The sequence below is a fragment of the Xylanibacter caecicola genome (genome assembly GCF_013166515.1).
Lineage (GTDB): Bacteria > Bacteroidota > Bacteroidia > Bacteroidales > Bacteroidaceae > Prevotella > Prevotella caecicola.
Map to the genome: position 1 here is coordinate 1 of NZ_JABKKJ010000016.1, position 57,671 is coordinate 57,671.

Annotated in this window: 48 protein-coding genes, 1 tRNA gene and 1 pseudogene (1 of these 50 running past the window's edge); 14 read left to right on the plus strand and 36 right to left on the minus strand. The window is 42.4% G+C overall.

The window, feature by feature from the left end:
- The 3 genes and pseudogenes from HPS54_RS13115 to HPS54_RS09255 all read left to right on the plus strand — a co-directional run.
- Positions 1-119: pseudogene (locus HPS54_RS13115) on the plus strand (IS30 family transposase); the annotation flags it as partial.
- A gap of 98 nt (positions 120-217) precedes the next feature.
- Entirely contained in the window at positions 218-1,411 is a 1,194-nt protein-coding gene (ilvA, locus tag HPS54_RS09250; protein ID WP_172345166.1) for a threonine ammonia-lyase, read from the plus strand.
- Between the two features lie 107 nt (positions 1,412-1,518).
- The gene (locus HPS54_RS09255) at positions 1,519-1,893 is read left to right on the plus strand and encodes a RidA family protein (protein ID WP_172345167.1); all 375 of its coding nucleotides are present in this window, start codon (positions 1,519-1,521) and stop codon (positions 1,891-1,893) included.
- 162 nt (positions 1,894-2,055) lie between these two features.
- Here HPS54_RS09255 and HPS54_RS09260 read toward each other — a convergent pair whose 3' ends face one another.
- The 6 genes from HPS54_RS09260 to HPS54_RS09285 all read right to left on the minus strand — a co-directional run bounded on the left by HPS54_RS09260 (position 2,056) and on the right by HPS54_RS09285 (position 12,064).
- Entirely contained in the window at positions 2,056-2,856 is an 801-nt protein-coding gene (locus tag HPS54_RS09260; RefSeq protein ID WP_172345168.1) for a DUF3298 and DUF4163 domain-containing protein, read from the minus strand.
- Positions 2,857-3,032: 176 nt separating this feature from the next.
- A complete protein-coding gene (locus HPS54_RS09265; protein WP_172345169.1) occupies positions 3,033-4,280 on the minus strand; it encodes a phosphoglycerate kinase in 1,248 nt (415 codons plus the stop codon).
- 270 nt (positions 4,281-4,550) lie between these two features.
- Positions 4,551-6,206, minus strand: a complete 1,656-nt coding sequence (locus HPS54_RS09270) for an MFS transporter (protein WP_172345170.1) — start codon at positions 6,204-6,206, stop codon at positions 4,551-4,553.
- 43 nt (positions 6,207-6,249) lie between these two features.
- Positions 6,250-8,391 carry a dipeptidyl-peptidase Dpp5 gene (gene dpp5, locus HPS54_RS09275; protein ID WP_253951981.1) on the minus strand — a complete coding sequence of 714 codons (2,142 nt, stop codon included), beginning with the start codon at positions 8,389-8,391 and terminating at the stop codon, positions 6,250-6,252.
- Between the two features lie 114 nt (positions 8,392-8,505).
- On the minus strand, positions 8,506-10,392 hold the full coding sequence (gene yidC, locus HPS54_RS09280) for a membrane protein insertase YidC (protein ID WP_172345172.1): 1,887 nt from the start codon (positions 10,390-10,392) through the stop codon (positions 8,506-8,508).
- A 52-nt stretch (positions 10,393-10,444) separates the two neighbouring features.
- A complete protein-coding gene (locus HPS54_RS09285; RefSeq protein ID WP_172345173.1) occupies positions 10,445-12,064 on the minus strand; it encodes a CTP synthase in 1,620 nt (539 codons plus the stop codon).
- Between the two features lie 202 nt (positions 12,065-12,266).
- Here HPS54_RS09285 and HPS54_RS09290 point away from each other — a divergent pair, with 202 nt between their 5' ends.
- The 8 genes from HPS54_RS09290 to HPS54_RS09325 all read left to right on the plus strand — a co-directional run bounded on the left by HPS54_RS09290 (position 12,267) and on the right by HPS54_RS09325 (position 21,398).
- Positions 12,267-13,568, plus strand: coding sequence for a DUF3078 domain-containing protein (locus HPS54_RS09290; RefSeq protein ID WP_172345174.1), 1,302 nt, complete (start codon positions 12,267-12,269; stop codon positions 13,566-13,568).
- A 363-nt stretch (positions 13,569-13,931) separates the two neighbouring features.
- Positions 13,932-15,251 (plus strand): DEAD/DEAH box helicase, encoded by a 1,320-nt coding sequence (locus HPS54_RS09295; RefSeq protein ID WP_172345175.1) that lies wholly within the window; start codon positions 13,932-13,934, stop codon positions 15,249-15,251.
- Between the two features lie 122 nt (positions 15,252-15,373).
- Positions 15,374-16,447, plus strand: coding sequence for a 3-phosphoserine/phosphohydroxythreonine transaminase (serC, locus tag HPS54_RS09300; RefSeq protein ID WP_172345176.1), 1,074 nt, complete (start codon positions 15,374-15,376; stop codon positions 16,445-16,447).
- A gap of 85 nt (positions 16,448-16,532) precedes the next feature.
- Positions 16,533-17,450 (plus strand): NAD(P)-dependent oxidoreductase, encoded by a 918-nt coding sequence (locus HPS54_RS09305; protein WP_172345177.1) that lies wholly within the window; start codon positions 16,533-16,535, stop codon positions 17,448-17,450.
- Between the two features lie 487 nt (positions 17,451-17,937).
- On the plus strand, positions 17,938-19,296 hold the full coding sequence (locus HPS54_RS09310) for an L-rhamnose mutarotase (protein WP_216653066.1): 1,359 nt from the start codon (positions 17,938-17,940) through the stop codon (positions 19,294-19,296).
- A 100-nt stretch (positions 19,297-19,396) separates the two neighbouring features.
- Complete coding sequence (locus HPS54_RS09315) at positions 19,397-20,644, plus strand: DUF1015 domain-containing protein (protein WP_172345178.1); 1,248 nt, start codon at positions 19,397-19,399, stop codon at positions 20,642-20,644.
- A gap of 27 nt (positions 20,645-20,671) precedes the next feature.
- Positions 20,672-21,256, plus strand: coding sequence for an IMPACT family protein (locus HPS54_RS09320; protein ID WP_172345179.1), 585 nt, complete (start codon positions 20,672-20,674; stop codon positions 21,254-21,256).
- A gap of 54 nt (positions 21,257-21,310) precedes the next feature.
- Positions 21,311-21,398, plus strand: a tRNA-Ser gene (locus HPS54_RS09325).
- A 93-nt stretch (positions 21,399-21,491) separates the two neighbouring features.
- Here HPS54_RS09325 and nrdG read toward each other — a convergent pair.
- From nrdG to HPS54_RS09365, 8 genes are all read right to left on the minus strand, one after another.
- Positions 21,492-21,959 carry an anaerobic ribonucleoside-triphosphate reductase activating protein gene (nrdG, locus tag HPS54_RS09330; protein ID WP_172345180.1) on the minus strand — a complete coding sequence of 156 codons (468 nt, stop codon included), beginning with the start codon at positions 21,957-21,959 and terminating at the stop codon, positions 21,492-21,494.
- Between the two features lie 40 nt (positions 21,960-21,999).
- Complete coding sequence (nrdD, locus tag HPS54_RS09335; protein ID WP_172345181.1) at positions 22,000-24,096, minus strand: anaerobic ribonucleoside-triphosphate reductase; 2,097 nt, start codon at positions 24,094-24,096, stop codon at positions 22,000-22,002.
- A gap of 187 nt (positions 24,097-24,283) precedes the next feature.
- Entirely contained in the window at positions 24,284-25,240 is a 957-nt protein-coding gene (locus HPS54_RS09340; protein ID WP_172345182.1) for a LuxR C-terminal-related transcriptional regulator, read from the minus strand.
- 120 nt (positions 25,241-25,360) lie between these two features.
- Positions 25,361-26,446, minus strand: a complete 1,086-nt coding sequence (locus HPS54_RS09345) for a hypothetical protein (RefSeq protein WP_172345183.1) — start codon at positions 26,444-26,446, stop codon at positions 25,361-25,363.
- Positions 26,447-26,724: 278 nt separating this feature from the next.
- On the minus strand, positions 26,725-28,260 hold the full coding sequence (rny, locus tag HPS54_RS09350; RefSeq protein WP_172345184.1) for a ribonuclease Y: 1,536 nt from the start codon (positions 28,258-28,260) through the stop codon (positions 26,725-26,727).
- 73 nt (positions 28,261-28,333) lie between these two features.
- A complete protein-coding gene (locus HPS54_RS09355; protein WP_172345185.1) occupies positions 28,334-28,633 on the minus strand; it encodes a cell division protein ZapA in 300 nt (99 codons plus the stop codon).
- Positions 28,634-28,641: 8 nt separating this feature from the next.
- The gene (locus HPS54_RS09360; RefSeq protein ID WP_172345186.1) at positions 28,642-28,935 is read right to left on the minus strand and encodes a hypothetical protein; all 294 of its coding nucleotides are present in this window, start codon (positions 28,933-28,935) and stop codon (positions 28,642-28,644) included.
- 416 nt (positions 28,936-29,351) lie between these two features.
- Positions 29,352-29,987, minus strand: a complete 636-nt coding sequence (locus tag HPS54_RS09365) for a hypothetical protein (protein ID WP_172345187.1) — start codon at positions 29,985-29,987, stop codon at positions 29,352-29,354.
- Between the two features lie 272 nt (positions 29,988-30,259).
- On the opposite strand from HPS54_RS09365, the gene rfbA reads away from it, so the two are divergent.
- From rfbA to HPS54_RS09380, 3 genes are all read left to right on the plus strand, one after another.
- Positions 30,260-31,138 (plus strand): glucose-1-phosphate thymidylyltransferase RfbA, encoded by an 879-nt coding sequence (gene rfbA, locus HPS54_RS09370; RefSeq protein WP_172345188.1) that lies wholly within the window; start codon positions 30,260-30,262, stop codon positions 31,136-31,138.
- A gap of 59 nt (positions 31,139-31,197) precedes the next feature.
- Entirely contained in the window at positions 31,198-33,741 is a 2,544-nt protein-coding gene (locus tag HPS54_RS09375; RefSeq protein WP_172345189.1) for a GumC family protein, read from the plus strand.
- A 121-nt stretch (positions 33,742-33,862) separates the two neighbouring features.
- Complete coding sequence (locus HPS54_RS09380) at positions 33,863-34,297, plus strand: BT0820 family HAD-type phosphatase (protein ID WP_172345190.1); 435 nt, start codon at positions 33,863-33,865, stop codon at positions 34,295-34,297.
- Between the two features lie 155 nt (positions 34,298-34,452).
- On the opposite strand, the gene HPS54_RS09385 is transcribed toward HPS54_RS09380, so the two are convergent.
- The 22 genes from HPS54_RS09385 to HPS54_RS09485 all read right to left on the minus strand — a co-directional run.
- Complete coding sequence (locus tag HPS54_RS09385; protein WP_172345191.1) at positions 34,453-35,892, minus strand: undecaprenyl-phosphate glucose phosphotransferase; 1,440 nt, start codon at positions 35,890-35,892, stop codon at positions 34,453-34,455.
- Between the two features lie 705 nt (positions 35,893-36,597).
- Positions 36,598-37,677 carry a nucleotidyltransferase domain-containing protein gene (locus HPS54_RS09390; RefSeq protein ID WP_172345192.1) on the minus strand — a complete coding sequence of 360 codons (1,080 nt, stop codon included), beginning with the start codon at positions 37,675-37,677 and terminating at the stop codon, positions 36,598-36,600.
- Complete coding sequence (locus tag HPS54_RS09395; protein WP_253951982.1) at positions 37,674-38,600, minus strand: WecB/TagA/CpsF family glycosyltransferase; 927 nt, start codon at positions 38,598-38,600, stop codon at positions 37,674-37,676. The genes HPS54_RS09390 and HPS54_RS09395 overlap by 4 nt, the downstream gene beginning before the upstream one ends.
- Before the next feature lie 173 nt (positions 38,601-38,773).
- A complete protein-coding gene (locus HPS54_RS09400) occupies positions 38,774-40,009 on the minus strand; it encodes a glycosyltransferase family 4 protein (RefSeq protein ID WP_172345193.1) in 1,236 nt (411 codons plus the stop codon).
- Positions 40,010-40,163: 154 nt separating this feature from the next.
- Positions 40,164-40,727: a DapH/DapD/GlmU-related protein gene (locus tag HPS54_RS09405; RefSeq protein WP_172345194.1), complete on the minus strand. Its 564-nt coding sequence runs from the start codon at positions 40,725-40,727 to the stop codon at positions 40,164-40,166.
- Entirely contained in the window at positions 40,724-41,881 is a 1,158-nt protein-coding gene (locus tag HPS54_RS09410; RefSeq protein WP_172345195.1) for a glycosyltransferase family 4 protein, read from the minus strand. Before HPS54_RS09410 ends, HPS54_RS09405 begins: the two co-directional genes overlap by 4 nt.
- The gene (locus HPS54_RS09415) at positions 41,878-43,095 is read right to left on the minus strand and encodes a glycosyltransferase family 4 protein (protein WP_172345196.1); all 1,218 of its coding nucleotides are present in this window, start codon (positions 43,093-43,095) and stop codon (positions 41,878-41,880) included. The genes HPS54_RS09410 and HPS54_RS09415 overlap by 4 nt, the downstream gene beginning before the upstream one ends.
- Positions 43,096-43,141: 46 nt before the next feature.
- A complete protein-coding gene (locus HPS54_RS09420) occupies positions 43,142-43,780 on the minus strand; it encodes a DUF6625 family protein (protein ID WP_336524843.1) in 639 nt (212 codons plus the stop codon).
- Entirely contained in the window at positions 43,734-44,003 is a 270-nt protein-coding gene (locus HPS54_RS13120; RefSeq protein ID WP_353477661.1) for a DUF6625 family protein, read from the minus strand. The genes HPS54_RS09420 and HPS54_RS13120 overlap by 47 nt, the downstream gene beginning before the upstream one ends.
- Positions 44,004-44,068: 65 nt before the next feature.
- Entirely contained in the window at positions 44,069-45,340 is a 1,272-nt protein-coding gene (locus HPS54_RS09425) for an EpsG family protein (RefSeq protein ID WP_172345198.1), read from the minus strand.
- Positions 45,334-46,314, minus strand: coding sequence for a glycosyltransferase family 2 protein (locus tag HPS54_RS09430; RefSeq protein WP_172345199.1), 981 nt, complete (start codon positions 46,312-46,314; stop codon positions 45,334-45,336). The genes HPS54_RS09425 and HPS54_RS09430 overlap by 7 nt, the downstream gene beginning before the upstream one ends.
- Positions 46,315-46,360: 46 nt before the next feature.
- A complete protein-coding gene (locus tag HPS54_RS09435) occupies positions 46,361-47,290 on the minus strand; it encodes a glycosyltransferase family 2 protein (RefSeq protein ID WP_172345200.1) in 930 nt (309 codons plus the stop codon).
- Between the two features lie 111 nt (positions 47,291-47,401).
- A complete protein-coding gene (locus HPS54_RS09440; protein WP_172345201.1) occupies positions 47,402-48,283 on the minus strand; it encodes an acyltransferase family protein in 882 nt (293 codons plus the stop codon).
- Positions 48,280-49,302 (minus strand): glycosyltransferase family 92 protein, encoded by a 1,023-nt coding sequence (locus HPS54_RS09445; RefSeq protein ID WP_172345202.1) that lies wholly within the window; start codon positions 49,300-49,302, stop codon positions 48,280-48,282. The genes HPS54_RS09440 and HPS54_RS09445 overlap by 4 nt, the downstream gene beginning before the upstream one ends.
- A gap of 8 nt (positions 49,303-49,310) precedes the next feature.
- On the minus strand, positions 49,311-50,309 hold the full coding sequence (locus HPS54_RS09450) for a glycosyltransferase family 2 protein (protein WP_172345203.1): 999 nt from the start codon (positions 50,307-50,309) through the stop codon (positions 49,311-49,313).
- A complete protein-coding gene (locus tag HPS54_RS09455) occupies positions 50,270-51,244 on the minus strand; it encodes a glycosyltransferase (protein WP_172345204.1) in 975 nt (324 codons plus the stop codon). Before HPS54_RS09455 ends, HPS54_RS09450 begins: the two co-directional genes overlap by 40 nt.
- 3 nt (positions 51,245-51,247) lie before the next feature.
- Entirely contained in the window at positions 51,248-52,150 is a 903-nt protein-coding gene (locus tag HPS54_RS09460; protein WP_172345205.1) for an acyltransferase family protein, read from the minus strand.
- A gap of 292 nt (positions 52,151-52,442) precedes the next feature.
- Complete coding sequence (locus HPS54_RS09465) at positions 52,443-53,138, minus strand: glycosyltransferase family 2 protein (RefSeq protein WP_172345206.1); 696 nt, start codon at positions 53,136-53,138, stop codon at positions 52,443-52,445.
- A 33-nt stretch (positions 53,139-53,171) separates the two neighbouring features.
- Entirely contained in the window at positions 53,172-54,605 is a 1,434-nt protein-coding gene (locus tag HPS54_RS09470) for a lipopolysaccharide biosynthesis protein (protein ID WP_172345207.1), read from the minus strand.
- On the minus strand, positions 54,602-55,828 hold the full coding sequence (locus HPS54_RS09475) for a CDP-glycerol glycerophosphotransferase family protein (RefSeq protein ID WP_172345208.1): 1,227 nt from the start codon (positions 55,826-55,828) through the stop codon (positions 54,602-54,604). Before HPS54_RS09475 ends, HPS54_RS09470 begins: the two co-directional genes overlap by 4 nt.
- A gap of 89 nt (positions 55,829-55,917) precedes the next feature.
- Positions 55,918-56,982, minus strand: a complete 1,065-nt coding sequence (locus tag HPS54_RS09480) for an NAD-dependent epimerase/dehydratase family protein (protein ID WP_172345209.1) — start codon at positions 56,980-56,982, stop codon at positions 55,918-55,920.
- On the minus strand, positions 56,970-57,671 hold the 3' portion of the coding sequence (locus HPS54_RS09485) for an IspD/TarI family cytidylyltransferase (RefSeq protein WP_172345210.1). The gene runs 12 nt beyond the window's last position; 702 of the gene's 714 nt are visible here — the last part of the coding sequence; its start codon lies off the right edge, out of view — the gene reads right to left on this strand; it ends in the stop codon at positions 56,970-56,972. The genes HPS54_RS09480 and HPS54_RS09485 overlap by 13 nt, the downstream gene beginning before the upstream one ends.

The window sequence follows — 57,671 nt, forward strand, 5'->3', positions numbered from 1 at the left end:
ACAACTATATCAAGAAAGTGGGAAAGAAATTGAACCTCAGACCGAGAAAGAAACTAAATTTCTCAACCCCGAAAGAAGAATTCTTCAAACAAATCATTAATTTTGCACTTGCCAGTTGAAACTACCATTTAGCCCGACCCACATTAAAATAATACAATAAAGCATACGGATTTTAAATATTTTACGTACTTTTGTGTAAACTAAAAAACATGATGCTATGTTAAACTTGGACAATTTCTATAAGGCACGATATGTATTGAAGAGTGCCATACACAAGACAGACCTTGTACATGCCGTAAAAATAAATCCGGAATGCGACGTATATCTTAAGCCCGAGAACCTGCAGAACACAGGTTCGTTCAAGATACGCGGGGCATACTACAAGATTTCACAGCTTACGGACGAGGAAAAGGCTAAAGGTGTCATTGCCTGCTCGGCAGGAAACCATGCGCAAGGCGTGGCACTGGGTGCTGCGGCGCACGGAATAAAGGCGCTCATCTGCCTGCCCGAAGGCGCTCCCATGAGCAAGGTTGAGGCAACACGCAGCTATGGCGCGGAGATATGTCTCGTGCCGGGAGTGTATGACGATGCGTACAAGAGGGCAATACAACTGAAAGAAGAGAAAGGATATACGTTCATACATCCGTTCGACGACGAGAATGTCATTGCCGGACAGGGCACGATAGGACTTGAACTTCTCGACCAGCTGCCCGATGTCGAGGCGATAGTGGTGTCTGTCGGCGGCGGCGGACTTATCAGCGGTATTGCATTTGCAGTAAAATCGCTCAATCCCAATGTCAAGGTTTACGGTGTTCAGGCTGCCGGTGCCGCAAGCATGGTACGCAGTCTTGAAACACACAAGCGTGAAATTCTGCCGTATGTATCTACAATTGCCGACGGAATAGCCGTAAAAGAACCGGGCACGCTTACATACGATATATGCAGCAAATATGTTGACGGTATCGTTACCGTCACCGAAGACGAGATATGCGGCGCGATACTCCACCTGCTCGAAAAGGAAAAGGTCGTTGCCGAAGGAGCGGGAGCCGCGAGCGTTGCAGCCGTAATGTACAACAAGGTTCCGGTAAAAGGCAAAAAGACGATATGCGTTGTCAGCGGCGGAAATATCGATGTGACGATACTCCACCGCGTAATAAAGCGCGGACTGGCAAAGAGCGGACGTGTAAGCGTGATAAATGTCGAGCTTGACGACCAGCCGGGCAACCTCGTAGAGGTGGCGTCTGTCATAGCCGGATGCGGCGGAAATATCACAAGCGTGCGTCATGAGCGCAACGGTGACAGCGAGAAGATAAATGCCTGCATACTGCGCATTGTATGCGAGACAAGGGATGACGAGCATGTAAAGCATATCAACGACGAACTGAGAAGAAAAGGATTCAAGCTGATATGACAATCGGGAAAGGCTCCCCACAAGGATATTGCATGGTCAGTGCATGAAAACGGGGCGTCAATCAAATACTTATAATAAGATAAACAACCAATTAAAACATATAAACGATGAAATCAATACACACAAACAACGCTCCGGCTGCAATAGGTCCTTACAGCCAGGCAATCGAAGTAAACGGCTTTGTATTTGCTTCCGGTCAGATACCAATAGACCCTTCGACAGGAAACATCGTTGAAGGCGGTATCAAAGAACAGACACGACAGGCTCTTACCAATGCATCAAAGATAATGGAAGAAGCCGGTTTGACACTTGCCAACGTTATAAAGACAACTGTGTTCATGGCGGACATGAGCGACTTTGCAGCAATGAACGAGGTATATGCCACATTCTTCAAAGAGCCCTACCCTGCCCGCTCAGCTGTAGCTGTAAAGACTCTGCCCAAGAATGTACTGGTAGAAGTTGAATGTATAGCGGCGAAGTGAATTCTATAATAAGTAAATAGTAGAAGATAAGGGAAGATAAAAGGAGATAGAAGACGTATGTCCTACCGCTTGGCATAAGACAATTGTCCTTTATCTCCTTTTATCTTCCCTTATCTTCTACTATCTACTTTCTATTTTCTTCTATCTTCTCCTATCTACTTATTACCGCTCTATCATCTCCCGTGCCGAGACCTTGAGCAGACTCTTTGCTTCATCATACGGTATAAGTACGGCGGGCATACCTGCCGCATATGGGGCAATCTCATATTGACCGTAAGAGAGAACGATACCGTCTTTGGTGAAATAAGGAGGATTTTGCGGCATGGGAATAATGATAAAGTTCTCCATGCCGAGAAGACATGACTTCAGTTCTTTATCGGTCTTCACCTCAAAGTATTTCTTCAAACCGTCCGATAATATATCGGACGACTTCTCATTGAAACTTGCATTAAAGATTTCTTTGCCGAAACGCCTGCCGTCGCTCTTTCTGAATGTAACGGCTGTTGATACAGTCAAAGGATGTGCACCGCCCCAATACTCGGATATGACAGTCTGATATGTAACAAGTTTCCCTGTCTCGTAGACCTTCCGTATGCTTGCATCGTATGAATAAGGAACACTATACGGACTGCCTGCTTCTTTTGCCGCATCATACATCTCATCATACTTCGTCCTTCCATAAAAGGATAGCAACGAGTCCATGTCGGCATAGCCGCCAGTATATGATCCGCCTAACTCATCACTGATAAACTCTCTGACAATATTACATAGCACATCGCCGTCATCCACCGGCATATCAGCGATAATACGGCATTCTACAAACTTGTCTTTCTTTTCAAAACCGATACTGTCCGTGATAAGCGTTCCGCCATTCTTTTTATGTTCCGAACATGAGGCAAAAGAAGAAACAAATGTTGTCAATGATATTATGGCAACGATTATCGGAATAAGTCTTTTTGGCATAGATGTAAGGTTTAAGATTCTAAGGTTATTAGGTGTGAGGTTATAAGATTATTAAGTTTATAAGATGTGAGGTTTCAGATGTGGTCTTTAAAGACTTTAAAGTCCTTAAAGATATTAAAAACCTTAAAGACCAAGACTTATCACCTTAAAACCTCACACCTTATAACCTCAAAAAACTATCCCTCAATAGCAGCTACACCGGGAAGTACTTTGCCCTCTATTGCTTCAAGCAAGGCACCGCCACCTGTAGAGATATAAGACACTTTGTCTGCCATGCCGAACTTGTTGATACATGCAACAGAGTCGCCACCGCCGATAAGAGAGAATGCACCGTTTGCAGTAGCTTCCGCAATGGCATCGGCAATAGCCTTTGAACCTCCTGTGAAGTTGTCAAACTCGAATACTCCGGCAGGACCGTTCCAAAGAATTGTCTTGGCATCTTTGATTGCCTCTTTGAAAAGCTCACGTGTCTTGGGACCGGCATCCATACCCTCAAGCTCGTCGGGAATATTGTTTGCATCGCAAACCTGTGTATTTGCATCGTTAGAGAAATCGTCTGCTGCGATACAGTCTACGCCGAGAACAAGGTTCACACCGTTTTCCTTCGCCTTCTTTATTATGTCGAGAGCCAGATCAAGCTTGTCGTTCTCACAAAGAGACTTTCCAATCTTTCCGCCCTGTGCCTTTGCAAAGGTATATGTCATACCGCCACATAGAATAAGGTTGTCCACCTTACCGAGCAGGTTCTCTATAATACCTATCTTGGTAGAAACCTTAGAACCGCCCATGATAGCCGTAAACGGACGCTTGATGTTGTTGAGAACGTTGTCTACAGCAGTAACCTCTTTTTCCATAAGATAACCCAGCATGCGGCTGTCTGCATCGAAATATGCGTCGATAACAGCTGTCGAAGCATGCTTGCGGTGAGCCGTACCGAATGCGTCCATCACATAGCAGTCTGCATAAGAAGCGAGTTTCTTTGCAAATTCCTTCTGGCTCTTCTTCATTGCCTCCTTAGCCTCATCATACTCGGGAGTACCTTTCTCTACACCTACAGGCTTGCCCTCTTCCTCCGGATAGAAGCGAAGGTTCTCAAGCAGCAGAGCCTCTCCTGCCTTAAGTTCGGCAGCCTCTTTGTCTGCGTTGGCACAGTCGGGAGCAAACTTAACCTCAACACCAAGATGTTCAGACACCTTTGATACAATCTGACTTAAAGACATCTTAGGATTAACCTTGCCTTTCGGCTTGCCCATGTGGCTCATCATTATGACACTACCGCCGTCGCTCAAAATTTTCTTCAGCGTAGGAAGAGCACCACGGATACGGGTATCGTCAGTTACATTTCCATTTTCATCCAATGGAACATTAAAGTCTACACGCACAATTGCCTTCTTGCCGGCAAAGTTAAATTGGTCGATTTTCATTTTTCTTTTTATTTTAAAAGTGTTAATACCTCTGTCAAAACAAAGCAAAGTTACGACTTTTTGCAGACAAAAGCCTTATGCTCAACGATTATTTTATTATTTTTGACATGTAAACATAGTAAATGCAATATCGGGGTGACAAATCCATATAAGGACAACACTGCCATTAAGGATTTGCTTACACAAAAGAAACGAATTATTGTTCAACATAAAAATAGGAGGTTGTGCCAGAGTTCCGGCACAACCTCCCGATGTATATACAACTTACTATTACCCTATATTGGGTTTTTCCAAGCCATAACCTTTTTTCTTGTCTACCATCTTCAGCACAAAACCGAGCACAAGGGCAGCTACACCAAGACATGCAAGCATTACAAGAGGCGCGGTATAATCGTATGAAACGGCAGCCTGTTCGGGAGTTATCACTCCGTTCTTCAAGTCTTCAACAAGCTGCGGATTGGTCTTGTCGAGCACCTTGCCGATAAGAAGCGGGAACAGCCACAGACCTATATTCTGTATCCAGAAGATGAGAGCGTATGCACTACCTATGATTTTCTGGTCTACAAGTTTCGGAACGCTGGGCCACAGCGATGCCGGAACAAGCGAGAAGCTGGCGCCAAGAACCAATATAGTGACATAAGCCACGATGATACCTCCAACGGCATTTCCCTTGAACATCGGAAGAATGAAGGCAAATGTGAGGTGGCACGCTATCAGAAGCAACGAACCCATGATGAGCATGGTGGCAGCCTTTCCCTTATGATCCACATAGTTACCGAGTATCGGTGTGATACCAACGGCAAGCAGAGGGAACACAGCGAAGATTGTTTCCGCACTCTGACGCATATATCCCATGTAGCAGAACACCACGAGAGCGGCAACGGCAAGTACAAGAAGACCGTTCTTCATGTTCTTTGTCTTCGAGAAATTGCTTGCAAAGGCTGCGGCAGCCACAACGAGCATGATGCAATACTGTATTATCGTAACCGTGTTGGTTGCCCAGAACGAATTCTCGTCCAAGCCCTCAAACGTGAGGTTACACTGAAGCATGTTTACGGCATACTTCTGGAACGGGAATATAGCAGAGTAGTACAACACGCAGAGAAGTGCCACGAGCCAGAAGCCGCTACTTGTAAGTATCTTCCCAAGATCGCTTATCTTGAACGGGTCGTCTTTCTCTTCCGCCTCACCGGTCTGTGCATCGAGCTTCTTATCCATAAAGAAATAAACGATGAACATGATAAGGGCAATCATCAGAAGGACAACACCGAAGGCAACGGAACGCGAGACGTCGATATCGCCGCCGAGACGGGCGAAGACGGGCGAGAATATCATACAAGTGGCAACACCAAGACGGGCAAGAGCCATTTCTGAACCCATAGCCAGTGCCATTTCACGCCCCTTGAACCACTTTACGATACCGCGCGACACTGTTATGCCCGCCATCTCGCAGCCACAGCCGAATATCATAAAGCCCACTGCCGCAAACTTTGCCGAGGCAGGCATACCGTAATAGAACGGAGAAATGCCCAACTCATCGAAAACGGGAATGTAGTTAAGGTTGTTGTTGAACCATGTCTCTATGCCGCTGCCCATAAAAGCCTCGGTAACGGCATACCAGTTGATTGTTGCTCCGACGAGCATAACGGCTCCCGAAAGCACTGCCGTGAAACGAACTCCCATCTTGTCGAGAATAATTCCGGCAAAGATAAGGAAGAACACGAACACGTTGAGAAATGTCTCAGAGCCCTGCATTGTTCCGAAAGCGGTGGAGTCCCATCCGCGTGTAGACTGCATAAGGTCCTTAATCGGCGAGAGTATATCCATGAAGATATACGAGCAGAACATTGCAAATGCCATGAACAGCAGCACCATCCAACGCATTGCAGCCGAATCTCTGAGTGTTTTGTTTACTTTTTCAGTCATTGTTCCAATTATAAATTATTAATTATAAATTATCAATTACAAATCACTTAAGCCACCTGTCAAGCCAGTTGAAGAACGTGCGCTGCCACAATATTCCGTTCTGCGGCTTAAGAACCCAATGATTCTCATCGGGGAATATGAGCAGTTCGGCAGGTATTCCCTTCATCCTTGCAGCATTGAACGCACCCATACCCTGGTTGTAGTTTATGCGATAGTCTTTCTCGCCATGTATACAGAGTATAGGTGTGTCCCACTTGTATACAAACTTATGCGGCGAGTTGTCGTATGTCTTCACTGCCCCGGCTGTTTTTTTCTTGTTCCAATAGGCATCGTCATATTCCCAGTTGCTGAACCATGCTTCCTCTGTATCGGTATACATCGACTCGAGGTTGAACGCACCGTCGTGAGAGATGAAGCACTTGAAACGCTTGTCATGATGCCCGGCAAGATAGTAAACGCTGAACCCTCCGAAACTTGCACCTACCGCACCAAGACGGTCCTTGTCTACAAACGGCAGGTTTGCACAGGCATCATCTATTGCCGAAAGATAGTCTTTCATGCACTGTCCGGTCCAATCGCCGCTTATCTGCTCGTTCCATTCACTGCCAAAACCGGGCAGTCCGCGACGGTTGGGAGCCACTATCACATATCCGTTTGCCGCCATTATCTGAAAATTCCAACGGTAACTCCAGAACTGGCTGACAGGACTTTGAGGACCTCCCTCACAGAAAAGCAGCGTAGGATATTTCTTTGTCTCGTCAAATCCGGCAGGCAACATTATCCAGCAAAGCATGTCCTTACCGTCCGTTGTCTTCACCCAGCGCTCCTGCACCTTGCCGAGCGTGAGCTGGTCGAGAATATGTTTGTTCTCTTCCGTAATTCTTCTTACAGCCGTTTTCTTCACATCCTTGCCGGGAGTAACGATATATATGTCGGTAGGTGCCGACATACTCTGACGCAATGCAAGCAGCTTGCCGCCGTCGTTTGCCGGTGCGATGGAAACAAAGTCCGCCCAGTCGTTGGTAAGTTGTCTCACATCACCGTCAAGATTTGTCTTATACATATTCACATGTCCGTGCCATACACCGATAAACGACAATGTCTCGGAGTCGGCATTCCAGCAGAACGCATCGACGTTAGAGTCGAAACTCTCCGTAACATACACTTTCTTTCCCGTTGCCAGTTCGTATACACACAGACGATTGCGGTCTGCCTCATATCCGTCGCGCGCCATGCTCTGCCATGCCACATACCTGCCGTCGGGCGAGAACTGCGGATTTGTGTCATATCCGGGATTGTTCTTAAGGTTCTCCGCACTGTTCACCTTCTGGTCTTTCATCGTGTGCGTGGCGTCAACCTCCACATTTTTATAGTCAGCCGGCTTGCAAAGGTTCACCGTTTTGCGGCTCTCTATATTATATAGGTATATATCCGAGTCGGTGGAAACGGCATAGTCTCGCCCCGTCTTCTTGCGACATGTATATGCCACAGCCTTTGAGTCAGTGCTCCACGCCAACTGCTCAATGCCTCCAAACGGTTCCATGGGGCACTCGAACGGTTCTCCTGCCAGAATATCCTCACCGTTTACTATCCCCTCCGCCGTCACATCTGCAACAAACGGGTGCTGTATGCTCTCCACATAATGATCCCAATGGCGATACATCAGGTCGGTAACAACACGTCCTGTAGCCTTGGGAAGGTCGTCGGGATTTTTCTTTATAATCTCGTTGAACGGCATAGACTTTATCAATATCACCTTCTTTCCGTCCGGAGAGAACTTGAATCCTTCTATGTCCGCAGCCGATTTTGTCAGCTGGCGGCGCTCCGTACCGTCCGGATTCATCATCCATATCTGTCCTTTATACAGATAGGCGATGTTCTTTCCACCGTTTATCCACGTCGGGTCGGTCTCACTTGCCGCAACGGTTGTCAGCCGGCGGTTGTTCTTTCCGTTGGAATTGATTATACATATAACCTGATGACTCTTGTTCTCCTTTACGCTGTAATAGCCCACCTGATAAACTATCTGCTTGCCGTCTGGTGACGCCTCTGCCGAAGCGATACGCCCCATAGCCCACAAAGCCTCGGGTGTCATACGGTCGCTCGCAAGCCGTATATTGCTTTTACCTATGTTTACGGTATTATCCTGCGCACCTGCGCTACCTGCCGATAATGTCAGTGCCATAACGGTTGCGAATAAAGTTCTTGTTATGTTCATATATTAAGGTAATAAATAAGAGACTGTGCCGGACTGTGAAGCCAACATGCGGTTTCACTGTCCGGCACATCCCTATGAATGTTATTTGTTAAAACGCTGTTCTCTCTGTTTCTTAAGCTCTTCCGCCTGCTTCTGCATTGCCTCCAGACGTGCCGCCAATCCGCTCATCTTCTTGGGGTTGCTCTGATTTTCCTTGTAACGTTTTTCAAGCATTGCAAGCAGTTTTTCATCATTTGTAGTCTTGCGCAACGTCCACATTATCGCGGCACTGAAGAACAAGGATACAAAATAGTAGAAGTTAAGACCTGCCGAATAGTCGTTGAACATGAAGAAGAACATGACGGGCATGAGATACATCATCCATTGCATCATCTTCATCTGTTCCGCCTGCTGTCCCACCATCTGGTCACGCTGCTGACGCATTGTCATCATAGAATACAGCACATTTGAAAGACAGAACAATATACATGTAAGACTCAGGTGGTCGCCGATAAGCCATATATTCGTGTCCCACTCCAATATAGGGTCGTATGTAGAGAGATCGGAAATCCATAAGAAACTCTCTCCGCGCAACTGTATGGCATTGGGCACAAAGTTGAACATAGCAATCCAGATAGGCATCTGTATCAGCATTGGAAGACATCCGCTCAACGGACTGACACCGTATTTTGAATACATCGCCATCATCGCCTGCTGTTTCTGCATCTGATCTTCAGGCTTGTCATACTGCTTTGTCGCTTCATCGAGTTTGGGTTTAAGCACACGCATCTTGGCAGACGACATATAACTTTTCTTTACAAGCGGGAATGTGATAAACTTCAGCAACATGGTTATAAGTATAAGTACTATACCCATATTGATGTTGAAGCCCGTAAGCCAGTCAAACACATAAAGCGTGAACCAGCGGTTGATGATACGGAACAAGGGCCAACCCAGATATACAAGACGCTGCAACTCGAGGTCCTTGCCGAAAGTACTCTCCTCCTCCACACGCTGCAACAGACGGAAGTCATTGGGTCCGTAATAGAACTCCAGTTCTGTAGGCTGCTTTCCGGTTGGGTCGAAGAACGTTTTCATCTTTGCCCCATACTGTTTAAGATATCCCGAACCTTTCTCCAGAGGAATGCTTGTCATCTTGGCATTGGCTCCGAGGTCGTTGGCAGCTATCATCACCGCACTGAAGAACTGGTTCTTGAAAGCAACCCAGTCTATGACATCCTCTATCTCCTCATCAGTGACTTTACTTGTCTCGCTGAGATAATCCGTTCCGCCTTCGGCAATATGATATGTAAGCGTGGCATATCTGTTCTCGAACGTGAAGCCTTTCTCCTGCTGGCGGCACTTGTCCGTCCACTCAACATCCATACTGTTGCAGTTGGGGGCAAACAATCCGTTCATGCCCGTTACTCTCATAGAAACGTGCAGCATGTAGTCCTTGCCGAGCCTGTATGTCAAGGCAAGCGACTTTCCGTTTCCGGCGTCCGCCGTCATCGTCACTGTAGTATCCGTCACTCCCGACGGAGTGAAATACAGTTCATCGGTTACGATATTCATGTCTTTTCCTGCAAGCATGAATTTCAGCGACTGGTCATTGGCATCGAACAGTGTGACATCCTTGTTACCGTTGCGGTCTTTGAAATCCTTTATCACAGCCTTGCCAACGGTTCCTCCCTTGGTACTGAGAGTAAGTTCAAGCTTTGAGCTTTTCAGCACGACATTCTGTGCCGTACCTGTCATTGCATTGTAAAAAGCAGCCGTAGTGTCAGCCTTTGCCTGTATGGCAGCGGCACTACGCCGTGCCTTATCCGCCATGTCACGCTGTGCGGCAGCCTTTTCCCTGGTCACAGCCGTTATAGAATCCTGCATGCGCTGTTGTGCCACTTCCTCGGCAGAGGGCTGTGTATACCAGCTGAAGCCTATGAGTACTGCGGCAATAAGCACAAAGCCTATAATTGTATTTTTATCCATTATTTTATTTTTTGACGTTTAAACAAGTCGGAAAAACCGTATCCTCATTGCACTATTTCAAGTTTTTGTCTTTCTTGCATGCTATGGCGGTCTTCACGAAATCGAGGAACAGGGGATGAGGATAAAGCACAGTACTCGAATATTCCGGGTGGAACTGGGTTCCGATATACCACTTAAGTCCCGGTATCTCCACTATTTCCACAAGGTCGCTTTCGGGATTTCGTCCGGTACACTTCATGCCAAAACGCTCGTACTCCTGCTCAAAGTCGTTGTTGAATTCATAACGGTGACGATGGCGCTCCTGTATGAACTCCTTTTTATATATGTCGAACACTCTTGAACCTTGACGCAGCACACACTCGTATGCACCGAGACGCATGGTTCCACCCATGTTCGTTATATTCTTCTGATCCTCCATTATGTCTATCACGTTATGGCTTGTCGTCTCATCCATTTCCCTGCTGTTGGCATCCTCATAGCCAAGGACGTTACGCGCAAACTCTATAACCATCATCTGCATGCCGAGACATATACCGAAAGTGGGAATGTCGTGTGTACGCGTATAGTGGGCGGCAACAATCTTTCCCTCGATACCGCGCTGTCCGAAACCAGGACAGATCATTACGCCGTCCATTCCCGCCAGCTTTTCGGCAACATTCTCCTCGGTTATCTTCTCGCTGTTTATGAAAGTCGCCTTAACCTTATAGTCATTGTATGTTCCTGCCTGTGAAAGGCTTTCAAGAATACTCTTGTAGGCATCCTGAAGGTCATACTTGCCCACAAGACCGATGTTCACGACCTCCGTAGCATTGTGTCTGCGCTCAAGGAACGAGCGCCACGGACCGAGCGTAGGCAACTCGCCCACCGGTTCACCCATTTTACGCAGTATCGTCTCGTCGAGTTTCTGCTCCTGCATGCGCACGGGCACCTCGTATATCGTAGGCATGTCTACGCTCTGAACCACCGCATCAAAATCAACGTTGCAGAAGTTCGCCACTTTCTTTCGTATATTGTCGTTAACCGGATGCTCGGTGCGCAACACGAGGATGTCCGGCTGTATGCCCACGCTCTGCAGCTCTTTCACGGAGTGCTGTGTCGGTTTCGTTTTCAGTTCGCCGGCAGCCGAGAGATATGGTATATATGTAAGGTGTACGCAAAGAGCATTTCTGCCAAGTTCCCATTTAAGCTGGCGTATGCTCTCAAGGTACGGAAGACTCTCTATGTCGCCCACCGTTCCGCCTATCTCGGTTATGACAAAGTCATAGTTGTTCTTCTTTCCCAGCAGCTTTACATTACGCTTTATCTCGTCCGTGATATGCGGTATCACCTGTATTGTCTTTCCGAGATAATCTCCGCGCCGCTCCTTGTCTATCACCGCCTTGTATATGCGTCCGGTTGTTATGTTGTTTGCCTTGGTTGTCTGTATACCCGTAAAACGCTCGTAGTGTCCGAGGTCGAGGTCTGCCTCATGCCCGTCCACCGTCACATAACACTCTCCATGCTCATAAGGGTTCAGCGTTCCCGGATCGATGTTGATGTATGGGTCGAATTTCTGTATTGTGATGTTATATCCCCTTGCTTGAAGGAGCTTACCTATTGATGACGATATTATGCCCTTGCCAAGTGAGGACGCAACACCGCCGGTGACGAAGATATACTTTGTTTCTGCCACAATTATAAGATTTTTATTGTTAATTATCGATAAATACAAGGTGCAAAATTACAAAAAAATACGAAACGCGCAAAAATATTCATTTCTTATTTCACTATATTATATATGGTGTAAAAATATAGCTGACAGCGTATTGCTTATTTTAATAAATAGTATTAACTTTGCATCTTGTACACATTACACTTAAAGTGGCATGCAACAGATGAACATCAAATACATTCTGGTTTTCGCCTTTTCACTTTTTTTCCTGTCGGCAGGTGCAAGACCGGATAAAAGCAAGTTATCGGCAACGACCGATACGCTTATCGTAAAGGCATATACAGACTCTCTAATCCTATACAAACACCTGTCAGACTCTGCAAGCACGGCGCGTATCCAAAATCTCGAATATCCCGAAACCGACGCCCGTTTCTTCCGTATCTTCGCTCCGGCAACATTCTATCACTCCATTGCCGCAAGGAAAATGGGGTTAGGGAACATTCAGGAGAAAGATACAAACGACATGGAAGGCGAGATAGACAATGCATTGCTGAATGTATATCTGCATCGTCCCGACCTCGTGAAAAACAGCGAGAAGCTGATAGTCGACGCTGGAAAGGTGAAAGAGAACATCAATGCACCTATACGCAACAAGGTGGAATATGTGAAGGAAGCCGCACCGCTGCCCGACGAGAAACCGGAGATGCCGGTGGAAGTGATTGTATACAAGCCGAACTTCTGGACATTCTCGGGCGACTACTACCTGCAATTTTTGCAGAACTATGTGTCGGGAAACTGGTACAAGGGCGGCGAAAGCAACTATTCCATGGTGGCAAGTGCCATGCTGCAAGCCAACTACAACAACAAGCAGAAGGTGAAGTTCGACAACAAACTGGAGATGAAACTCGGTTTCCAGACATCACGCAGCGACAGTCTGCACAGCTTCAAGACATCCGAGGACCTTATAAGATACACGGGCAAACTGGGTCTTCAGGCAACGAAGAAATGGTACTATACATTGCAGCTTATAGCCTCGACACAGTTCATGAGGGGCTACAAGAGCAACGACGAGTTTGTATATTCCGACATTCTCTCGCCACTCAACATCAATGTTTCTATCGGTATGGACTACAACGTGAGCGCCTTCAACAAGAAACTGACGGGAAACATCCAACTGGCACCATTGGCATACAACTTCAGATATGTGGGGCGCGACGCCTTGGCAACACGATACGGACTTGACGAGGGCAAAAGGACAAAGAACGACTTCGGTTCGGAAATGACGGCAGACCTCACCTGGAAGTTCTCCGACATGATAAAATGGAAGACACGTCTGTATGCCTACACCACCTACGAACGTGCCGAGATTGAATGGGAAAACACCATATCGTTCCAGCTAAGCAAATACATATCGTCCAACATCTTCGTATATCCGCGTTTTGACGACGGTGTGAAGCGCGACGACGACCATGGCTACTGGCAGCTGAAGGAGTATGCGTCTTTAGGTTTCGCCTTCTCTTTCTGACATCATACCACATATCCGGGCACTCTACCGTATAGTGTCCGCCGCATGTCATAACGCATCCGGAGCGGTATGAAACAGCAAAAAGTTACACCAAACGTAACACATTGTAAATCAAGCCGATACCTTTTACGTTTCAAAAGGCGGCTTTTCAGGCTCTAAAAGGTGGCTTTTCAGAGTGCAAAAGGACGCCTTTTAGAACGCGAAAGGTTGTGTATTGAAAATAAGAATACAGCATTTTCACTTTTTCGGGGCTTTTCTCAGTATTTTAAACTAACTTTGCATAGGACAAGATTCGTCACGACAATCGCAAGTAAACCCGACCGTATTCGGGCTGCATTGCCGTTGCAACAATTTACGTAAACTATGGATATTAAGGATATATTAAAGAAGTTGCATGTCGAAAAACTCAACGACATGCAGAACAGGGCGGCAGATGCCATAACAAACACAGAAAAAGACGTGCTCATACTGTCTGCAACGGGCAGCGGAAAGACACTTGCATATCTGCTGCCGCTCGTACAGGCTGTAGACGGAAAGACCAACGAGATACAGGCTGTCGTGGTGGTTCCTAACAGAGAACTTGCCCTGCAATCGTACAACGTGTTCAGAAGCATGGGCTGCGGACTGAGGGCGGCATGTCTCTACGGTGGCAGACCAACAATGGACGAGCACCGCATGCTGCGACAGGAACGCCCGCAAATAGTATTCACGACACCCGGACGTGCAAACGACCATATAGATAAAGAGAACTTTACGACGGACAACATCAGGTATTTTGTAATCGATGAGTTCGACAAATGTCTTGAAATGGGATTTGCAAACGAGATGAACCGACTGGTGAACAGACTGCCGGCTGTGAAGCGCAGAATACTTCTGTCTGCAACGGAGGCCGATGCCTTTCCGCGATTTCTCAACATGCAGCAGTTTATAAAGATAGACAACCGCACCGGCGACGACGGCATATCCGAACGCGTGGACACGCACATAGTGAACAGTCCGGCAAAAGATAAGCTCGCCACCCTGGCGGCACTGCTGCGCAGTCTTGGCGAGAAGAGCAGCATAGTGTTCCTGAACTACCGCGACTCGGTGGAGCGCACGGGCAATTATCTGCGCGACGAGGGATTTACGTTGAGCGTATTCCACGGCGGCATGGAGCAAAAAGAGCGCGAAGACGCATTATATAAATTCAGCAACGGCTCTGCCAACATACTGGTATGTACGGACATTGCATCGCGCGGACTGGACATTCCAGATGTTGAGAACATCATACACTATCATCTGCCACAGACAGAAACGGCATTCGTACACCGCGTGGGAAGAACGGCACGGTGGGACGCGCAGGGAAGCACCTTCCTGATAAAGGGACCGGAAGAGACGCTCCCGGAATTTATAAAAGAAGAAACGGCGACATACGACATGCCCGAATATCTTCCGCAACCGGCACAACCCGTAATGGTTACATTATATATAGGTAAGGGCAAGAAGGACAAGATATCGAAAATGGACATCGTGGGCTTTCTCTGCAAAAAGGGCGGACTGAAGGGAAACGAGATAGGACGCATAGACGTAAAGGAGAGATATACGTACGTTGCGGTAAAGCGGCAGAAAGCTGAAGCCGTGATAAGGAAAACGCGGAATGAGAAAATTAAAGGTATAAAAACGTTAATCGAACTTGTCAAATAGTAACATATAGACACCTGTTTTTTACATTTGTTCCAAATTTATTTGTACGTCTCGGATAAAAAGAGTAATTTCGCAATGCTTTAAACAACATCTGAATATTCATATTTTAAATAACAAATAAGATGAAGAAATACAACTTTAACGCAGGTCCGTCAATGCTTCCGCGCGAAGTTATTGAGAATACTGCCAAGCAGATTTTAGACTTCAACGGCAGCGGACTGTCTCTTGCAGAGATAAGCCACAGAGCCAAGGATTTCCAACCGGTTGTCGATGAGGCCGTTGCTCTTATCAAGGAGCTTCTGAACATACCGGAAGGGTATTCCGTTATCTTCCTGGGCGGCGGTGCTTCACTTGAGTTCTGCATGATTCCGTACAACTTCCTCGTAAAGAAAGCCGCATATCTGAACACCGGAACATGGGCAAAAAAGGCTATGAAAGAGGCAAAACTGTTCGGAGAGGTGATTGAGGTTGCTTCATCGGCAGATGCCAACTACACATTCATACCTAAAGACTGGACCTGTCCGGAAGACGTTGACTATCTGCACATAACTACAAACAACACTATCTACGGAACCGAGATACGCAAGGAACTTGACGTTCCGGTACGCATGATAGCCGACATGTCGTCTGACATATTCAGCCGTCCGATAGACGTGGCTAAATATGACGTGATATACGCAGGCGCGCAGAAGAACCTCGCAATGGCGGGTGTCACGCTCGTAATCGTAAAAGACGAGATACTGGGCAAGGCGGAGTCTGTACGCCAGATACCTACAATGCTCAACTACAAGACTCACGTGGAAAAAGGCTCGATGTTCAACACACCGCCCGTAGTTCCCATATACTCGGCACTGGAAACCCTGCGCTGGATAAAGAAGAACGGTGGTGTGGAAGCAATGGACAAGCTGGCACGTCAGCGTGCGGAAATATTATACAACGAGATTGACCGCAACAAGTTGTTCAAAGGCACCGTGGCAAAGGAAGACCGCTCTGTAATGAACATCTGCTTTGTTATGAACGACGAATACAAAGAGCTGGAGAAGCCTTTCTTCGAGTTCGCTACATCCAGGGGAATGGTCGGCATAAAGGGTCACCGCTCGGTAGGCGGATTCCGCGCAAGCTGCTACAATGCACAGACAATAGAGGGCGTTGAGGCTCTCGTGGCATGTATGAAGGAATTCGAGGCGATGAACTAAGAACCCGACACACATAATCCGTGACTGTTCATCACAGTAAAGCGAGAATAATTCGTAATTCAAAATTCAACACTCGTAATTAACTATGAAAGTATTGGTAGCAACAGAGAAGCCTTTCGCAGCAGCAGCCGTGGAAGGTATAAGGAAAGAAGTTGAAGGTGCAGGACACGAACTTGCCCTGCTTGAGAAATATACGGAAAAGCAGCAGTTGCTCGATGCCGTGGCTGACGCGGATGCACTGATAATACGCAGCGACAAGGTTACCGCAGAGGTACTCGAAGCTGCCAAACAGCTGAAGATTGTAGTCCGTGCCGGTGCCGGATACGATAACATCGACTGTGAAGCAGCAAAGGCTAAAGGCGTGGTGGCAGAGAACACACCGGGACAGAACGCCAATGCCGTGGCAGAGCTTGTATTCGGAATGCTGGTATATGCCGTGCGCAATTTCTACAATGGCAAGGCGGGTACCGAACTGCTTGGAAAGAAACTCGGCATACTGGCTTTCGGCAATGTAGGACGTAACGTGGCACGCATCGCCAAGGGCTTCGGCATGGATGTTTACGCATACGATGCTTTCTGCCCTGCCGACGTGATAGAGGCTGCCGGTGTTCATGCGGCATCATCACAGGATGCTCTCTTCGAGACATGCGACGTTGTTTCACTCCACATACCTGCCACTCCCGAAACAAAACAGAGCATCGACAAGGCTCTCGTTGGCAAGATGAAGAAAGGCGGAATACTCGTAAACACGGCACGCAAGGAAGTCATCAACGAGCCGGAACTGCTGGAGCTGATGGCTGAACGCGAGGACATAAAGTTCGTTACGGACATCATGCCGGATGCAAACGACGAGTTTACAAAATTCGCAGGACGCTACTTCTCAACTCCGAAGAAAATGGGTGCGCAGACAGCAGAGGCAAACATCAATGCCGGCATAGCTGCCGCAAAGCAGATAAACGCGTTCTTCAAAGACGGATGCACCAAGTTCCAGGTGAACAAGTAAAATACTATTGAATCGGTATTATAAGTCTCAAAAAGGAGCAGAAAACAGTAGCATGCCACATGTAACAGTGCGGACATGTTACTGTTTCTCGTTTTTTATATACACATCTGATACCACAATAACAATGAAGTAAAATCATATATTGTCCGGAAATATGCTTTACCCACAATAACCCTATGGGTTACGGGTCCTAAAGCATAGGGTTACGATGCGTAAAGCTATGGGTTATTGCAACAAAACGACAGGCAACCGGAATGTACGACATATCTACGTGATTTACAATGTTTTACATATTTCATTCAATATCAGGTCCGGAATGATGCGAAAACACAGAAAACAATCTGCCGAGCAAAACACCGGGAGGAAGGTAAAATGTACTTGTTAAATCCATGGTATAATCACATTTTTTTACTTTTTATTTGTGTTTCACATATATTTTCAATAAGTTTGTAATCTTGATAACAAGATATTAAAAGAACGAACGACTATGAACCACATTGAAAGATTTTATGCCACGATCGAACGCAGACCCGTAGACCGGCCTGCATCATGGCTTGGCATACCCGACACAGGTGCAATACCTTTATTGTACAAGCATTTTGGAGTGAACGATATGAAAACGTTGAAAGCCTGTATCGATGATGACATTTATCCGGTGGAAATGCCCTACCACTCGCCGACAAGCAACGCCATATATGCGGCATTTGACTTTGCAAAACGCAAGTCGGACGGTTCCAACGAGGAACGCACGCTGACGGCACCGGGATTTTTCGAGGATTACACCGACGCTTCTGCCGTTGACCTGTTCGACTGGCCGCAACCCGAGAAGTACATAGACCCGGAAGAATGCCGCCGTGTGGTGGAAGACGTGCCGGAAGGATATGCTGTTATGGGAGTGGTATGGTCTGCACATTTCCAGGATGTGTGCGCTGCTTTCGGTATGGAAGACGCACTTGTGAAAATGTTCATAGCACCCGACTTGTTCAAGGCTGTGATAGACAGGATCACGGACTTCTATCTCCGTGCAAACGAGATATTCTACAAGGCAACGCAAGGCAAGCTGCACGCTGTGCTGATAGGCAACGACTTCGGCAGCCAACAGAACCTTATGGTGGGTCCGGAGCAGTTGCGCGAGTTCGTATTCCCGGGCACACGACGCCTGATAGAGCAGGCAAAGCGTTACGGACTTAAGGTGATACATCACTCGTGCGGCTCTATATACGACATCATTCCGGACCTTATCGAGATGGGCGTGGACGCCATACATCCTATACAGGCACTTGCCACGCGCATGGAACCGGAGCGGTTGAACAGGGATTTCGGTTCGCGCGTGTCGTTCTGCGGAGGCGTGGACGCACAGCATCTCATGGTAAACGGCACGCCGAAAGAGGTCGCTGCCAAAATAAGAGAATTGAAGGAACTGTTCCCTACGGGACTTATAATATCACCGAGCCATGAGGCAATACTGCCGGACACGAGGATGGAAAACGTCGAGGCACTGTTCCGTGCCGTCAAAGGGGAGGCAAAACGCTACGGAAGCGTTATAAAAGTGGCACCGGGAAAGCTGGAGGAATACAAACGGTTGCACGCCGCGGTATGGCCCTCGGTACTTAAAATGATACACGAATGTAACCTTAGAAACTACAGCATATATTATAAGGACGGATATCTGTTCAGCTATTACGAATACATCGGTGACGACTATGCCGCCGACATGGCAAAAATGGCTGCCGACCCCGAGACACAACGCTGGTGGACATTCTGCATGCCGTGTCAGGAACCGCTGGAAACACGCGCTGAAGGAGAATGGTGGGCAGACATGGAAGAGGTGTTCCATACGGAATGAAAAGGTGATATTTAATGTTTCATTATTAGTTTTTCACGCATATTTTTCGTAAGTTTGCAAATAAAACAGGAACTGTTAAAACATATAAAAAACAATTATCATGGCAACAATAAAACCTTTCAAGGGCATAAGACCGCCAAAGGAATTGGTGGAAAAAGTAGAGTCACGACCATACGACGTACTCAACTCGGAAGAGGCACGCGCCGAAGCCGGCGACAACGAAATGAGTCTTTATCACATAATCAAGCCTGAAATAGACTTTGAACCGGGTACAAGCGAATATGACCCGAGGGTCTATGAGAAAGCTGCCGAGAATTTCAGGGAGTTCAAAGAGAACGGATGGCTTGTACAAGATGACAATGAGCATTATTATATATATGCCCAGACTATGAATGGCAAGACACAGTACGGACTTGTGGTGGGTGCATACGTAGACGACTACATGACGGGAGCGATAAAGAAACATGAGCTGACACGCCGCGACAAGGAAGAAGACCGCATGAAGCATGTACGTGTAAACAATGCGAACATAGAGCCGGTGTTCTTTGCATATCCTGACAACGGCGTTTTAGACAGCCTCATAATGCGCTATGCCGCCACAGAGCCGGAATATGACTTCATCGCCCCGATAGACGGTTTCCGCCACCGGTTCTGGATTATAAGTAATGAAAAAGACATCGAAGTCATAACAGATGAGTTTGCAAAAATGCCTTCTCTGTATATCGCCGACGGTCATCATCGTTCCGCAGCAGCTGCATTGGTAGGCGCTGAGAAAGCAAAACAAAATCCCGACCACACAGGTACAGAGGAATACAACTACTTTATGGCTGTGTGTTTCCAGGCATCGCAACTCACCATTCTTGATTATAACCGTGTGATAAAAGACCTGAACGGCATGTCAAATGAGGACTTCATCAATGCACTTGAGAAAAACTTCACCGTAGAAGAAAAAGGATGTGACATATACAAGCCCTGCCGTCTGCACGAATTCTCGATGTATCTTGACGGAAAATGGTATTGTCTTACAGCCAAAGACGGCACATACGACAACTCCGACCCTATCGGCGTGCTTGACGTGGACATATCAAGCCGCCTTATACTTGATGAAGTTCTGGGAATTAAAGACCTGCGCTCGGACAAGCGCATCGACTTTGTGGGCGGACTGCGCGGACTTGAAGAGTTGAAAAAGCGTGTTGACAGCGGTGAGATGCGCATGGCTCTGGCTCTTTATCCGGTATCAATGAAACAGATTATGGACATTGCCGACAGTGGAAAGATTATGCCTCCAAAGGCTACTTGGTTTGAGCCGAAACTGCGTTCCGGACTTGTTATACATGAATTAGGGTAAATCCTGATACCTAAAATTTATCAAAAAGTGCAGGACAAATACAGGACCATAGCAAATACAGGCGAGGGAACTTATACGGAAAAGCGTAGTAAGTTCCTCGCTTTTTCTCACCATGTAGAGACTGTGGACGAGATAAAAGAACTGTTGCAGCAATATCGCAAGAAGTATTATGATGCACGTCACGTGTGCTATGCCTACATGCTCGGTCCGGAAAGGACAGAGTTTCGTGCCAATGACGACGGTGAACCGAGCAGCACGGCAGGGAAGCCCATATTGGGACAGATAAACAGTGCCGAGCTGACTGATATCCTTGTAGTGGTCGTACGCTATTATGGCGGAGTAAATCTCGGCACCGGAGGACTTATCGTGGCATACCGCGAGGCTGCCATGCAGGCAATTGCCGCTTCTGAAATAGTTAGCCGAACCGTGGAAGAGGTCATCACATACACGTTTCCATACGTAATGATGAATGCCGTAATGAGAATTGTGAAGGAGATGTCGCCGCGCATCGTATCGCAGACATTTGACAATACATGCACCATAAGCCTCGGTATAAAAAAGTCAGAAGCCGGAATTCTTAGAGAAAAATTAAACAAATTATCCTTTGAATAATTGCATTTGTTCAAAATAAATATTACTTTTGCACTGTCTTTAGACAACATAAAAGGAAGATTGGCAGAGTGACCGAATGCGCTGGACTCGAAATCCGGTATACCCTCTTCGGGTATCGGGGGTTTGAATCCCTCATCTTCCGCAAAGGAAATCCGATGATTACGAATAGTCATCGGATTTTATTTTAAAATAGAACCGCACCGTTCAACATTTGGAACGGTGCGGTTCTATTTGTTCATTTGCTCCAGAAACGCGATGTTATATCGGCAAAACTGTCATTGGCAACACGCTTGTAAAGCCGCTGGTTGGTATCAGGACTCTTCAGACCGCCGAGATGTTTTATGTAAGGACCTGTCTTTATATAGTCGAAATCGTTTTTCCTTACAACGCCCGGTATGCGCGCCCTGCCGCTATACCATGCCACCTTGAGCCTCGGATAAGAACCATGCAGGTATTCGGCGAGCATGTTTACATATTCCGGTTCCGCATCGCCACCCATAAAGCACACGCATGTTATGTCCGAACCATACCCGTTTATTATGTCCTCCAGTTCTTCCGTAGTCAGCAATGTTCCAGTATCCTCCCAAAGATACTTGCTGTGACAGCCCGGACAATGGCAGGGACAACCTGAAATATTGACAGATAATGTCACCTCATCCGGTATCTCCTGAAACACGATACCGGTGTTTACATATTTCAACATGATATATATCGACTGTAATTAAACATCATGCCGACACGGCTTACAAGTCCGCATTGGCATAAAAACGCCTTGCCGCCTCTTGCTGACGCGCGGCAGAGAAGTTGCTGACACGCTTTAAATAACCTATAATACGTGTCATATAATCAACGTTCTTGCTCTTACAGTGGGGGCATTCTTTAAGATAGCGCTTGTCGATATATCCGCAATCGTTGCATATGGTGTTGGGAATATTGAACGTAAAGTAATTACATCCTTCCTTTGCAGCAACCCTGAGCAATTGTCTGTATTGCGCTTTTGACAAGTGTTCCTCGAGATTCATGTGCAATGCGGAACCTCCCGTAAGATGCTGTATGTATGGCGCACCATGGAGTTTGAACTTCTCTATGATGTCAAGAGAATCGTCCTCTACCACATAGAAATAGCTGTTATAACAGTCACGAGGTACAAAATATCCGTCTTCCCTGTCCCACTTGGCATGCTTCACACCGACATTCTCTGCGGGAATCATCTCACAATTGAACAATATATCCTTGGTTCTGTACAGTTTGTTATACTTCTCGATCAGCCCGAGAATACTTTGCACAAACTTCAAATATTTGGGATTATCCGTTATTTCAAGCCCCATAAACTCCGCAGCCTCCACAAGTCCGTTAATTCCTACGGTCAGATACTGGCGTCCTATATTGATATATCCGGCGTCAAACAACGGCAGCATGCCATTCTTCTGCAAATCCTTGAGATTTTCATTGTAAGCCATCTGTACCTTATGCACCAAGTCTATGACATCACACAAGAACGTCTCATAATCCATTTTGTTATTTACGGCATACTGTATGCAGCGGTTCAAGTTGATTGTAAGCACACTCTTCGAACCTGTAGAGACACCGCCCGCACCAAGCGTATAGCTGAAACCGTTGTCCTGTATCTCGTTTCTGAGACGACAACACGAACTGAGAGAATCGGCATTGTCACTCATATATGTAAAGAACGAATGTCCCTCGGAATACATCTCGGCAGCAAAGTCGCCCCATTCCTTGTCTATCACATCTCCATTCTCTGTAAGAAGAGCCATTGTCTCGACAGGGAATGTAAGCACAGTCTTCGTTCTCTCCTTGTTAAACCATTTCATGAAACGCTTCTGAAGCCAGCTCAGTCCGTTCCAGTCCGGCTTGCTTCCATCCGGAAAATAGAACTCTCCGAAAAGGCTTTCAAAATACGGGCGGTCGTAATAAGCAATGTTCCAGAACACCGCCTGGTAATTACGTGCTCCCGTAGGTTGGTTTATAGAATATACAATCTGCTCGAAACAGTCGGTTATCATCTTGTCTATCGTCCGGTGTTTCAACGACATATCAACCACCTTGTCTGCTTCTTTCCAATACTCCTTTCCGTACTCCATACCAAGAAAGTAGTTCAGGTACATCAGGAATTCAGGTGTCGCGCATGCACCGCTCAACATGCTTGATACCATGAAGACCATGTTTACAAATCCGCCGCAGAATGATTTCAGGTTTGTAGGAGCAGTAGAATTGCCGCCAATGGATGTTGTTCCACCAATAAGCCACGGATACATGGTTATCGAAGCACAATAATTTGCAAGACTTGTCTCGTCATTCTTATATATAAAATGATGTGTAAGCAAGTCCACATACTTGTCCGCCAGTTCTTTTCCATACATCTTTCTAATGCGGTCTGTCAGAAGCCTGCGGTTCAGACGAATGAAGCTCGACTTTGGAAGCTCACCTATCAAAGTTGCAATATTCTTATGTTCCACATTAGCATTGGCATCATATTTCGAACCTGTAGCCGCATTGCTCGCAACACAATAGTCTGCCAAAAAGTTCAACTTCTCCATTGTCTCGCGATCTTCGGTATGGCGCTGACGATACAGCATAAAGCTCTTTGCCACCTTATAATAGCCCTCTTTCATCAGAGCTTCCTCGACTTCATTCTGTATATCCTCTACCTTTATACCCTCATACATATTCAAATGACTGAGTATCTGCGATATACGTCCGAGATCAACAGGCTCGTCTACTGAATTGAAAGCCTTTATTATGGCATTCATAATCTTGTCAAGACTAAAGCGCTCCACTACTCCATCGCGCTTTGTAATAGTAAAGTTTTTTATTTCCATGATGCTCTTTTTGGGAAATTTTCAAGCTTTCAATCGTCAAAAAGTTTTCTATTTTGAAAACTTTATCCGGATTACAGCCTGTAAAGGTTTTCCGATTTGTCTAATATTATCGGTTACAAAGGTAGCATAAAAATTAAAACTTCATGCCACTTACATATAAAAAATTATCGAAAAAGTGAAAGGTAACCTACAACTTGACCGAGGAAATATCGACAAGATTATTCACGATTGCATATATTGTCAATCCTGCCGGACTGTGTATCTGCAACTTGCGTGCAATATTACGCCGATGTGTAATGACCGTATTTACGGAAATAAAAAGATGATCGGCAATCTCCTTATTTGTCATCCCTTGCACTAGAGCTACAACAACATCCTTTTCACGATCGCTCAACGCCTCGCCCCCATCTTTATTCCGGCTTATCATACGCGATATTTTCGCAGAGACATCGTTTTTCTTAAACTTGTTCTCAAGATTACGTATCACTGGAATAAACATCTCGTCTTCTATTCTTGCATGCTGTTTCAGCCATTCCTCGTTACTATAAAGGTCGTGAAGAGTAGCTATAAGCTGGTTGTTCCTGTGCGAATCGCTCGGCAGATATTTTATTATAATATTCTTCAATTCTCTCAGTTTCATGTCTATCTGATCATGATGTTTCGAGAAAGTATCTATATCATAACTATCGTCAACCTTCCGGTTAAGCAGTCCTTCCACATACGGAAACACGTGCTGCTCCTCATACTCCATGTGCACACGAACCTCATCGGCAAACTCGTCATACAAGCGGAGTATCAACCGGGCAAGATTATCGCTATCGTCCAGTGCCTCTTTCAGCTCACGCCGTATGAAAGGAAGTTCAAAATTAAGGTAATACTCATGAGATGCTTCAAGATAATGAAGCAGTGTGGAAATGGAGAGACGGTCGTTATCGTTAACAGGAGCGTTACCGTTCATAGAGAAATTAACCACGGCAAGAAAGGTGCATGTATCAACGTTCTGCTCCTCGCAAACTTCTCTTACAGTCTTGTCTCCAAAACCCAGGTTGATGCCAAAACGTCCCAAGCTCTGCAACATGTCATAATTGTCCGCGATAAGAGATATCATCCTGTCGTCGGCTTCATATATCTTATTATTCTTCATCCCTCACACCTTAATTATATATATATAAATACAGCTATAGAATGTACAAATGCACAAGCAGCACACACCGTACAAAGTAACGAATTTTATCTCAATCCTGCAACTGCCGCCTTGTCTTTATCATATCTCTATCGTATATCCTATGCCGACATCAAACGTCTTCTCCGTCTTCATCCCACAAAAACGGCGGTGTCCGTACTCTACCTTCAGCACCAAATTACGCAATGGAGATATATTTGCACCAAGTGTCATTTTGTTCCTTGACTCTACTTCAAACACACCGTCATAACGAACAAAAGGCAACAGAATCACACCCTTTTCATGAAATCCCGTGAGTACTGCAAAGTCATACCCTACTTCCATGCCAACCGACTTGACTCCACAATCGGTACAATAAACAGCCGAACCGTCGGCTATCCATCCGTTTTTACGGAAATCAAAATCCACGACACCAAAGAAAACACCGTCTGTTCCAATAAACTCACCTGCCCTACATCGTCTTACCATGCCACATGAAGACTTGCCCCAATAGCCTCCGGCACCTATACGCAACCCATCGACAACATCTGTAAAATCGTTTCTGAAAGCGACACCGAGTGCACACGAACGGTTAATCGGAAAGTCAAGACACGAAATCATGGAAGCTTCGTAACGCCAGTTGCCGACAGCGCCCCATACCGCAAGTCCCGTTTCGTGCCACGACATAGGCAGAACGCCAGACTCACTTTCCGGATCGTAAATGGTAAGTGCAGGTCCTCCACTATTTGTAATCCCCACCGGAATATCCAAGATACCACCTTTCACATTCAGTTTTTCATCAAAAGCCTTATTGACATACAACATGTTTGTTGAAAACATATCCTTGAACGAACCGCACCATGCACCGTCTTCATAAAAACGCTCATATTCAAAGTCTGCCGACAGAGACCAACCTTTACCCAAACGTAGGAGTCCAGACAACTCTATATGCGGAAAATCAAAAACCGTACGGTTATCACCATAATAATTATGTCCGCAATTGGTCTCAAACGAAACTTCGCCTTCAAATATTGCCGAAGTATCCGTTCCGTCATCATCAGCACGGGCAATGCTTGCCCCACACACAAGCAGCAACAATGCTGCAACCATCGTTTTCCTTAAATTCATAACATCCGTATAATCAAATAAGAGCCACGCCCCGCTCTTCACAGCATCCTCCAAATTCATATATCGCATCATTCCCGGAATTTCGGGTTATGTCCTCAGCCGCCTTTCAAGACGTAAAGAAAATAATATCCGTCATCAATATCACATTTCAACGGTGCAAAATAACAAAATATATCCCGGAGATGCAATCACAAAAAATAGGTATTTTTTCGCGAACCACCATACAGACAATACCTATTCCACATCATGCAGAAAACCGAAAGGTGTCGGAACACAGATTTGTCCCGACACCTTTTAGTGATTTTACAGTCCGTCATGAGGCTGCAATATACCTGTTTTTATTTAGCGTATGCCACCGAACGGGTCTCACGTATAACCGTTATCTTAACCTGTCCGGGATATGTCATCTCGTTCTGTATCTTCGTTGCAATCTCTCCGGAAAGCGCCTCTGTCTCCTTATCGTCCATCTTGTCTGCACCGACAATTACACGCAATTCACGACCTGCCTGTATTGCGAAGGTCTTGGTAACGCCGGGATAACTCATGGCTATTGCCTCAAGGTCGTTAAGACGTTTGATATAAGCCTCTACTATCTCACGACGGGCACCGGGACGAGCACCGCTTATGGCATCGCATATCTGAACAATCGGTGCGAGCAACGTGTTCATCTCCATTTCATCGTGGTGAGCACCGATTGCATTGCATATATCTGCTTTCTCCTTATACTTCTCGGCAATCTTCGCTCCATACAATGCGTGAGGCAGTTCACTCTCCTCATCAGGCACCTTACCGATATCATGCAGCAGTCCGGCACGCTTCGCCTTCTTTGGATTCAAGCCCAGTTCCGAAGCCATGACAGCACACAGGTTTGCCGTTTCGCGTGCATGTTGCAACAGGTTCTGTCCGTAACTTGAACGGTATTTCATCTTACCTATTATGCGTACAAGTTCGGGATGAAGTCCGTGTATGCCAAGGTCTATCGCCGTGCGTTTGCCCGTCTCTATTACTTCATTGTCGAGCTGCTTCTTGACTTTAGCCACAACTTCCTCTATACGCGCAGGATGTATGCGCCCGTCGGCTACGAGCTGATGCAGAGCAAGACGGCACACCTCTCTTCTTATGGGGTCGAAAGCTGAAATAACGATTGCCTCCGGCGTATCGTCCACAACGATTTCCACTCCGGTGGCAGCCTCAAGGGCACGTATGTTGCGTCCCTCACGACCGATGATACGCCCCTTGACCTCGTCGTTGTCGATATGGAACACGCTGACAGAATTTTCTATCGCCGTTTCCGTTGCCACACGCTGTATGGTCTGTATAACGATTTTCTTTGCCTGGGAGTTGGCATTAAGCTTTGCCTCATCCATTATTTCGTTTATATATCCGGCGGCATTTGTGCGTGCCTCGTCTTTCAGACTTTCCACAAGACGGTTCTTTGCTTCTTCAGCACTAAGCCCCGAAAGTTCCTCCAACTTGGCACGTTCCTGCAGCTGCATTTTGTCAAGCTCTTCCTGCTTTACCTGCAACAGCTTCTTCTCATTGTCTATACGCTGCTGCTGCTGATCCACTTCCTGCTTTTTTCTGCCGAGTTCTTCCTGACGCTGATTGAGCGAAATCTCGCGCTGCTTCAGCCGGTTCTCACCCTGCTGTATCTTCTGGTTACGCGCATGTACCTCTTTTTCAAGTTCAGCCTTCTTGTTAAGGAATTTCTCCTTTACCTCAAGCAATTTCTTTTCTTTCAACACTTCCGCTTCCTTATCGGCGGCTGCTATCAGCTCATTGTATTTTCCTTTTATGACATAACGGAAAATAACATATCCGCATATTCCCCCTACAACAAGGGCTACAACTGCGGCTATAACACATTCTATCATTTGTTTTTAAGTTTATATAATTAAAAATATTCTCACTTCAAGACACTACTCTGCCTACGGCTCCGCGACAACATCACGGCTCCAGGGCTTTTTCTATCTCCGCAGTGATTTTGGCGAGAATATCATTATAGGGACCGACATCGTTCCGCATCTTGTCCTTTTCAAACTTCAGCGCGATATCTATCATTGCCATATACAATATCTCTTTATCGCTTTTGCGCCCCTTATAAACACCGGCGTATGTGTTCACCGTACTGCTTATAAGTTTCGCCGCCTCACGATAAAAATACTCATCCTCGCGCAAAACCTTAACGGGGATGTCCGTATCGTATACGTGCAATCTTATATGTAATTTATCATTCTCTTCCATCATCGCCACGGTCACTTTTCACTCAGCAGCGTAATACATTTGTTCACGTCTCTTATCAGTCCGGAAAGCCGGCGTTTTGCGGCGTCCATGTCACCGTCGGTAATCTCCAGCATCCTCGCCATTTTGAGACTTTCGTAGTCTTTCTGCGCCTGCGCCAACTGCAACCGGAGCCTCTCTATCTCCTTATCGCGCTCGTCCACCATGGCATACAGGTCATCGTTCTCCTTCCTTACCTGCTTGTAATGGAGAATCATCTGCCTTACACGCGTAGTGAACAGCGTCAGTTGTTTGTTGTCATCAGCCATCAAATTACTTTTTGCCGACAAATTTACTAAATTTAAACGAGAACACAAAAGATTAGTCAAAGTTTATTAACATACACATCTATATTAGACCTGCAACATCATGCCACGCGACACCTTACCGATGAAAATCCAAGAGGTGGCGTTTCAAACTCTGAGAGGTGCCCTTTTACATCCTAAAAGGGCACCTTTTGCAACTCACTATGGCACAGCGCGTTAAGAGGTCTGCCACCGAAAGCGTTCCGTAAGCACAAGGATAAAGAACTAACTGATTGAAAATCAAGAAAAAAGAGATAAATTCGAAACTTGCTGAATTTATACAAATGACTTGGAAAAGACAGCGGAAATGACACCGGTTCCAAATACCTGCGGCTTTCCCCGAAGTACGTTTCATACAGGGAAAGCCGCCGGACATGTCTTTATTTTTTCTGCTCCGCATCACCGTCCGGACGCGGTTCTTTCTTCGCAAGCATCACAACGCCGAACACAAAGTCGGTAATCCATTTTTTGCTGAACCCCAGTCGCTTGTCGTATGCACGTATACCGGCTACCGTCTTCAACACTCCGGGATCGGAAAAGTCGTTCTTATCGAAAATGTCATCAACCGTCTTCTCCGTCATCTTGTACAGCGTCTTCTTGAAAAAAGACGGCATGCGCAACTTGAACTTCATCAGATTTCCGGTCAGCATCATCATATCCTGACTGAAATTCTGAAACTGCACCATGTATGTCTGTACATCCTGTATCTTCCGGCAGTTCTTTCTGATGCTCTGGTCTATCTCCTTGAAAAAGTCGTCTTCCGTGCCGTAGATGTCTTTCAGCATCTTCCGGCAGTGGCGTTTCTCACCAACGCCAAGCTTGTTGTTGACCGTCGGCACACGCAGTGTTGTCTTGAACAGACGAAGATCGGGGAGCATCGCCAAATTGGTTATGCCCGCACTCTCGGCTATGGCTGCCTGAAAATAAACGCGAATAAGCGTCATATAGTCCTCCATGCCACCGGCACGTCCCTCTTCCGCACTTTTTTTACCGAACAATTTACTAAAAAATCCCATGTCTATGATATAAAATAAAATTCCAATTAAAACTCTCCACGCCGCACACAACAAAGAACGGACGGCGCAACATGCCTGCAAATGTACGGCAAATAGAGCAAAAATCAAAATAAAATTTGAATATTCTCATTTTATTTTCTTACCTTTGCGCACACTTATTAATTAATAAAAAAATGTATTAAAGACGGCTGAAGAGCGGAAGCCCCGGCGTATGACACACAAGAACGCATAAACAGCACATGTTCCGTTCGTGCCGAAAACAGTTCTCGATCATGAAAGGTATTGTACTTGCAGGAGGTTCGGGCACACGCCTATACCCCATCACCAAGGGTATAAGCAAACAGTTGATTCCTATTTTCGACAAGCCCATGATATATTATCCCATTTCGGTACTTATGCTTGCCGGAATAAGGGAAATACTCATAATATCCACACCACATGACCTTCCGGGCTTCCGTCGTCTGCTTGGCGACGGAGCAGACTTCGGAGTAAAATTCGAATATGCCGAGCAGCCATCACCCGACGGACTTGCACAGGCTTTTATAATCGGTGAGAAATTCATCGGCAATGACAATGTATGCCTTGTTCTCGGCGACAACATCTTTTACGGTTCAGGCTTTACGGGACTGCTGCGCGACAGTGTCAAAGAAGCGGAAAAAGGGAATGCTACCGTATTCGGGTATTATGTAAACGACCCGGAAAGATATGGAGTGGCAGAATTTGACATTAATGGAAACTGCCTGAGCATAGAAGAGAAACCGGAACACCCGAAAAGCAATTATGCGGTGGTTGGACTTTATTTTTATCCCAACAGCGTAGTGAAAGTTGCAAAAAATATAAAGCCGAGTGCAAGGGGCGAACTGGAGATAACAACCGTCAACCAAGAATACCTCAACCACAGAACACTAAAGGTAAAAACACTCCAAAGGGGTTTTGCATGGCTTGACACCGGCACACACGACTCATTGTCGGAAGCATCCACATTCATAGAGGTTATAGAAAAACGACAGGGACAGAAAATCGCATGCCTCGAAGAGATAGCATACAGACGAGGATGGATAGATGCAGAGAAGTTGGCACAACTGGCACAACCGATGCAAAAGAATGATTACGGAAAATATCTCCTGAGAATTATTGGCGACAGAACATAATATTATCATTCAATATACCCATTACTTCAAAATTAAAAATAAAAAAAAGAAACAAATATATGACTACAGAACAACAGCAAAACAATCCGTTTGTTCCGGAAGTGGAAGAAGAGCAGTCGGTCTTCAGTCTCCGGTCTATTTACACATTAATTATCCTTAACTGGCAGTGGTTTGTGCTTTCAACAATCATCTGCCTCGGTTCGGCATACCTGTATTTGCGTTATACAACACCAATACACAATGTGACGACAAAAATACTTATCAAAGATGACGGGAACAGCAACAAAATGCGCAGAACTTCTGTAAATGGTATAGAGTCGATGACGAACCTCGGAACCATCACAACCGGATATGGTATAGAAAACGAACAGGAAATATTGAAATCGACAATAGTTGCCGTACAGGCTGTACGCGACCTGAAACTTTATGTGTCTTACTGGAATGACGGCAGAATAAAAGACCAGATCCTATATAAGACACAACCAATAAGCGTTGATTTGGATTTTGCGCACTTGGAAAAACTAAGCCACCCGATAAATCTAAAAATAACCCGCAAGGGTGGAACATATAAGGTGGAAGGTTCGTACTGGCAAACCATAGACGAACTTACAGCCAATGGTTCTTTCTCTTTTGAAAAGACTTTCAGCAGCCTGCCGTACACCATCGAGACAAAAACCGGTACAATCTATCTCACGAAAAACAATGGATACACCATGAGAGACGGACAGAAAATGATTGTAAGAATAATGTCTCCGCAAAACGCCTCATACAAATATGCCAACGGACTGTCCATACAGCAGTCGGGCAAAGAGACAAGCGTGCTGAACATCAGTTTCAAGGATACCAACATAAAACGAGGTATCGACTTCCTCAACCAGCTTGCCATCTGCTATAACGGCTTGGCAAATGAAGACAAGAACGAAATAGCCGTACGTACCGAGAGCTTTATTAATGACCGTCTTGAGAAAATCAGTGCAGAGCTGAACAACACCGACGGTTCACTGGAAAGTTATAAGAAAAGAAACAATCTTATAGAACTGAAGATTGACGCTCCGGGTTCTTTGGGCAACAAAAATGCCTACAGACAGAAACTTACGGATGTAGACATGCAGATTGCACTGATAAACAGCCTGATACAATTTGCCAACCGTCCGGGAAACAAATATCAGGTATTGCCTTCAAATATAGGTCTTCAGGATCAGGCATCCACGTCGCTCATCAACGAGTACAACAAAATTGCCCTCGAACGTAACCGTATGTTGCGTTCAGCCTCAGAGACAAGTCCTGTAATAGAGTCACTCACTTCACAGCTTGACATCATTACACCAAGCATCACACAGGCATTGTCACAAGCAAAGAAGAGTCTCGAAATACAAAGAAATGCCGTAGCCTCACAATACAACATATACGAAAATGAGGTTGCACGTACTCCTGAACAGGAACGCATACTGACAAGGATCGGACGCGAACGCGAGGTTACATCAGGACTTTATCTCATGTTGCTGCAGAAGCGTGAAGAAAACTCTATAACGCTGGCAGCCACAGCAGACAAGGCAAAGGTGATAGAAAAGCCACAATATACAGGCAAGGTGTCTCCGAACGATAAGACTATCATGCTCATCGCACTTATATGCGGAATAGCCATTCCGGCATTGATAATGATTATCATAAACTTCTTCCGTTTCAGGATAGAAGGTCGCGAGGATGTCATGAAACTGACAAAACTGCCGATTATTGCAGACGTGGCAATTGCCAATGAGGCAGTAAAAACACGTGCGGACATAGTAGTACACGAGAATGAAAACAACCAGATGGAAGAAATATTCCGCTCAATGCGTACAAACCTGCAATTTATGCTAAAGGACAAGGAGAACGTCATCATGTTTACTTCAAGCACATCCGGTGAAGGAAAGACGTTCAACTGCGCCAACCTGGCGGTAAGTTTCGCATTGCTCGGCAAGAAAGTAATCCTCGTAGGTCTTGATATCCGTAAACCGCGATTGGCAGAGCTTTTCGAAATCAAGAACCATCATAACGGTATAACACCGCTTCTTACAATGGCGGAACCTACATGGAATGACATAAAGGAACAGATTCTCCCGTCTGAAATCAACAAGAACCTTGATTTGTTAATGGCAGGTCCTGTTCCGCCCAACCCGTCAGAACTTATGGCACGTCCGTCTCTTGAGACAATAATAGATTGTCTTAAAGAGAAATACGATTATGTGCTTATCGACACTGCCCCCGTAGGACTTGTAACCGACACGCTTCACATAGGAAAGATCGCCAATGCCACCATATATATGTGCCGTGCAGACTATACCCCGAAAGCATGTTTCGACACAATCAACGAGCTTGCAAATGAAGACAAACTACCGAATATTGCACTCGTAATAAACGGTATCGACATGTCTAAAAAGAAACATGGTTATTACTACGGATACGGACGCTACGGTAAGTATGGTAAATACGGACGTGGTTCCGGAAGATACGGCAAGTATGGTTCTTATGGACGATATGGAGGCTACGGAAACTATACGAGCTACTCCAGCTACTCCAACAGCAGTTATGGAAACAAGGAAGATAACTCCATAAAGAAATAACAAAAAAGAACCATATCAGAAATATGTCGGGACTTATTTTTCATCTTGTTAAATAAGTCCCGACATAAGCAAAATCACAATTAATATCCCATCTTTAATAAAATCTTAATCACACAGCATAATGACAATCGCAGTAGATTTTGACGGAACCATTGTTGAACATGAGTATCCTAAAATCGGCAGGGAAAAGCCTTTCGCCACAGAAACTCTTAAAATGCTAATTGCCGACCACCACAGACTGATACTTTGGTCGGTAAGGGAGGGTGAACTGTTGGAAGAGGCCATACAGTGGTGCCGTGACAGAGGAGTTGAGTTCTACGCTGTGAATAAAGACTTCCCGGAAGAACAAGGAACCGACAACAACCAATATTTTTCCCGCAAAGTAAAAGCAGACCTTTTCATAGACGACCGCAATATCGGCGGACTGCCGGACTGGGGAACAATATATCACATGATAAATGAAAACAAGACTTATCAGGACTATATAATGGAACGCAGAGGTGAATATACCAAGCCGGACAACATCAACAGGAAAAAACGTTGGTGGCAATTCTGATTATAGCCGCATATAACAGGCAACTATTACCATACTGATATTATTACATACCCCATAGCTTTACGCATCATAACCCATACGGTTTCAATGCGTAAAGCTATGGGGTATGTATTTTAATCCACTTATCTCCCTCTATCTCTTTTCGGCATATCCACTCAATATGCCTTTTTATCCCCCTTAACAGCGTCAGCAACGGTCTTGAATATTATCTGTATATCAAGCCAGAAATTCCAGTGCTCTATATACCAGATGTCTTTTTCAACACGACGTCCCATATCATCAACGGTTTTTGTCTCACCACGCTCACCATGCGTCTGTGCCCATCCTGTAATACCCGGCTTCACATAATGACGTATCATATAATCTGATATACGGTTGGAATAATACTCCGTATGTGACAGCATGTGAGGGCGTGGTCCAACTATGCTCATATCCCCTCTCAAGACATTAAAGAACTGAGGCAGTTCATCCACATTTGAATGACGCAGGAATGCCCCGAATCTTGTCACACGCGGGTCATTCTTTGTTGCCTGCAATGTGTCGGCATTTACATTAACCTTCATACTACGGAACTTATAACACCAAAAGTTCTTTCCGTCATATCCGGTACGCTCCTGCCTGAAAAATACAGGTCCGGGCATAGTAAGTTTAGAAATAACAGCAACGACAACATATATAAAAGGAAACAGCGTGCAAAGGAACAGCAGTGAAAAACAAATATCAAACATTCGCTTGATAAAACGGTTCATCGGTGTGTTCAACGGCTCGTTATACTGAGTGACAACATAGGCATCACCAAACTCGACTATATGTTGCGTTACGACATCATGATCCTGAGGAATATATCTTACACGTATAAGGTGCTGCTCGCAAAAAGCAAACAACCGTTTAAGTTTCTTTTTATATTCTTGTGGCAGACCTATATACACTTCGTCGACATTACTTTTTTCAATAAACCCAAGCACATCACTTATTCGACCGAGAGACAAGGTCTTGTATTTCTCCTGCAAACATTTCTCGCCCGTATCGGCATCGGTCTCCACCAGATCTTTCATGTCAAAGTCATTACTGTCACTGAACATGCCTAAAAGACGGTAACTGCTCCAAGGATCGTTCATAACGCCTACAACCTTACGTACAAAATAACCGTCACCCAAAACAATGGCATTGACATTATTGTAACCAATATATCGCAAGTTCATAAGTACCTTACGGAAAAGCAGGCGTTCGACAGAGATTACGGCAAACACGATGAACGCCACTGACAATGAACGAAAAAAGCCGGGAACAGCATGATGTGCCATTCCAAGCACAGCGGCATACAATACTATGAAAAACAATGAAGTCCGGAATGTATTATTCAAGACCAGAAAAGGCTGCTTCAGCCTGTGATGAAGCTTTATAAAGAAAAATGCCAATGAAAGAATATAAGAGATATTGGCAGTAGACCAACGGAACATCAGCAACCCGTCATCCCCTACCGTTGGCCACAATCCGAGATAAAAACAAATCAATAATCCGAGATTAAATGCAAACACATCTATCACGAACACTAATATATCCAGTTTTGTAGAACTATAAAAAAATGGTTTCATTACTTAATGACAGTTTTTAGGCTTTTTGTGTATTTCGTTATGATTAACAATAAATTGCAAAACGTATAATCCCCAGTTTTGCAAAGTTACACATTTTCAGATAAATCCGTTCTACCCCCCCCGAAAATATTAACATTCATTATATTATAAATATATAAAACAAGCAAATAAATAGAAAAATATTCGGAAAAACAAATAATGTGGTAACAATGAATTATATCCCCGATCTCATCTTCTTCAGTAAAGGATTTACACACAGTCATAAACAGTATATGCCATACAATAAATACGGTCCGAAACATACCAGACTTGGATCCAGGATAAATGATAAAGATTCAACCGTTGTGGCAGGGATATTTTCACCATTTGCGACAAGTCATATCTGTCATTGGCATAAAAAAATGCGGCACCGCATATTGCGGTACCGCTGCAAACATTTGCACTGTATCAACCTGTGCCACAGATATTTGTATACTGGACGCCACTACTCGAAACCTTCAAGTCGCCACTGGGTTCACCGGAACATCCAATTATAAATTATCAACAATTAATTATCATAACTCTATGCTTTAGACACCGAAAGATATGTTTTATACCCCCACATAGAGTCAGCAACAAAATATCAAATAAATATTTCAACAATATATACACGAGTTCGGAATAATTCCACAGGTATGGACATTTTTTTGAAAATCCTGTTAAGGATTAATCCATTCTCATCCTCCAGAAAAAATGATACAGACGGAAGAATGGCTCACACAGGCATTCCGACGGATAGTAAAGCATAAAACGCATGTTACGGTAAAGGCGCTGAATATTCTTCCGGAATTGTCCGGAATTGGCATTATGCCATACCCTACAGTCATAATGCCCGAAGTTTCCGGCAGCAAGGATTTCATTAAGAAGCAGCCTGCCACGCCTTGCATCTGCAGGAACAATAAGCAAATTCTCCTTCAGACCAAAAACTTCCTGCAACACATACATTACGGCAGAAGCAAAGTTATACATTCCGAACCTTTTAAAAAGGCGGGCAAACTCAGCCCTGTCATCCGCAGATATATTCTGCCTCAATAAAAAGAAATAGTCCATCAATTGCCTAAGACCAATCCCCTCATGAAAAAAGTGATTCGCTATATGGCTCATCTGGAATATGAGATTAAAGAAAGGCGTCGGCACATACACTTGTCCGGCACCTTCGGGAAGTTCCACTCTGTTGGAAAACTGTATATCTGCCGTCTTTCTAAAGAAACGCTGTATACGCATATTATGAAACATGTTGAACTGGAACGACGGACGATAATGCACCTCCACAGGTATGCCACGAAAATCCGGAACTTCCGCATGATGATAATAACACTTGCCTTTTACTTTCCGTGAATGCAAATAATCTATTATCTCCATGTCACTGCCTTCAAGCCATATATCGATATCGCCCGGTGTACGCATATACGGGTCGGGATATAAAATGGCATTACCCAGTCCTTTCAGTATGCAACTTCTGAAGCCATCCTTCATGAACATATCCGAGACAGCCACTGCTGCCTCGTTTACCTTTTTATTCTGCCGAGCAATACTCTCGCTCTCCGCATACCACCTCAATACAAGTTCCCTGTCCGGCAACATATCATCCGGTAACTTCTTTATACCACGGAACAATACGCCTACAAGTGCTTGCTCCACAGCCATCCGGTGCAGTATCCTCCAGTCCGCCGGCTTTATACCGGCAGGAATGTCCACAGTATCATCCACCGAGAACCGTATAAGACAGAAGAACTTATCCCTCATATCCCACACTTCTCTCTAACGATATACCACAGAAACAAAACGTTTCCTATCAGATAACGCCTCCACATACGCCTCGGCTCGCTTATAAGCCTGTAAAGCCATTCAAGTCCGTGACGCTGCCACCACTTCGGAGCACGTTTAACCGTACCGGCGAAGAAATCGAACACGGCACCTATCGTCCCTACATGACAATGAATATCCAGTTCATCCCAATGCTCATACACCCATTTCTCCTGTTTGGGAGCCGTCATGCCTATCCACAACAAATCCGGATCCGCCTTGTTTATTGCATCAATCATCGCCCTGTTGTCTTCATCTGAGAACACAGCTTTATAAGGAGGCGAGTAAGTGACAACCTCAAGATTATGATAGATATAATACACCTCACGCCGTATCTTCTCAAGCACCTCTTCCGAAGAACCAAGAAACATTACTTTCTTCTTAGGATTAAATGAAGAACAGAGCTTAAATGAAGAATGAAGAATGTAGAATGAAGAATTATTATTACAATTGTTGGAGCCACAACATTCTTTATTGTATTCTCTATCGGGTGTCAAATGTCGTTTCGTCATTTTTAATTCTTCATCAGCTTGCCCCACAGTCGTCGAATCTGGTTTCTTTAATTCTTCATTCTTCATTCTACATTCTTCATTTAATTCGTTCATCTCATGAACGAACAAGTCCCACCCCGCAATCCTTTCCTTTGGCTGCGACTTGGCATTAAGCCATCGACATGCCATAACAATACTTGCACCGTCCGGAATAAGATAATCCCCGTTTTTCAACGCCTCTGCAAATAAAGCGTCTTTCTGCGCCGTGTTATAAGAATGAGCGTTTATCGTGTTTATAAGAATCTTACCGGAGGGGATACATGCCAAAGCCTCACAGCTGTCAAGGATACATAAATCTTTCAACTTTATCATATAAACATATTTTATTTCTCGGATTTAAGCAATTTTCCAAAGATTTATTTCTCGGATTTGAACAAAATTCAATACCTTTACGCCTGAAGAACAGAAATATTAATCAATATGGATAAATATATCAACAGAAATATCGACAATATACTTTATGTCCATACTTACATCACGCTGTCTCATTTTTCTATTATCTGATTATACAATTCTACCATCTGACGTGCTTTATTATCCCAACTCAATTCTTTCCGGCGTTCCCTGCAATTTTCAGACATCTGCTTGAGTACATCACGATGAGAATACAAGTATTCTATCTTCTCGGCAAAATCCTTTACCGACTGTCGGGGATTGCTAAGAGGAATCTTTATGCCAACTCTTTCGTCTACAGAATCACCATGTCCACAAGTGTCAAAACACAATACAGGCAATCTATTTCCTATTGCTTCAAGAACAACATGAGGAGTACCTTCGGCCACACTCGTAAAGAAAAAAAGATCAGCATGCTTCATCAAACTCTGCACTTCGTCATGCGATACAGCACCATGCCATATACAATTGTCCATAACACCAAGCAGCTCAGCAACTTTCTGATATGACGACACGTCTCCACTACCAACTACATGCAGTCGTATGTCTGAATGATAGGCCATAGAAAGCGAACGAATGGCAAGTTCAAACTGCTTACGGAAATCCATTTTTCCAACCCAAAGCAAATCAAAAGTCGATTTTACATCACAACCATATATTTGCTCCATTCTAACATTCTCCGTAACATAGCATCCTGTCTCATTGATAAGTGGCGTCTCTTTGGAAAAATATTTCAAGAATGAACTTTGGGAATTTGAAGATGCTGACACTATAACTTCCGAACACTCTACCATCCGGTGGACACGTTTGTCATTACGAAACTGCCATGATGTGATGATGTTTTTCAAACGCATGAAAATATTTGTTTTCCATCCCGCACCATCCAAATAGGCTACAGGAAATTTTTCTTTCGCATCCACAGGTCCCCAGACCAAAGGTACACCGTCTATTTTCCACAAATAGCCGGGCTCACGAAAACCGATCATATTCAATTGATGAAGCACGTCTATACGAGTCGTAGACATTATATCCTTTGCAATCTCATAAGTCCGCCATTGCCACTGCTTGTAATATTTATAAAAACGCCAGTCGCCTTGATTCCAACACATCCGCCGCACTTCTTCCGGCACAGGATTATAATAGAAGTGCATATTCTTACCTTGCGGAAGCATTGAAACCGTTGCTTCTATCTTATCACGAAATTCACCCTCCGTAATAATATGCAACTCGCAATAACGAGCAAGATTCACGCACCAATTCCATGCCATACCAGGCTCACTACCCATCCCTGGCGAACAAGCGTAGGCGTTAATTAAAATTGAATACATTTTTAACGAAATAGAATTTTATTCATCTTATACTTTAGTTTCTCGATGAAAATAGAATAAACCAAACATATATTTATAAAAGTAATAAATATTACACTCTACAACAGATAAAGCAAACATATTGAACTTTAAAACGAACTAAGTATAAAATTCTTTAAATCCCAACAATTAATGACAGATGTTTTTCTTTATCCTTATTAGATCGAAATCTATCTTTTATCTTCATTGCCGGTACTCCTCCCCATATCTCGCAAGAAGGAATATCTTTAGTCACAACCGATCCTGCTGCAACAATGGAACCCGTACCTATCGTAACTCCAGACATGATTATGGACGCTGTACCAATCCAAACATCATCTTTAATAATCGTCATACCATTGTCGCCACGTTCACCGCTCCAAATGGTTTTTCCGGGAGTAGAAAAAGTGTGGTCTTGCCTACCAACAAAAGATACTCTGCCAGCCATTAGGATGTTGTTCCCGAAATGTACGCTACTGGCCACGTTGCAATAATCACCAAACTGTACATTATGTCCAATGCGAACATCCATGTTTTGTGCAAAAGCAGTTCCTTTCATCACCCGTACAAACCCGTCATACTTCACCCACGGATAACGGAAATGAAAAAGAAACCACGTGCGCGACATATTAAACAAATAGCGCAACGTGAAGTTTATCTTGCCACTTCCATTTGGCATATTACTATAATCCATTTTCATTTCTTAAATACTTTTTGACAAGCATCGAATATACGTTGCGCAGCTTTATCGGGTGTAAAATTATTTTCAATCTCTACTGCTTTCTGTCCCATAGATTGCAAATCAGATTGGTGGAACTTACCCAATGTCTCAACTATTGAATCCGGATTCAGTGGATCGAATCTATATCCGTCCACACCATCCTGTACAAGTTCATAATGTCCACCGTTATAAATAGAACATGCCACAGGCTTACCACATGCCATTGCTTCAGGAATAACCAGACACCAGTTGTCTTCAAGTGTAGGCATAATGAACACATCGCACAAGGCGTAATACTTGTACAACTCATCATAGCTGATGCCCCCTAAGATATGTATGGATTTGTCTGTGGAATATTCCTCTTTCAGCGGCTGTTCAAGTATGCCTTTGCCTATCACCAGCAGGTTGTCGTCCGGATATTGCGCGGTATGTCTGTTCCATACAGCCAGCAGTTCCTTGATTCCTTTGCGGTCAACCATTTGCCCCACGAAGAGGAACGTCAGTCCTTGCTTTAGTTTCAACGTATCGCGTAGTATTTGTTTATCTTCGTCGGTCACTTTTGCAACAGCGTTCGACAAACCAAAACTGTCGGCACACATACATCCTTTCACTTTGGGTGTGTTTTTAAAGTGAAGTCCGTCATTCAGATACTCTTCGGTCAATGTCCCATTAATTAAGAAATGATCTACCGGAATTCCCATGATTCTTCGATACATAGAGCGCCAAGTCGGCGAATGGCGTTCCACGTATGCTGTGCGTTCATAAAACATGCAAAGTTTCTTTCTGTGGGTTACGGCATAACGAATACCGGCGGGTGCCCAGCCTCCGAATCCTTCCGTTATGATTACATCAGCCCCCACGGCTTTCACAGCCTTGTAAAGTCCGGGCTGCTTTTTAATAACCAGGGCGCTGTTGGCAAAGTCGGAAACCTCGCTTCCCATTGTCATGCGTTTCTCGCCACTCATGATGATGGCATGGTTACTTAAAGTGCGCTTCAACTTCTCACGTACCAGTTTGGACGTGTTTTCTTCAGAACAGATAATGTAGAAGTTCCCGCCGGTCAGTTTATTTAAATTTTCATACACCGGTATCCGGTAATTACCGAACCAAGGTGAAATCCAAAGTATTTTCATTGTGATTCGTTTATTTTGTAATCATTAATGCACCTTTGATAATAAGTAATCATTTGGCGTAAAATGATATCCATTGTAAAATCTATTTTTATTTTTAAAAGGGCAGCAGAGGATATCTTTTCACGTTCTGATGTTGGAATGAAGAGTATCTCCTTTATGCGATTTACAATCCTTTTAGCGTCTTTGGGTGTAACAAGGAAACCATCTTCACCATCATTGATTATTTCACTCATGCCACCGGAATTACTGCCTAATACAATAGCCCCTTGTGACATTGCCTCCAGACAAACCATGGGGAAATTCTCCCACCACGAGGGGAAACATACAACATCGGCCTGTGCATACATTTGCATCACTTCTTCATGAGGTGTGAATCCTTGCATATTAAACCAAGTCTGTCCTTGATATTTCTCCTTCAGTAATTCTGCATATACCCCTTGTTTGCCAATCATTGTCAAGCGTATGTTTACTCCTTCATTAGTCAACAGACTAACGGCTTCGCATAAATCACCTACGCCTTTCCAGTCACAAATGGTACCCACATAAAGTATTTCATGTCGCCCGTTGGGCGATGTCGGTTTCTGCTGCGAAGCGGAAGGGGGCGGTTGTTCAATTCGGATTGGATTGTAAATGACTTTGATTCTCTCTGCATCTATTCCCAACTCTTTCATTGTCCACTCTTTAAGTGAGGTGCTACAGGACGTAATGTATTTGGATTGTTTTATACATTTAAATTCCTGCAAGCCTTGCCACCAAAATTTCCAAGTGTACCTGTTGAATGACATTTTAGAGAATGAGTAGTGGTCCATCAGCATAGGAGTATGCAGACGGGTTACTACAGGAATGCCAATGTTCTCGAAATACAGACCTTCCGCACCATATTCCGCCACTTCTATGATATCCACATCCTTCAACGCCAATACGGCATTACGCAACTTCTTTCTATAGGATTTAAAGCGATAAAACATACGGAACTTTTGCAGCAACGTGTTTTCTTCGACACCTTTGATGACAAAATCTCCGCCGGATAGACGGATGACAGCAACATCCCCGTCTTTATATTGTGAATCATGCCTGGTGTCGTCAGAGGCACAAACAACCGTTACTTTTTGCTTCAAAGCACAAAGCCCTTGTGCAACCCCTCTTATATAGGTTGCAATGCCACCGCCTCTTTTGGAGGGTGGATATTCACGGCAAACGAAACAGATATGCATGGTGAAATTATTATTTATCTATACATGTGAAGTTTATGTGTAATCTTTATTGTTTTCCAACAACACCATTGAGTGAAAATAAAATCTTTCTTAGATTGTCTAATCCATAATTTTGTAACATCCAATAGTCGCCCTTCCAATATTTATCTGTTTCAAGGTATTTTGTTTTTTTAAAGAACAGAAAATGCAGATATGGGATTTCAGAGCCATTAGGAGCATACATTCGTCCTGAAATATTGTCATACTCCCAAACTTCAAAATCCTTTGGAATTGGGGTGGTAAATAATTCCTTGGCAAATTTTCTCGTATATCGGTTACTATAAAGCTTATAAGTATATTCAACCCATTTTGTATATGAAAGAAAATGCTTGAATATTAGTTTATATATTCCAGTCAAAATACGTTTTTCGGGAAGAACAAGCCGCACCCAATCACTTTCATCAAAACCTATATGATCGTTTGTAGACAGATATTCTTTCCATTTTTTACATCTGAATTGAAGCAATCTGTACTTTTTATTATTACGGAAAATCGCAAAACGCCCAGCAATTCTTTCAGACATGGTTGTGATAACATCATACATCTCAAACATCTTATCATTAATCAGCATTTCAAGATTACCATATACCAAGTCATTATTACCGTAACCCCAGAAGTCGTATTCTTCTAAAATATCTTTGTGAATAAATCCATAAAAAAAGTTTCAAATCACACAATTTATAGCTGTGCATTGGTTTGAATTTAACTTTGAGTTTGTCACTTACCATCTCGCAATAATCTTCAAAAGAACACTTGTAGCAAATAATATTGGGGTAATCTAATGCCATGTCTATTATAGCTTCACAATCTGTGTAATATATAAAATACACATTCTTTTGGCGACCACATGTATAGAAATTTAGCATCATCCATACAGGAGGGGGACTTTGTAAAATACGGTATAATTATAGCTGCTTTCATAAAACAAAAATATTTAAAATCCTATACCAATTAAAACAGCAGGAGGATATACCATAATCTGCCATTCCGGAACATAATTCCATATAATCTTTTCGAATTGAAAATAAAACCATCCAATCATAATGAACGACAACATTTTCAGCAAATCATCTCGAACCTTTATTGATGAAAAAATGAACGGATATACAAAGGGCATAAACGCGAACAGCATCATAAAATATCTATATTGTGCCAACGGCATGTTAAACATGACAGTGATAGACACAAGCAACAAAAGCACGATATTCAGAATAAAGGCTTGAGAATCATTAATGCGTTGCTGTCTCCTCATCCATAATTGGCGGAACACTATGAAGAACATTGGCAATGCAATCACTATCACCTGAGACATCACCATCACACTTGCCAAATCTTTCTGTCCTTCAGCCTGCGCAAACCTTTGAGCAGAATAACCTACGACAGAATTATCAGAAACAATATCAGATGCGAACCTAGGCCCGAGCAAAACGAATGCTACCATCATTCCTATCATAGTAAAAAGTCCTTTCTTGTTTAATCTTCCCCTCAGCGGTTTGAAAGCCAAAAACGGTACAAACAAAGCTGTTGAGGCATGTGTAAAGACAGCACACCCGGCAATAATCCATAGTCTGACTGTCATTTTACCTGAAACAGCATACATACCCAAAACATACATCATGATGCATTGAGCCAAAAACTGTTTTTGTATATGTAAAGTGTAATTGAAAAACAGATAAAAAAATGATAAAGTCAACACACCACATACAATAGGGATATGCGGTTTCTTTAATGTCTGGCAGAATTTATAAAGCCCTAAAAAAATAAGAATATAATCTACAAACGTCAGCATGGCGGCAAACAGCGGATAGTATCCAAATGTGAGATAATAACCCACATAGTTATATACGCCATTCATAAACTCGCCTGATATTTGCGTCCGTTCTTCTTGCCAGCTGTATGTTATACCATATATATTTATCAAAGAGCCTATAAAACCTTGTTCTGGAACATTCTTATATGCATAATAATATTGCACTTGGTCTCCATCGGGCATTTTGGTTGCATTGATAGCAGCAAAATATGTCGCAATGCAAAAAAAGAATACGAAATATTGTGTTTTAGTTGTATTCCGGCCATTCCATATTCTATAAATGATTAAGGGAAGCCCTATAATCGGAGGCAATATCAGAAACAGCAGCAATTCGGGAAAAACCTTTGTCCAATTAATACGTTCGATGGCTGTCTGGTTATTGTTTATTGTTACCATATTCTTCTTGCTATTTTTCTCATTATTTCTATAACCGGCAACAGCCGGTATATTTTTTTATAAGTCAAAGTTTTGATTAAAATCCATTCCATGTTCAGTGGCTTTATGCAGCAGAATGAAGATGTTTCCATTATGTCGTCGTGCCTATTATGCTCTATTGCATATTGACAAATACGCAGTCCCAATGATTCTACAACAGATTTGATGGCTTTTTGCATTTGAAGGCCTGAATCATTGTACAAGGCAATCGCTTTCGTAAAAACCTGCTTGACGCCTTGATAGTTCTTTTCCGTAAAACTTGCGGTCACAGCATTCGGGAATTTCCGGTACCCGTATGCTATATAATTTATATATGTATTGCATTTGCAGAACATAAAGTAGCGCAGCATAAATAGGGTGTCTTCATTATAGGTACACCCTGGGAGAAATTCGATACAGTGTTTTTCTATTATGCCACGTTTGAAAACGCCACTCCATAGAAAGAACTCTTTCCGGACAATCTTTTCTATACAGGTAGCTGCATCCACAACTTTACCGTTATATTGTTTTCGCCGTTTAGCTTCATAATTCGGGTAAAGGTCATTACCATCCGCATCTATTGTTTTGTATTCAAATCTAAGATAGTCCACCGGATTTTGCTGTAGCGCATTTGCTATGTATTGCAATGATTGGGGCAACATTATGTCGTCAGAATCACAGAAAAGAATATATTTCCCCTTTGCTTTTTTCAACCCTATGTTACGCGCGACAGATACGCCTTCATTTTCTTTGTGTATTATTTTTATATATCTATGCATTAATGAATTATATCCATTTAAAATATCCGATGAGCCATCAAATGATCCATCGTCAACACAGAGCAACTCCCAATCCGTAAACGATTGGGATATGACACTATCTATACAAGTAGATAGATATTGTTTCGCATTATATACAGGGAGGATGATAGAAAAGAATGGATTACCTTGTTCCATTTAAAACCGATAAGATTAATGGGGATGTTCTTTTGAGAATGTTTTTTTAAATCCAATTTACACCGATTGTTTTATTTAGTTTTCTGCTATTCCTGAACTTTGGAATCATGCAAAGAATCTTGAAATAATCGCCAATAAAGTTGTGAAGCATCCTCCATTTGCCCGTAAATAAATACATAAACCAAAGTCCGATTTCGTCATAGAACTGACGTCCTTGCTTTTGTATGATAAAGCAGAGGCTATTGTTGATATCAGCACAATCCTGCACAATGTGTCTGAATGCAATTTTACGATTATACATGGCGCTATTACCCACAGTAGCCTCTCGGTCATGATAGATAAATGCTTTTGTTGTAAAAACAATTTTGCGATGATGATACCGACAACGCTGACAATAGTTGTCATCTTCACCGTAATGATAGAACAAAGGGTCAAATCCGCCAATCTCATCAATCGTTTTACGTGGCAGAAACCATGCAGCAGCCGGAATAAATTCACTATCGAATATCATATCTTCTCCTCCTGTTACGGTCTGATCTAAATATGCCGGACATTTTCCAATAACAAAATCACGGAAATAAAAATCTATATGACTCCCATCACCATTTAAATGCATGGGACTTACGATAGCATATTTATTTGTTGATGCAATTTGTAAAAGGCGCTCTACAGTATATGGTTGTAAATAAGCGTCTTGGTTTAAAAGAAAGAAATAGTCAAATCCTTCTCTATATGCTTGTGCAATGGCAATGTTATTCGCCTTACCAAATCCAAGATTCTCTTTAGAACGCGTTAATCTAATTTCCGGATAATTCTGCGCAATATAATCAGGCGTTTCATCTGGACTGGCATTATCAACAATGAATGTCGTAACAGAACAAGTTGATTTCCTTATGCCTGCAAGACAATTATCTATCCACTTCATTCCTTTCCAGGTAACAATGATAACTGCCACTTTTGCTATAGAATTGTTCATAATTATATTACTTTTTTTGACCTAAAAAACAAAATGCCAATATCTTGTTGTTCCGGAAAGGACTTGAAACAGCCATTGTGATGGCTATTACGACAATAGTCAGTATAATGGCTAACATAATCTGAAATACGGAGGCATTCTCTGCCAAATTCTCCGGGGGGGTAAGTAAACAAAATAAAAATGGAATACATAAAGAGCCAAACTATTTCGACCTATCCAACTTAATCTCCTAATAATAAAGGGACTTACAAAGAAGGCGGAATCATGAAGTACTGCAAATAAAGACAAGGAGAGTATTATTTGTAATACGGTAATAGGAATAAAATAGATGAAATCTCGTTGCATTAAGATACCGATAGTAATGCTTAAAAAAACAATCATTGAAATGGGAAATATCCATTGTCTTACTCTGTAAAAGTGTTTCACTATATCTTTATTTCCATACCATTTACCAATAAAATATCCCAAAATGAAAAAACGGTAATCTGCAAATGTAAATGAGAATGAAGATACAGAAAGCACATTTCCAGGAATGTGTTTCATTAGATGATTGCCAAGAAAGAAAGGCATTAGCAGAACTAAAGCTTCTATAATGAAATATCTTCCATATCTAAATGGTCTTAGCATATATGCCAATGGCAAAAATATCAGCCAGCAAGTAAATAGTGATAACAAAAACCAATAACCGGCATGAGCCTCTGTGTAGATGAATTCATTTGTTTTCCCAAATGTAAGCCCATAAGTTACACCGCATACTATGAAAGGTAATATCAAGGTGATAAATTTTGTCCATATATTTCCCAACAGGTCTTTATTGAGCGTTTTCACTGCAAGAAAACCTGATAACATGAAGAAAAATGGCATGTGAAACTGATGAAGCCAAAGATTTACCGGGTGAGTAAAAAGCCTCATGTTATTTAGCACATGTCCCAAGACTACAAGAAACATAGCAAAGCCTTTCATCACATCAAGCCATTCGAGTCGCTGTTTCATATTTTATTTGTTGTTAAATATTTATTCATCACATTCTTCACTTCATCAACATAAACGCTTGCACTGTTGTCAAGCACATCATTATGGTCATGCCGATAAAAATCATCTATAGGACGTGGTTTGTCTATTCCTGTCATGCACTGTCCCATTTTTCTGCGCCTAATCCACTGCCCTTTACTTTTTGTAAAATAATGATTGATTTGAAGCCCCGCATATTTTGAGATATAACTTTCATTCATAGAAACTATGCCACCAGAATGATTATAGGCATCATATCTCAGCCTGTAAATAGGATAGTGCGGATGATGGTACATCAAGGCACATTCCGGTCGAAGTACGGTCTTTATCATCTGCGTTCCAGGCTTGCCTATTTCGGCACGCCATATAAAGCTTTCTATCATCAATCCATTCGGTTTCTCCTCATAATGTGAAGAGCCAAACATCGCCCAATTAATAGCCCATCCGCCGGCTTGTGGATGTTTATTGAAAAAATCGTCAAGAATTTCTACTACGTTATCGCCTTGTTTTACTGGTGCGATCAGCTCGTCTCCATCTATAAATGCCATATATTTACAAATCTTTCCATAACGGTGCAAAGCATCCGTGTAGGCAACTCCCTGCATCTTATTACCATGAATCTGATGGTACTCTACGAATCCATCGTCAATAAACGGTTTTAGTATATCATGCATATTGTCATCCGAATCGTTGTCGTAAAGGAAAACTTTCTCTACTCCAACTACTTTGTGATAAGCCATCCATTCTGCAATATATTCCGACTCGTTTTTTGCGATTATCACAGCCGCTAACTTTATCGGACGTTCAGTAGGATTGCCGCATCCCATTTTATGGATATATCTAAACATACGTGGAATACCAATAAAAATATCTTGTAATATTATCCATATACGGTATAATTTCTGGTAGAACGTGTTATGGTGTTTCTCGCAGAATTCAGCTGTTTTTTTATAACCTCCGCTCAAAACATTGAGACGGAACAGAGTTTGGGATAAATTCATGATACTGTCTATTTACCAAATTTAATTCTATTATAAATTCTCAGAAGACAAATACCGACCACGGGTAAGTGTGTCATAATTTTATATTTAGGAGATATTGTAATGTTTGGACACTTTTGACCAATGGAACGAAGCAATTGACTTATGTCTCTAAGTTCATCCGTTGTATGCTTACCGTAAATATGACTACGGTAATAATATTCAACCAATCGGTCTATTTGTTGGAATACAATAGAAATGTCTATGCCTTTTATTTCTATGAAACGAATAATATCTAATGACGATAGAAGAGGACCAATACGCCAGTTCATAGAAAAATTTGTTTTATGGCAGGCTTCTTCATTTAAATGATTATAATTATAAATTGGAATATTGACAGAACAAATATTGTCACAACAGCAAATGGCTTTTATGTTGAAATTGGAATCCTCTGTATTCACTACTCCTATAGGAAATTGTATATGATTTCCTTTTATTAACTTATTTGGAAACAAATGATTGCACGATGAACCCTGAAAATTGTTACTCGCCAAATATTCATGTGGCTTGATATTATGCTTTTCAGGAACTATATGAAGATATACCCCATCCGGTTTTACAAAATTCATAGCTGCAAGCATAAGTGTATTCTCTTTTTGTTCATTCGCTATTTTTAATACTCTTGTAATTCCATCTACATCCACCCAATCATCCGAATCACAGAAAAACAACCATTTGCCATGGGCATATTTGATACCAAGATTTCTTGCAGCACTGACACCGGCATTTTTTTGCGTGTAGACATATAATGTAGATAACTTATTTTGCAAGCCCTTACATACATGGTATGTACCGTCCTGGCTTCCGTCATCTACAACTATAATTTCAGGTGTCGGAACTATTTGGGATGCTTCGGTAATAGTCCGTTCTATAAAACGGGCTGCATTATAAGCGGGGATAATAATAGAAAGATTATATTGATACTTATTCATTTGATAAATAGTGCTTTTATTCTCTTTCTCAGCCATTTTAATATTGTATCATAAAGATATTTGAAGTACAGAAGTCGAATTGAATGTGTTTTTATCAATATGTATATGATGAAATGCTTTTTCTTGAAATATTGGTCATCAAAGATTTCAGGGAAAGCATTTAAGAAATATTTTCTGCGTTGCTTTCCATATCCTTTGTATGTTACGGAAATGATGTGATATTTATCTATAACCAGCGATTCATGGAAAACTTTCAGAACGTTTGCATCTCTCATGCTTTGTTCGATGTGCCGAATGGCTATTATTCTATCATTCTTCTTTTTAAAATCTTCATGCCTTGTAATAGAACCTTCATTATACATAACATAGTGGTATAAGGGCTTTTGTACAAAGGCAATTTTATGAGCTTGCAATAAGTAATCAATGGTAAATGAAAGGTCTTCCCACATTTGTAATCCCGGAATGAATTGTATGTTATGTTGTTTGGTGATGTCAATTCGATAGAGTTTGTTCCATGTAATACCCCACACTTTGTCATTCAGAAAATTATGGATAAGTCCATTGATGTCTGTTTCAGGAAGTTCAGGTATGACAGTGCGGGTCTTATATTCTTCCTTATATCTACATATGACCATATCCGCACAATTGGAAGTTATGGCATCATATAGTTTTTCCAAATAATCAGGTTCTACATAGTCGTCAGCATCACAAAAAATAAAATATGGTGTGCAGACTTTATCTAAACCATACTGTCTGGCAATACTTACACCTTCATTTTCTTTATGAAAGACTTTTATGCGATTGTCTTTGTTTGCATAATCATTGCATATATCCAAAGAACAGTCTGTACTGCCATCATCCACAAGCAACAACTGCCACTTCGTAAACGTTTGTTCCAAAATACCATCCAAACAACGCGGCAAATATCTTGAAGCATTATATATTGGTATAATTACTGATATTACACTCATAGGCTAAAAAAAATATTTGGCTCGAATCTTATTATCTAAATTATATACCATGTAAGCCATTGGAATCGTTATTGCTATAATAAGGATAAAGCCGGTATATAACGAGAGTATATCCCCCATGAGATTGACTATATATATAGTTATTCCATGTAACAAATACATTGGATATGATATATTATAAAAAAATGATATTATCTTATTTGTGTTAAAGTGGCAATATGAAAGTATACTGCAGATGGCGAATGGTATCAATGCAAAGAATAGTAATCGTGAATAAAAGCCTTTGATTAGGAAACTTGTTAAGGTTGCTACAAGCATAATTAGGAAATAAATCATTTGCCAGTCTTGTTTAACCCGTTTATCTTGAATTTCTTTATATAACGTACCGGAAAAGAAAGCAAGGCTCGTGATATGCCAATGTTCACCTGGCACATATTTAGACATTAATTTTATATAAAGCATCATTAATAAAAATAATGTTGTATATTTCAATCCATCCTTCTTTATGATGTGGTTTATGATATGGAAAATGGTGTAAAATATGACTATTGAATACACAAACCAGGAATTCGGTAAAATCATTCCAATAGCATCTGTGAAGTTTTTGCAATATGGTACTTTGAGAATTGCAATTTTGCCAAACGCCAATGTTACAAATTGAAACAAAAGAATCGATATGGTAAAAGGAATTATTAATTTTGATATCCTTTGCACAAATAAATGCATCGTCACCTTTTTCTTTGACACAGAAAGTCCATAACCAGACATAAAGAAAAATAAAGCAACGATGATTTCACCCAAATATAAAGTGTCATAACCATATAAAGGTAGATAATGAGTCGCTATTATACCAAATGGTAAAATAGCTTTTAATAGGTTTGATGTATGTCTCTCGATAAGTTTCATCTCTTGTTTTTATTGATTTATGATATACAAGCTCGCATTGTATATTGGAATTATTATGGTAACCTTAGGTTTTGAATCTGTTTTTGTCATGCAGGGATTTTATATTATATCAATGTTTTCAATCCTTTTTTAAAGTAACTCAGCCGATATCGCCAATCGTAGTTGTCAGAAACATATAAATGCAATTTGAAAATTCTTGCATTGAAGTACCAATTGTACAGGGAGGCGTTTTTACTGCATAATTCAAAAAAAGTATTGTAGATGAATTTCTCAAAAATACGGTTGCGCACATTCAAAGCAGTGTAGGCATTAAAGATGTCTCCGCAAATTTTTGCTGCCATCTTTGTATCCAATGCGTATTTTGAGAAAAAAAATCGGTATTAAGTGTATATATGTAGGAAGTATTATTGGTAACGCTCATACTTTTTACTCTCCTTAAATAGCTCAATACAAATAATGTGTCTTCACCAACTTTGTATGATTCATTGAATCTTAAGTTTTCGATTAAGCTCCGTTTGTAGAATTTCGCCCATGGCACTCTCATTTGTAGTGTCTGTAGATAGTTTTCATAAAAATGCGACAGAGTGCTATCCGTAATCTTTATTTTGTCTTTTATATATGTAGCACCAGAATAGTCACATCCAGTTAGAATAAGATCGACAGTGGCTTTCTTTGTAACGGAAAGATATTGGTTGTTAATCGCATCGTCACTGTCTATGAATACAATCCATTCACCATTGGCATTATCTAAGCCTACATTTCTAGCAGAGCTAACCCCTCCGTTTTTCTTGTGAAAGACTTTTATTCGTGAATCGTTTTCAGAGTATACATCACAAATTCTACTACTATCATCAGTACTGCCGTCGTCAATCAACAGCAGTTCGAAATCTGTATATGTTTGCTCTAATATGCTGTCAATGCAACGTCGGATAAATTGTTCTGCGTTATATATTGGTATAATGATTGATAGCTTGGGATTGTTTCTCATGATGTTTTTTTGTGAAGACCATTTTTATTCTTATTAAAAGTGTAATTTTGACTTAATCGTTTCCAATACTTCATGCATATATTTGTTCTTTCTCAAAAAGATAAAATATAATATTGTCGAAGTTGATGCGCCCAATATAAGTGTAACAATATAAGGTATGTCTAAGAACGTAAGTAGATAAGCCGGTACGCATGCTATGATGGACAAAATTAAATAGCCTCCAAAATCACGGAACTGATCAATATATCCCAAATGAAACAACTTGCCTGTGTAGTATGTGTTTATGAATACAGCAATTTGTGTATAGATTACTTTTGAAATACATATTCCTATTACTCCGAAAGGAATAGATGCAAATAATATGATTGTAGATATTGTTTTCTTTATAATCTCTAGACGTAGAAACAAGTCAGAACGACCTTTAACTTGCAAAAGATTCAGGTTGATAGAATTTATATGGTCGAACATGATGGAAAAACTGAATATTTGTAGATAGATGATTGCTTCAGCCCATTTAGAAGACAATAATAATAAAACAAGTGGCTTTCCAATGGAGGCCATTAGTACACATCCATAGAATATACACATGGAGGTTATGCTAATATACTTACGGTAAGCGTGTATCAAATGTTCATCATCATTTTGCAATTTAGCAAAAACCGGAAATGTCACCCGTTGCAACACTCCATTGATGTTATCTCCCGGATAACGTGCTAAATGTGTGCCCCTGCTGTAAAAACCTAAGTCACGTGGAGAGAAATACTTTCCGATTATAATAGGTGTAAGATTTACATAAATTGTATTGAGCAGGCCGGATAGTAACAATTTACTTCCGTAGGAGAATAATTCTCGGAACGACTGCCACGAAAATTCTCGGCGAGGCTTCCATTTGCAATATATCCAAATAAAAACAAGATTTATGAATGTGCTGAGGATACTTTGATATACTAAAGCCCAAACTCCAAATCCGTTGTAAGCAAGAATAATACCGAACACTCCACTCACTATTGATGACCAAAGGCTACGTTTGGCCAAAGCCTTGAAGTTTATATCAATTGTAAGTTTTGCCACCTGTATACCCATCATAGAGTTTAGAATCAGATTTATAGATTGTACTCTAAGTATTGGGCACAATATGGACATATTAAAGAAAGAGCCTACCCATGGTGCAATGGTAAACAACAAGATATAACATGCAACAGATACAACTATGTTGAAGTAGAAAACAGTTGAAAAATCCGTTTCCGTCCTATCTATCTTCCTCACAAGGGCATTCCCGAATCCACTATCGATAAAAGTTTGTGAAACAGCGAAGAATATGGCCAGCATTCCAACTGTGCCATAATCGGAAGGAGAAAGCAGTCGGGCCATTATTAATCCAAGCAAAAACTGGATACCTTGTACGGAGAATTTCTCTATGGCTGTCCATTTTACGCCTGAAAGTGTTTCTTGTTTTACTGATTTCATTGGTATTCCTCTATTCCAAGTATACTGTTTATAATATTCTCACATGCAGTCTTTCCGTGAGGAGGCATAAGATTTTCTTTAAAGAAGGCTTCTCGTTCTTGTTTTAACGAATCTATTCCATTGATTACATTCTGTATAAACAGTTCAATTTCTCTTTGCGTTTTTGCTTTGTAATGCAACTTGAATGCTTCTTTATTTAATATACTGAGATTGTCTGCATGATGGTCATCTTTTACAATATATAAAACCGGATTCCTTGTATAGTGATATTCAATAGTAAAAGAGCTACAATCATGTATCATAGCGTCTGAATGCACGAACAATCCAGTATACGACCCAGTCTCCAACTGCCCATTCTCCAGTGATGCCCATTTATCATAATAAGCATCCGTACGCTCTTTTCCCCAAAGCTTCAATAGATTTTTATATAATATAGGGTGTGGCTTAAATGCAAAATATACCTCGTCTTTATATTTTTCGGCCATTTTAAGCATGAAGTCACAATGATCAAGAAACGTAGAAAAGCCTATACCTTGTAAATGCATGCCGGGCAATGTGTGATGCGAAGCGTATATGATACGTTTTCTACCTGTATGATCTATCCAAGGGTCTTCTATATCTGCAGCTTTAATATTCAAACGGTCTTGTATGGGCAATCCTGTCACAACAACATTCTTGCCATTCTGTAAAAGAAAGGGAATTTGTTCATTTGCGACAAGATAGTTCTCGTAATATACCTGCCATGCATAATTAAATAATTTAAGATTAAATCCCCAGTTTTCATTTACCGTATGGAAGGCATAGCTAACATAACAAAACAAAGCATACAAATGTTTTTCAACTCGCATATTTTTAGGATACACCCAATCCATATATGGTTTCTGATAGAATATGATATCTGCCTTAATGCTTCTCATATTTACATGATCTATGTCCGTATACTCATATCCTTTTTGTGAACAATATATGTCAAGTTGTTTTCGAGCGGATGGAATCTCTGGCGATGTGAATAGGCCTAGAACTGGAGTAAAACGGGGTTGATCCTTCATTGCCAAAAACAACTCTTCTGTCTTCCATGGACTTAATTCTGAAACAAGGAATAAAACTGTTATCTTTTCCTTATTGCGTATTTTATGCACTTTATATGGAAGAATAATGTTATTATAACAAAAGACTTTACCAGTTTCTATAAACTGCTTTATTTTCGTTTTAACTCCAAACATTGTACTTGCTTTTATCTATTCTCGTTAGAACATATAACCAATCAGTTTACGTGTAAGATATATATTACAGATACAATCCATCCGGCATACTATTGATTCAAGTGCTTTTTCGCATCAATACTTAAAACATCCATACACTCTTTCAGTCCCTCATGAAGAGCGTATTTCCCAGTCCATCCCAATTGTTTCAATTTCGTATTGTCAAGAATACAGTTCTGCGGTTTAGAAAAGCCCTTTGCCTCCAAATCAGTAGGAACATCAAAAACCACTTTTTGCCCTGCTATAGCAGCAACCTCGTGGGCTACTTGTGCGATAGAAGCAATGGATTTTTCGTTACTCACGTTATAGCATTCATTAGATGCTCCTCTAAACAAAACGGTCAAGATGGCACTGACGGCATCTAACACATAAGTATAGGTCCTTTTTTGTTCTCCATTACTCTTCAATACAATATCCTTTCTCAAAAGAGCTTTACGTAGAAACTGAGCATGAGCCTTACTGTCATTGTCAGCCATAGTCGGACCATAAATACTTGAGAGCCGGGCAATAGAGACATTAACCCCATATTCATCAAAATAACAACAGGAGAGAAGCTCTACAGATCTCTTGCTTTCTGGATAACAGGCTCTTAAACCATTGAAATCAATGATGCCAGTATCGGTCTCTCTATAAACATCTTTAGAGGCGTTACCATATACCTCAAACGTAGACAATACCACAATTCTACACGTCGGATATTTACGTCCATACTCCAAAACATTATGGGTTCCCATAATATTAGTAATCATCGTTTCGGCCGGATATTTAGCATATGCCACAGGATCTGCATTACTGGCTCCATGGATAATATAATCAAAATGAACGCTCTCATCCAAACTTTTGCATATATCTTGCTCGATTATATGAAATGTTTCCTCATTTAAATAATCAGAAAAACGTTTTTTCAGCTTTTCCTTGGAGCGGCCTAATGCAAAAACATGATTTCTCTTACCTCCTCTATTTGAAAGCATCAATAAATCTATAATGACAGAACCAATTAAACCGGTTGCCCCCGTTATAAGGAATGAAGACTTTTCGGTTTCAATACAATCTGCTATACCATGAAGGGCTTTTATGTATAATTCGTTATTTATCATATTATTCAATGCATCCATGAGTCTTTTTTCGCGTTCAATAACGCCTTGAATATTTCAATATCTTCGGTTGTCGTTAATTTGAGGTTCTTTTCTGCTCCTGTAGACATATATAGTTTCTTTCCTAATTCGATATACATCGTACATGAAGCGACGGAATTGGTAATCCCTCTTTCCAACGCCTCCTTGTGAGCAGCTATAATATCCTTTAAATAAAAAGTTTGTGGAGTTTGGGTTTCTTTAAGGTTGTCTCTCGGAACTTGTTCTTCCGTTTCAACTCCGTCAAATGTCTTCAACATAGCGGCGTTACATGGTATTACCGTAATGGCATTTCCTTTTTCCCTACAAACCTTAAGATTCTCATCTATGACTTTCTGGCTCAGCATAGGTCTGATGGCATCGTGTATAAGTACAATGTCATTTTCATCATTATGCCGGGACGCTATATCATACAGTCCGTTACGTATAGAATCTTGTCCGTTCTTGCCTCCACTGACTACTCCTTCAAGTTTTGAAATTCCAAACTGTCTGGCATAGGCACGAAGAATATCATGCCAACCGTCAAGACAAACCACTTCAATACTATCTATATCGGGATGTTTTTGGAACGCTTCCATGGTATATAATATAATCGGTTTGTCGTAAACATTTATAAACTGCTTCGGGATGTCCTGCCCCATTCTGGCACCGACTCCACCGGCAATAATCAA

Coding starts and splice junctions, on each gene's coding strand:
- HPS54_RS09410 (WP_172345195.1), bottom strand. CDS start 41,881: ATGAAAATACTTTGGATTTCACCTTGGTTCGGTAATTACCGGATACCG.
- nrdG (WP_172345180.1), bottom strand. CDS start 21,959: ATGTTGAAATATGTAAACACCGGTATCGTGTTTCAGGAGATACCGGAT.
- HPS54_RS09415 (WP_172345196.1), bottom strand. CDS start 43,095: ATGCATATCTGTTTCGTTTGCCGTGAATATCCACCCTCCAAAAGAGGC.
- serC (WP_172345176.1), top strand. CDS start 15,374: ATGAAGAAATACAACTTTAACGCAGGTCCGTCAATGCTTCCGCGCGAA.
- HPS54_RS09340 (WP_172345182.1), bottom strand. CDS start 25,240: ATGAAGAATAATAAGATATATGAAGCCGACGACAGGATGATATCTCTT.
- HPS54_RS09305 (WP_172345177.1), top strand. CDS start 16,533: ATGAAAGTATTGGTAGCAACAGAGAAGCCTTTCGCAGCAGCAGCCGTG.
- HPS54_RS09365 (WP_172345187.1), bottom strand. CDS start 29,987: ATGGGATTTTTTAGTAAATTGTTCGGTAAAAAAAGTGCGGAAGAGGGA.
- HPS54_RS09385 (WP_172345191.1), bottom strand. CDS start 35,892: ATGAAACCATTTTTTTATAGTTCTACAAAACTGGATATATTAGTGTTC.
- yidC (WP_172345172.1), bottom strand. CDS start 10,392: ATGGATAAAAATACAATTATAGGCTTTGTGCTTATTGCCGCAGTACTC.
- HPS54_RS09425 (WP_172345198.1), bottom strand. CDS start 45,340: ATGGTAACAATAAACAATAACCAGACAGCCATCGAACGTATTAATTGG.
- HPS54_RS09290 (WP_172345174.1), top strand. CDS start 12,267: ATGAACATCAAATACATTCTGGTTTTCGCCTTTTCACTTTTTTTCCTG.
- HPS54_RS09435 (WP_172345200.1), bottom strand. CDS start 47,290: ATGAACAATTCTATAGCAAAAGTGGCAGTTATCATTGTTACCTGGAAA.
- HPS54_RS09475 (WP_172345208.1), bottom strand. CDS start 55,828: ATGTTTGGAGTTAAAACGAAAATAAAGCAGTTTATAGAAACTGGTAAA.
- HPS54_RS09450 (WP_172345203.1), bottom strand. CDS start 50,309: ATGGCTGAGAAAGAGAATAAAAGCACTATTTATCAAATGAATAAGTAT.
- HPS54_RS09380 (WP_172345190.1), top strand. CDS start 33,863: ATGACAATCGCAGTAGATTTTGACGGAACCATTGTTGAACATGAGTAT.
- HPS54_RS13120 (WP_353477661.1), bottom strand. CDS start 44,003: ATGATGCTAAATTTCTATACATGTGGTCGCCAAAAGAATGTGTATTTT.
- HPS54_RS09345 (WP_172345183.1), bottom strand. CDS start 26,446: ATGAATTTGGAGGATGCTGTGAAGAGCGGGGCGTGGCTCTTATTTGAT.
- HPS54_RS09470 (WP_172345207.1), bottom strand. CDS start 54,605: ATGAAATCAGTAAAACAAGAAACACTTTCAGGCGTAAAATGGACAGCC.
- HPS54_RS09310 (WP_216653066.1), top strand. CDS start 17,938: ATGAACCACATTGAAAGATTTTATGCCACGATCGAACGCAGACCCGTA.
- ilvA (WP_172345166.1), top strand. CDS start 218: ATGTTAAACTTGGACAATTTCTATAAGGCACGATATGTATTGAAGAGT.
- HPS54_RS09355 (WP_172345185.1), bottom strand. CDS start 28,633: ATGATGGAAGAGAATGATAAATTACATATAAGATTGCACGTATACGAT.
- HPS54_RS09395 (WP_253951982.1), bottom strand. CDS start 38,600: ATGATAAAGTTGAAAGATTTATGTATCCTTGACAGCTGTGAGGCTTTG.
- HPS54_RS09455 (WP_172345204.1), bottom strand. CDS start 51,244: ATGAGTGTAATATCAGTAATTATACCAATATATAATGCTTCAAGATAT.
- HPS54_RS09405 (WP_172345194.1), bottom strand. CDS start 40,727: ATGAAAATGGATTATAGTAATATGCCAAATGGAAGTGGCAAGATAAAC.
- HPS54_RS09460 (WP_172345205.1), bottom strand. CDS start 52,150: ATGAAACTTATCGAGAGACATACATCAAACCTATTAAAAGCTATTTTA.
- HPS54_RS09390 (WP_172345192.1), bottom strand. CDS start 37,677: ATGAGGGATAAGTTCTTCTGTCTTATACGGTTCTCGGTGGATGATACT.
- rfbA (WP_172345188.1), top strand. CDS start 30,260: ATGAAAGGTATTGTACTTGCAGGAGGTTCGGGCACACGCCTATACCCC.
- HPS54_RS09360 (WP_172345186.1), bottom strand. CDS start 28,935: ATGGCTGATGACAACAAACAACTGACGCTGTTCACTACGCGTGTAAGG.
- rny (WP_172345184.1), bottom strand. CDS start 28,260: ATGATAGAATGTGTTATAGCCGCAGTTGTAGCCCTTGTTGTAGGGGGA.
- HPS54_RS09400 (WP_172345193.1), bottom strand. CDS start 40,009: ATGTATTCAATTTTAATTAACGCCTACGCTTGTTCGCCAGGGATGGGT.
- HPS54_RS09480 (WP_172345209.1), bottom strand. CDS start 56,982: ATGGATGCATTGAATAATATGATAAATAACGAATTATACATAAAAGCC.
- HPS54_RS09430 (WP_172345199.1), bottom strand. CDS start 46,314: ATGGAACAAGGTAATCCATTCTTTTCTATCATCCTCCCTGTATATAAT.
- HPS54_RS09375 (WP_172345189.1), top strand. CDS start 31,198: ATGACTACAGAACAACAGCAAAACAATCCGTTTGTTCCGGAAGTGGAA.
- HPS54_RS09440 (WP_172345201.1), bottom strand. CDS start 48,283: ATGAAACAGCGACTCGAATGGCTTGATGTGATGAAAGGCTTTGCTATG.
- HPS54_RS09315 (WP_172345178.1), top strand. CDS start 19,397: ATGGCAACAATAAAACCTTTCAAGGGCATAAGACCGCCAAAGGAATTG.
- HPS54_RS09255 (WP_172345167.1), top strand. CDS start 1,519: ATGAAATCAATACACACAAACAACGCTCCGGCTGCAATAGGTCCTTAC.
- HPS54_RS09270 (WP_172345170.1), bottom strand. CDS start 6,206: ATGACTGAAAAAGTAAACAAAACACTCAGAGATTCGGCTGCAATGCGT.
- dpp5 (WP_253951981.1), bottom strand. CDS start 8,391: ATGGCACTGACATTATCGGCAGGTAGCGCAGGTGCGCAGGATAATACC.
- nrdD (WP_172345181.1), bottom strand. CDS start 24,096: ATGGAAATAAAAAACTTTACTATTACAAAGCGCGATGGAGTAGTGGAG.
- HPS54_RS09260 (WP_172345168.1), bottom strand. CDS start 2,856: ATGCCAAAAAGACTTATTCCGATAATCGTTGCCATAATATCATTGACA.
- HPS54_RS09295 (WP_172345175.1), top strand. CDS start 13,932: ATGGATATTAAGGATATATTAAAGAAGTTGCATGTCGAAAAACTCAAC.
- HPS54_RS09445 (WP_172345202.1), bottom strand. CDS start 49,302: ATGAATTTATCCCAAACTCTGTTCCGTCTCAATGTTTTGAGCGGAGGT.
- HPS54_RS09265 (WP_172345169.1), bottom strand. CDS start 4,280: ATGAAAATCGACCAATTTAACTTTGCCGGCAAGAAGGCAATTGTGCGT.
- HPS54_RS09465 (WP_172345206.1), bottom strand. CDS start 53,138: ATGAGAAACAATCCCAAGCTATCAATCATTATACCAATATATAACGCA.